A 57,671-nucleotide genomic window follows, 5' to 3' on the forward strand; every position below is an offset into this window, starting at 1 on the left:
CTTTGCGATTGAGCGAGGGCAAAGACCGCTTGCGGGTTTTGCCGAGCGTGAGCAAAGTCAAGCCGCCGAAAGGCGGGTTAAAGGTGAACCGACGCAGCGAGCGAGTGCAGAGACTGCGCGGCAGGCTATGCCGAGTCGCAAGGAGAAAAGACTGCGCAGCAGGCTTAACTGCGGGTAAGCGAGGGCAGAGGCCGCAGGGCGGGCTATGCCGAGCGGAAGCAAGGTCAAGCCGCCCAAGGCGGTTAAGCTGAGGTAAAAGTGACACGGAGTCGGTTGCTGGACCCGCGAAGCATTCCCGATCTTCTCGCGGTCCGCAGCCAGCGGAGAGTGCCCGAAGCCGTCAGGCTGAGTGCAGTCCTCCGCCCGGGGTGGCTGCGGACTGCCGCCGCCCTGGCGGCGAAAACCCCTCCCGATCCCCGAGACAAAGTCGAGGGGTCGCAAAAAGTTGAAAGGTGAAACGGAGTCGGTTGCTGGACCCATGAACTACTCGCGGACCGCACATAGAGGGAGGATTCCTCGCCGGCGCTCGAACGACATGGTGCGCGGCTGCCGGAAATTATGATTGTGAATTATGAATTGTGAATCGATACTATGAAGCCTTACACGAAAAAAATCGTTCTGGAGAACGGCCGTGAATTCTACGGCTACGGTTTCGGCGCCGACCGCGAAGCCATCAACGAGATCGTCTTCAACACCTCGATGGTGGGGTATCAGGAGATCATGTCCGACCCCTCCTACACGGACCAGATGGTCGTCATGACCTACCCCCTGATCGGCAACTACGGCATGGCCGACGAGGACTACGAGACCCGGACGCCCTCGATCGGCGGCATGATCGTGCGCGAGTACAACGACTCGCCCTCGAATTTCCGCTACACCAAGACGCTCGGCGAGGTCTTCGAGGAGCACGACATTCCGGCCGTCTGGGGCGTCGACACGCGGGCCCTGACGCGCATCATCCGCGACGAAGGGGCGCAGAAAGTGATCGTCACCGACGCCGCGACCCCCCGCGAGGAGTGTATGCGCAAACTGGCCGCCTACCGCATGCCGCACGACATGGTGGCCCGCGTAAGCTGCAAGAAACGCTGGATGTCGCGCGTGCCGAACCATAAGTGGGACGTGGTGGCCATCGACTGCGGGATCAAGAACAACATCATCCGCCAGCTCAACCGCGTGGGCTGCAACGTGACGGTGGTGCCGTTCGACGCGTCGCTCGAGGAGATCATGGCGTTCCGGCCCGACGGCATCGTCCTCTCGAACGGCCCCGGCAATCCGGAGTACGTGACCCCGGTGATCGAACGGGTGCGGGCGCTGCGCGGCAAACTCCCCATCTTCGGCATCTGCATGGGGCACCAGCTCATCTCGCTGGCCTACGGCGCACGGACGTTCAAAATGAAATTCGGCCACCGCGGCGGCAATCACCCCGTCAAATGCCTCGCTACGGGGTTGATCGAGATCACCAGCCAGAACCACAGCTATGCCGTCGACGTGGAGTCGCTCAAGGGTACCGGGCTCCGCCTTACGCACGTCAATCTGCTGGACGGCACGGCCGAGGGGGTGGAGTGCGCCGCCGAGGGGGTGTTCTCGATGCAGTACCACCCCGAGAGCGCGTCGGGTCCGCAGGACAGCCGCTACCTGTTCACGAAATTCACCAAAATCATGGAGGAGCATAAAAATGCCTAAGAGAAGAGATATTAAGAAAGTACTGGTGATCGGCTCGGGTCCGATCGTCATCGGCCAGGCCGCCGAATTCGACTACGCCGGCACGCAGGCCTGCCTGGCGCTCCGGGAGGAGGGCTATGAGGTAATTCTCGTAAACTCCAATCCGGCCACGATCATGACCGACACGCACATCGCCGACAAGGTCTACATGGAGCCGCTGACGCTCGAATACGTCGCCAAGATCATCCGCTACGAGCGGCCCGACGCCATCGTGCCGGGGCTGGGCGGGCAGACGGGTCTCAACCTGGCTGTGCAGCTGGCCAAAAAGGGAATTCTGGAGGAGTGCCAGGTCGAGATTCTGGGCACCTCGTTCGAGTCGATCGAGCGCGCCGAAGACCGCGAGCTGTTCAAGGAGCTGTGCCAGTCGCTCGGCGAGCCGGTGCTGCCCTCGGAGGTGGCCTCGACCATCGACCATGCGGCCCAGATCGCCGAGCGGATCGGTTATCCCGTGGTGCTGCGTCCGGCCTTTACGCTGGGCGGCACGGGAGGCGGCTTCGCCGACGACGAGGCGGAGCTGCGCGAGATGATGCGCAACGCCCTGGCCCTCTCGCCCGTGCACCAGGTGCTCGTCGAGAAGAGCATCAAGGGGTACAAGGAGATCGAGTACGAGGTGATGCGCGACCACAACGACACGGCCATCTGCATCTGCTGCATGGAGAACATCGACCCGGTGGGCATCCACACGGGCGACTCGATCGTCGTGGCCCCGAGCCAGACGCTCACGAACAAGGAGTTCCAGATGCTGCGCGACTCGGCCCTGAAGATCATCCGCGAGCTGAAGATCGAGGGGGGCTGCAACGTGCAGTTCGCATTGGACCCGCTCTCGTTCAAGTACTACCTGATCGAGGTCAACCCCCGCGTCTCGCGCTCCTCGGCGCTGGCGTCGAAAGCGTCGGGATTCCCCATCGCGCGTGTCAGCGCCAAGATCGCCGTAGGCTTGACGCTCGACGAAATCCGCATCGCCAACACCCCGGCGTCGTTCGAACCCACGCTGGACTATGTGGTCACAAAGGTGGCGCGCTTCCCGTTCGACAAGTTCTCGGACGCTTCGAACCGCCTCGGTACGCAGATGAAAGCCACCGGAGAGGTCATGTCGATCGGCCGCACGATGGAGGAGTCGCTCTTGAAGGCCGTGCGCTCGCTCGAGACGGGCGTCTGCCACATCCACCACAAGAAATTCGACACGTGGACGAACGACGAGTTGATGGACTACATCCGCGAGGGTACCGACGACCGGATCTACGCCATCGCGCAGCTCATCCGCGGAGGGGTCGACCTGGTGATGATCTACAACCGGACCAAGATCGACATGTTCTTTCTGGAAAAGTTCAAAAATATCGTCGAGATGGAGCGCGTCGTGCGCGAGCATCCGCTCGACATGCCGACGCTGCGCGAGGCCAAGCGCATGGGATTCAGCGACAAGTTCATCGGCCGGCTCTGGGGCCTCTCGGAAGCGGAAATGTACCGTCTGCGCGAGAAAGAGGGCATCTTCCCGGTCTACAAGATGATCGACACGTGCGCCAGCGAGTTCGCGTCCTACGTGCCCTATTTCTACTCGACCTACGAGGAGGAGAACGAGTCGAAAGTGAGCGACAAGGAGAAGATCGTCGTGCTCGGCTCGGGCCCCATCCGCATCGGGCAGGGCGTCGAGTTCGACTATTCGACCGTACACGCCATCTGGTCGATCCGCGAGGCGGGCTACGAGGCGATCATCATCAACAACAACCCCGAGACCGTCTCGACGGACTACACGACCAGCGACAAGCTCTATTTCGAGCCGCTGACCGTGGAGGACGTAATGAATGTCCTGCACCTCGAAAAACCGAAAGCCATCGTCGTCTCGCTCGGCGGGCAGACGGCCATCAACCTCGCCGAGCCGCTCGCCCAGCTGGGCGTGCCGATCATCGGGACCGATACGGCGGCCATCAAGAACGCCGAGGACCGCGGCTGTTTCGAGAAGATCATGGAGGAGCTGGGCATCCCCCAGCCCGAGGCCGAAGCGGTCACGGACATCGAAGCGGGCGTCCGGGCCGCGGCCCGGATCGGCTATCCGGTGCTGGTGCGTCCGAGCTACGTGCTCGGAGGCCGCGCCATGCAGATCGTCTCCAATGAGGAGCGCCTGCGCCACTACCTCCAGACAGCTGTGGAGATCGACGTGGACCAGCCCGTGCTGGTCGACCGCTACATCATGGGCAAGGAGCTCGAGGTGGACGCCATCTGCGACGGGACGGACGTCTTCATCCCCGGCATCATGGAGCATGTCGAGCGCACGGGCATCCACTCGGGCGACTCGATCAGCGTCTACCCGACTTTCAGCGTGAGCGACGCGGCCAAGCGCAAGATCGTCGACTACACCGTCAAGCTGGGTCTGCGGATCGGCATCGTCGGACTGTACAATATCCAGTTCATCCTCGACGGCAACGATGAGGTCTACGTCATCGAGGTCAACCCGCGTTCGTCGCGCACGGTGCCGTTCCTTTCGAAATCAACGGGTGTGCCCATGGCCCACATCGCCACGCAGGTGATTCTGGGCAAGACGCTCCGCGAGCTGGGCATCACGGAGGTGTGCGGACGGGAGAAAGCCCGCTGGTACGTCAAGGCCCCGGCATTCTCGTTCGCCAAGATCCGCGGCATGGATTCGTACCTCTCGCCCGAGATGAAATCCACTGGCGAAGCGATCGGCTACGACGACAAACTCACGCGCGCGCTCTACAAGGCGTTGCAGGCCACCGGAATGAACGTCTCGAACTACGGAACGATCTTCGTCACCATCGCCGACCGCGACAAGGAGCAGGCGCTGCCGCTCGTCCGCCGCTTCTACGACCTGGGCTTCAACATCGAGGCTACGACCGGCACGGCGGAATTCCTGCGCGAGCACGGTATCCGCACCCGCACGCGCCGCAAGCTGAGCGAAGGCAGCAACGAGATCATCGATTCGCTGCGCCAGGGCCACGTGAGCTACGTCATCAACACCATCGACGTCAACCAGCACAACACCCGCCTCGACGGCTACGAAATCCGCCGCACGGCCGTCGAGAACAACGTGACCGTGTTTACCGCGCTCGAAACGGTCAAGGTGCTGCTCGACGTGTTGGAAGAGATTACACTCCGCGTTTCAACCATCGACGCGTGATATTTTCGATTCTCACGGGCATCTTTCGAGCTTCCCTCGCCGGACAAGACAGTCACATACCTTATGTATGCTCCTGCCTTGCCCGACTCACGAAACTCGAAACCTGCTCCGTGATAATCAAAAATCCGAAGGACCGGTCAGGCCGAAATCTGCTCGCCTAAAATCAAAATCGGGGTGGAGACCTGCTCCGCGATAATCGAAAATCCAAGTGGGGACAGTTTGCTTGATGAAAATGATGCCGCATTTTCGTTTGGAGCGGAAATAGAGCAGCGGAGGCTTTGAACGCCCGGAACGGGATGGAGTATAGCCTTGTTCTTACTCCGCCCGTTCAGTGAAAAGCCGACGATGCTTCCGCGGAAAACGATATGCGGATGGTTTTGGGTACCTTTTGCCACCAAAAGGTACGACATGAAAAAATATGTACAAGAAAGGCATCTACAAGATTCTGACCAACGAACCGCTCACCGACACGGTGTGGCGGATGACGCTTCGGGGCGATACGCAGTGGATCACGGCGCCGGGGCAGTTCGTCAACATCGCCCTCGCGGGGCGCTACCTGCGGCGGCCGATCTCGGTGTGCGACTGGGACGAGCAGACGCTGACGCTCGTTTACAAGGTCGTGGGCGGCGGCACGGCGCAGATGAGCCGTATGGCGCCGGGCACGGAACTGGACCTGCTGACGGGGCTGGGCAACGGATTTTCGGTGGACAATGCGGCGCTGCGGCCCCTGCTGGTCGGCGGCGGCGTGGGCGTGCCGCCGCTCTACAACCTGGCCCGCCGGCTGCTTGCCAGGGGCCTTCGGGTGCAGGTCGTGCTGGGGTTCAATTCTGCGGCGGAGGTTTTCTACGCCGAAGAGTTCCGCGCGTTAGGGTGCGAAGTGACCGTCGCCACGGCGGACGGCACGGCGGGCATCCGGGGTTTCGTCACCGACGCCATCGCGGCGCAAGGGCTGGATTTCGACTACTTCTACGCCTGCGGGCCGCTGCCGATGCTCCGGGCCCTGTGCGAGGGGGTGTCGCAGGACGGGCAGCTCTCGATGGAGGAGCGCATGGGCTGCGGATTCGGCGGCTGCATGGGCTGCACGTGCAAGACCAAGGCGGGACCGAAACGCATCTGCCGGGAGGGTCCGGTGCTTACCAAAGATGAAGTTTTTTGGTAAGAACAATTAAAAGTTAAGAATTAAAAATTAAAAATGACAGTGGATACGTCGGTTACACTTTGTGGTCTGCGGCTGGACAATCCGGTCATTCCGGCCAGCGGTACGTTCGGCTACGGCAACGAGTTCCGCGAATTTTACGACATCAACATCCTCGGGTCGTTCTCGTTCAAGGGCACCACGCGCGAGGCTCGCTTCGGCAACCCCACGCCCCGCATCGCCGAGTGCCGGGCGGGCATGATCAACGCCGTGGGGTTGCAGAATCCCGGCATCGACGCCGTGATCCGCGAGGAGCTGCCGCGGTTGAAAACCTTTTTCCGAAAACCCGTGATCGCCAACATTTCGGGCTTTTCGATCGAAGAGTACGCCTACTGCTCCGAAAGGATCGACCGCGAAGAGCAGGTCGGGATCATCGAGGTCAACATCTCGTGCCCCAACGTCAGGCACGGCGGCATGTCGTTCGGCACCTCGCCCGAAGCCGCCGCCCAGGTGACGCGCGCCGTGAAGGCCGTGACGACCAAACCTGTGGTCATCAAGCTCTCGCCCAACGTGACGGACATCGTGGCGATCGCGCGGGCGTGCGAGGAGGCCGGGGCGGACGGAATCTGTCTGATAAACACCCTGCTGGGCATGCGGATCGATACGCTCAGGCGCCGCCCGGTGATCGCCAACACGATGGGCGGATTTTCGGGTCCGGCCGTCTTTCCCGTGGCCGTGAGGATGGTCTACCAGGTGGCCAAAGCGTGCTCGGTGCCCGTCGTCGGGTGCGGGGGCGTCACGACGGCCGCGGACGTGATCGAAATGATGATGGCCGGAGCCACGGCCGTCGAGGTCGGGGCCGCCAACCTGGTCAACCCCTACGCCTCGAAAGAGATCGTCGAGGCGCTGCCCGCCGAGATGGAGCGGCTGGGGATAGAACGGTTGAGCGAAATTATCGGGATCGTGGAATAGAGAGAGCTGTGCGGGCCGCCGGAAAAAAGACTAAGACACAATAAGAACATGCAAAAAGACGTAATCATTGCCTGCGATTTCAAGAGCGCAGAGGAGACATTCCGCTTTCTGGACCTCTTCCGGGACGAGGAGCGCAAACCCTTTCTGAAGATCGGCATGGAGCTCTTCTATGCCGAGGGCCCCCAGATCGTGCGCGAAATCAAGCGCCGGGGCCACAAAATATTCCTCGATCTGAAGCTGCACGACATTCCCAACACGGTGAAAAAGGCGATGGCCGTTTTGTCGCGGCTCGACGTGGACCTATGCAACGTCCATGCGGCGGGGACGATCGAGATGATGCGGGCGGCCCGCGAGGGACTCACGCGCGCCGACGGCACGCGGCCCCTTTTGATCGCCGTCACGCAGCTCACCTCGACCAGCGAGGAGCGGATGCAGCGGGAGCTTTTGATCGGCGCTTCGATCGGCGAGACGATCGTACAGTACGCCCGCAACACCCGCGAGGCGGGGCTCGACGGGGTGGTCTGCTCGCCGCTGGAGGCCGGCATGGTCCACGCGGCGTGCGGTGAGGGGTTCCTTACGGTCACTCCCGGCGTGCGATTTGCAGACGGCGAGGTGGCGGACCAGGTGCGCGTCACCACCCCTGCGCGCGCCCGGAAGATCGGCTCCGATTTGATCGTCGTGGGCCGGCCCATCACCGCGGCTGCGGACCCCGTGGCGGCGTACCGCCGGTGTGTCGCGGAGTTTTGCCAAGGGGAAAAGTAAAAAAACGATAGCCTTATGAAGCCCGTAAAACTGTTCTATCTTAAAACGTGCCCCTTTTGTAAAAAGGCACTGCGCTACATCGAGGAGGCCCGTGCCGCTCATCCCGAGCTGGCTGCCGTCGAGATCGAAATGATCGAGGAGTCGGAGCAGCCTGCGATAGCCGATCGGTACGACTATTATTATGTGCCGACGTTCTATGTGGACGGTGTGAAAGTCCACGAGGGCGGCATTTGGCCCGATGAGGTGGAAGCGGTGCTGCGCAAGGCGCTCTGAGAACGAAAACCAACAAACCGAAATAACGATGGAGAAAGAAATTGCCAAAGACCTGCTCTCGATCGGCGCGGTGTTCCTGCGCCCCGACGAGCCTTTCACGTGGGCCAGCGGGATCAAGAGCCCGATCTACTGCGACAACCGCCTGACGCTCTCGGCGCCCGCCGTGCGCGAACGGGTCGAGGCCGGACTGGCCGAGACCGTGCGGACGCGATTTCCCGAGGCGGAGGTGCTGATGGGTACCTCGACGGCCGGAATCGCCCATGCGGCCATCACGGCGACGATCCTCGGCCTGCCGATGGGGTACGTGCGCTCGGGGTCGAAGGACCACGGCCGCGGCAACCGCATCGAGGGACGTCTTGAAAAGGGACAGAAAGCGGTGGTGATCGAGGACCTGATTTCGACCGGCGGCTCGTGCATCGAGGTGGTCGAAGCGCTGCGCGAGGCGGGTGCCGAGGTGCTCGGCGTAGCGTCGATCTTCACTTACGGGATGCAAAAGGGGCTCGACCGCCTGCGCCAGGCCGGGGTGGTCAATTACAGCCTCTCGAACCTCGATGCCCTGGTCGAAGTGGCTGCCGAGGAGGGGTATATCCGGGCCGAAGACCGGCAGCGGCTGCTCCGGTTCAGGGACAATCCCTCCGACGAAAGCTGGCGCGGGTAAGGTTTGCCGTGATCGCACGGCATCTTCCGCTTGTGAAAGGTTATTATGTCTACATCCTGACGAACAGCAAACGGACCGTCCTGTATACGGGTGTCACGGACAACTTGACGTCGCGCCTTAATGAACACAGGCAAATGCGACCGGGGTCATTTACCTCCCGATACGGAGTGGACAGGGTCGATCTATTTTGAGGAATGGAGGGATGTTCGTGCGGCAATTTCCCGGGAGAAAGAGATAAAAGGTTGGCGCCGCTCGAAGAAAGAAAGGCCGATCGAAAGCCTGAATCCCGGTTGGCGGTTCCTGGATGAAGAATTATAAGGAAGATTCCTCACATGCGTTCGGAATGACAAGACATATGCCGCAGGCGGCGGTGAACCGCGGTCGGACAAGGCGATAGGATGAAACAAAAAAATAACCCCAACGAATAAACTTATGCGACACTTGATAGACCCGACGGACCTCACCGTCGAAGAGACCGAGCGGATCGTGGCGCTGGCCGAGGAGATCATCTCGAACCGCGCCCGGTACAGCGAAGCGTGCAAAGGCAAGAAACTGGCCACGCTCTTCTACGAACCCTCGACCCGCACGCGGCTGAGCTTCACGGCCGCGATGCTCGAACTGGGCGGCCAGGTGATCGGCTTCTCGGACGCCAACTCCTCGTCGGTTTCGAAAGGCGAGACGGTGGCCGACACCGTGCGGGTGATCCGCTGCTTCGCGGACATCATCGCCATGCGCCACTACAAGGAGGGCGCACCGCTCGTCGCCTCGCAATACGCCGGGATTCCGGTCATCAACGCGGGCGACGGCAGCCACTCGCACCCCACGCAGACGCTGACGGACCTGCTGACGATCAAGCGCGAAAAAGGGCGCTTCGATCACATGACCATCGGCTTCTGCGGCGACCTGAAATTCGGCCGCACGGTCCACTCGCTCATCAAGGCGCTGTCGCGCTACGAGGGCATCCGGGTGATCCTGATTTCGCCCGAGGAGCTGCGGCTGCCCGATTACATGCTGCACGAGATGCGCGCCAACTCGAAGCTGGAGTTCAGTGAGGTGCGCTCGATGGAGGAGGTAATGCCCGAGTTGGACGTGCTCTACATGACGCGCGTGCAGAAAGAGCGCTTTCTGGACGAGGAGGAGTTCGACCGCGTGAAGAACAGTTTCGTGCTCGACTGCTCGAAACTCCGGACGGCCAAACGGGACATGATCGTGCTGCATCCGCTGCCGCGCGTGAACGAGATCGCACGCGAGGTGGACAACGACCCCCGGGCGGCCTATTTCCGGCAGGTCGAGAACGGCAAGTTCGTCCGCATGGCGCTGATCTACACCCTGCTCGAATGGGCCGACGAGAACCGTCCGTTCGAGCGCACGCCCGTTTACGCCGAGAACTATGCGGTCAACGAGCTGGAGTGCCCCAACCGCCGCTGCATCTCGTCCACCGAGGACGTGGACCAGCTCTTCCGCACAGCGGCCGACGGCACCTGCCGCTGCGCCTACTGCGAGGCCAAGGCCCGGTAATCCACGGCCGCAAGCCGAAGCCGGGACGGAAAAAGGACGGATCGCTTGTCGGTTTGCCCTCTTTTTCCTACCTTTGATCCGTTTGTTGCTAACCTGAAAAAACCGATATGTCAACTGTAAACCGTAAAGTGTCGCCCCTGGCGTGGGTCCCTACGGCCTATTTCGCCATGGGTCTTCCGCTGATCATGCTCAACCTGGTGGCGCCGCTGATGTTCAACGATTTCGGCATCAGCGACACGCAGGTCGCATTCTGGACCTCGCTGCTGATCCTGCCTTGGTCGCTCAAGCCGTTCTGGAGCCCGCTGCTGGAGATGTACCGCACCAAAAAGTTCTTCGTCGTAACCACGCAGTTGCTCTCGGGCGTCTCGCTCGCGCTGGTGGCCATGGCCCTGCCGCTGCCCGATTTCTTCCCCTATGCGGTGGCGATCATGGCCGTGATCGCGTTCAGCGGAGCCACGCACGACATCGCCTTGGACGGCGTCTACATGCACGAACTTTCGAAAACCCAGCAGGCGCAATATATCGGCTGGCAGGGCGCGTTCTACAACATCGCCAAGGTGACGGCGATGGGCGGGCTGGTCTACCTGGCGGGCGTGCTCGAAGAACATGTCGGGGTGCTCTACGCCTGGATGACGATCATGGGGCTGACCGGGACGATTCTCATCCTGCTGGGGCTCTACCACCTGCGCATGCTCCCCTCGGGCGGCGGCGCGACGGCCAGCGCCGACGGCTTCGCCGAAACCATGCGCGAAACCTGGTCGGTCTTCATGCAGTTCTTTCGCAAGAAATACATCCTGTTCTACATCGCTTTTATCGTCTTTTACCGCTTCGCCGAGGGGTTGGTCATCAAGATCGTACCGCTGTTTTTGAAAGCACCGGTGGCCGAGCAGGGCATGGGGCTCACCAAAGGCGAAATCGGTCTCTACTACGGGACGTTCGGCGTGGTGGCTTTCATCGTCGGGTCGATCCTGGGCGGCTATTTCATCTCGTGGCGCGGACTGAAGAGAGCGCTCTTCCCGCTCTGCTGCATCTTCAACGTGCCGTTCGCCGTCTACGCCATGCTGGCGTGGTGGCAGCCTGCGAATCCCGCGCTGGTGTGCGGCGCCATCGTCTTCGAGTATTTCAGCTACGGGTTCGGATACGTGGGCCTCACGCTCTTCATCATGCAGCAGGTGGCGCCCGGCAAGCACCAGATGGCGCACTATGCGTTCGGGACGGCACTGGCCAACCTCGGGGTGATGCTGCCGGGCATGGTCAGCGGTCTTTTGAGCGATGCCGTGGGGTACCGGGCATTCTTCCTGTGGGCGTTGCTGGCGACGGTGCCGGCTTTCGTCTTCACGTGGCTGGTGCCTTTCTCGCATCCCGACCGCCAAACGGAAGAGCCGGCTGCGGCGGAATAATTTTCGATGTGAATGCAATGCCTTGTCTGCGAGTGTATTATCGCAGACAAGGCGTTCCTTTTTTTCAATTTGTGCGAGGGTTTGCGCGCTTTTTGGTATCTTTGCCGCATCGAAAGGCCGTTAGAGATGGAATCCAAAGAATATCGAACCGGTGCGCCCCTGGACCTGGCGGCGTTCAACCACCTCTTCGGGGTGTACCAGCAGCGGTTCATCCGGTTTGCCGTGAGCTACATTGCAGATGAAGCGGCCGCCGAGGATATTGTCATGGAGAGTTTCGTCGCCGCCTGGAGCCGCCGCGAAACGCTCAGCGTCACCATGTTCGCCCCCTACACGCTCACGATCGTAAAGAACAAGTGCCTGAATTGGCTGCGTGCACAGCAGGTGCGCAGCCGCGTGGCCGAAGACCTCCATTCGCACGGCGACCGGATGCTCCGCATGCGCATCTCCACGCTCGAGGTGTGCGATCCCGAGGAACTTTTCAGTGAGGAGGCCCGCCGGCTGGTGGAGAAGACCCTCGCGGCGCTTCCCGAACGCACGCGCGAAATCTTCCTGCGCAGCCGTTTCCGCGGGGAGAGCTACAAGCAGATCGCCGCCGAGACGGGCACGACCGTAAAAAGCGTGGAGTTCGAGGTCTCGAAAGCGATGAAGCAGCTCCGGACAGCCCTCAAAGATTACCTTGCATATTTTATTTTCTGGTTCTATATCAGTTGATTGACGCCTTTGCGAAAGTCGCTCCCTGAAAAAATGCACAATTTTTTCAGGGATTTTCATTTCTGAAGTGTTAATAGTATATCATGGAGAAAGAATTGCTGTACCGTTTTTTCAACGGGGAGGTTACCACCGGCGAGGAGAAGCGGGTGCTCGACTGGCTCGAAGCCGACCCCGCGCACCGGCAGGAACTGCTTGCCGAGCGCAGGCTCTTCGATGCGGCCCTGCTGCTGGCGCCCCGAACCACGGCACGGACCGCATGGCGTCTGCCGCGCTGGACGCGCGAGGTCGCAAAATACGCTGCGGTGCTGCTGCTGGCGGCGGGCGTGGGAGGGGCTTACCTCACGCAGTTGCACGAACGGCTCTCGCAGTCGTTCAACACCATCTCCGTTCCGGCCGGGCAGCGCGTGAACCTGACGCTGGCGGATGGAACCCAGGTATGTATGAACGCCCTCTCGGAGTTGACCTACCCCGCTTATTTCGCGGGCGGGGAGCGCAAGGTGAAGCTGCGCGGCGAGGCTTTCTTCGATGTGAGCCACGATGCTTCGCATCCGTTCGTGGTGGAGACTTTCGCCTGCGACGTGGAGGTGCTCGGCACGCGCTTCGATGTCGAGGCCCGGCCCGAAAGCGGGGAGTTCACCACCTCGCTGGTCGAAGGCCGCGTGCGGGTGAAAGACAAAAAGGACACGCGCCACAGCGTCGTGTTGCAGCCCTCGCAGCAGGCAGCGCACGTGGACGGACGCCTGGTCGTAGGGAGTATTCCCGCCGGGGAGCAGTTCCTGTGGCGCGAGGGGCTGATCGCTTTCCGCGACGCTTCGTTCGAGGAGCTGCTCGCGGAGTTCGAGAAATATTACGGCGTGCAGATCGAAATGCAGCGCAAAAACGTCACGGGCAAGCTCTTCACCGGAAAGATCCGCATCTCCGAGGGGGTCGATCACGCCCTGTGGGTCTTGCAGCGCAGCGCCGATTTCACTTACCTGCGAAACGATACCAAAGATACGATCTATATTCAATAAGCCTGCCTGATAATCTAAAAACAAAAGAACCGAAACAGTATGAGACAAGAAATTTAGCCCCGACCCAACACCGGTTTTCACGTGCGATACCGTTGAAAATCCCGATCCTCGCCGGAAGGTTTCATCCGGAAATCCCTCTTCGGAGGGCCTAACCTAAATCAACAACCAACGTATGAAAATGAAAGATCAAGTAAGAGCCGGCGTGCTCTTGCCTCTTTTGACGCTTATGTGCTGCCTGATGGTTTCACAGACGCGCGCACAGTCCGTGCCGGTTACCCTGAAGGTGGCGGACGCTCCCCTGGAGCAGGTGCTCGATGCAATCGAAAAACAAACCTCCTATCTATTCGTTTACGACAAGAGCGTGGACGTGACCCGCAAGGTCACGGTCGATGCGACCGGTCTGCCGCTGGGCACCGTGCTGGCACAGCTGGCCCGCACGGCCGACTTGGGGTATGCCGTCGAAAACACCTCCATCGTATTGTCGCAGAAGAAGAGCCCGGCCGAAAGCGCCAAGAGCGTGACGGTGACCGGGCGCGTGGTCGACAAGAACGGCCAGCCGATCATCGGCGCAGCCGTGCTGGTGAAAGGCACGACGCTGGGCACCAGCACCGGAATCGACGGCGATTACAGCCTGCAAATTCCCCCCCCCCGCGGCTGATGCTGTTCTGACGGTCAACTATTTGGGCTACGAGACCATCGAGATCCCCGTAGGCTCGCGCTCGAAGATCGACATCACGCTGACCGAATCGGCCGTGAGCGTCGATGCCGTGATCGTGACCGCCTTGGGTATCAAGCGCTCGGAAAAGGCGCTCTCGTACAACGCCCAGCAGGTCAAGGCCGACGACATCACGGCGGTCAAGGACGCCAACTTCATCAACGCCCTGAACGGCAAGGTGGCCGGCCTGAACATCAACGCCTCGTCGTCGGGTATCGGCGGCGCTTCGAAAGTGGTGATGCGCGGCTCGCGCTCCATCGAGCAGTCGTCCAACGCGCTCTATGTGATCGACGGCATTCCGATGAGCAATTTCCGCAGCGAGGGCGGCATGGAGCACTCCTCGCAGGGGTCGACCGAAGCCATCGCCGACCTCAACCCCGAGGACATCGAGTCGATGACCGTCCTCTCGGGTGCAGCGGCTGCGGCCCTCTACGGTTCGGACGCCGCCAACGGCGCCATCCTCATCACCACGAAGAAAGGCAAGGTCGGACAGACCGTGGTGACCCTCACGAGCAATACCGAGGTGCTGTCGCCTTTCGTCATGCCCGTCTTCCAGACCCGTTACGGTACGGGCGAACTGCTGACCGGCACGACCAACAACGTGCTTTCGTGGGGTAACAAGCTCAACAAGTTCGACTACCGCGGCTACGATGTGGCGGACGACTACCTGCAAACGGGTGTCGTGGGAACCGAAACGGTGACCCTCTCGACCGGTACGGAGAAGAACCAGACCTACCTTTCGGCCGGAGCGGTCAACTCGCGCGGCATCGTGCCCAACAACGGCTACGACCGCTACAATTTCACGTTCCGCAACACCACCTCGTTCCTCAAGGACCGCCTGACGCTCGACGTGGGAGCCAGCTACATCATCCAGAAAGACCGCAACATGGTCAACCAGGGAACGTATGCCAACCCGATCGTGGCGGCTTACCTCTTTCCGCGCGGCGACGACTGGGAGGACATCAAAATGTACGAACGCTGGGACCCTGCGCGCCAGATTTCGATCCAGCACTGGCCCACGATGGGACAGGACGGGTTGCAGATGCAGAACCCCTACTGGCAGAACTACCGCAACCTCAGGGAGAACCGCAAGGACCGCTACATGCTCAACGCGAATCTGACCTACAAAATTCTCGACTGGCTCTCGGTGGCCGGACGTATCCGCGTCGACAATTCGAGCAACACGTTCACCGAGAAATATTGGGCTTCGACCAACCTGCTGCTGGCCGAAAACTCGCCCAACGGCATGTACGGCATCACCAAGACCAACGAAAAGCAGACCTATGCCGACGTGATGGTCAACATCAACAAGACGTTCGGCGACGACTGGTCGTTGCAGGTCAATGCCGGTGCGATGATCTCCGATTTGCAGTCCGACGCGCTCAAGGTGCGCGGTCCGATCGCCTACGGCAAGGTGATCGGTTTCGACAAGGACGGCAACGAGATCAAGGAGCCCAACAACATTCCCAACGTCTTCAACGTCTACAATCTCTCCAACTCGGGTACCGTGCGCGAGCAGATCGGCTGGCGCGAGCAGTCGCAGTCGGTCTTCGTTTCGGCCGAGGTGGGCTACAAGGGCGCCTATTACCTGACCGTGACGGGGCGTAACGACTGGCCCTCGCAGCTGGCGGGTCCCAATTCGAAGAACTCGTCGTTCTTCTATCCGTCGGTCGGTGCGTCGGTGGTGCTGTCGCAGATCATTCCCAACATGCCCGAGAACCTCTCGTTCCTCAAGGTGCGCGCGTCGTACGCTTCGGTGGGTCTGGCTTTCTCGCGCTTCTACGCCAACCCGACCCGTCCCTACTCCAACGCCTCGGACGGCTGGAGCCTCTCGACGCAGTATCCCCTCTACAACCTCAAGCCCGAGCGCACCAAGTCGTTCGAGGTGGGTATGACGATGCGCTTCCTGCGCCATTTCAATTTCGATTTCTCCTACTACGACACCCGCACGATCAACCAGACTTTCAACACGGGTATTCCGGCCAGCTCGAAATACAGCAAGGTCTACGTGCAGTCGGGTAACGTCCGCAACCGCGGTATCGAGCTCTCGCTGGGCTACTCGAACACCTGGCGCAGTTTCTCGTGGGACACCAATTTCACGGCAAGCAGCAACAGCAACAAGATTCTCGAACTGGGCCGCGACGTGATCGACCCCAACACGGGCAAGGCGTGGCTGATCGACGACCTGGTCGTGGACGGCGGTCTGCACAACGCGCGCTTCATGCTGCGCGAGGGCGGTACGCTGGGCGACCTCTATTCGCGCGCCGACCTGCAACGCGATTCGAACGGCGACATCTACGTCGACGAAGCGGGCAACGTGGCTCTGGACAACAAGACCAGCACCAAGGACTACATCAAGCTCGGCTCGGTCTTCCCCGACGGCAACCTCGCGTGGCGCAACGATTTCCGGTGGGGTCATTTCAATTTCGGCTTCCTCGTGACGGCCCGTCTGGGCGGCGTGGCTTTCTCGCGCACGCAGGCGACGATGGACGAATACGGCGTCTCGGGCGCTTCGGCCGATGCGCGCGATGCGGGCGGCGTGGTCATCAACGGCAACGACCGGGTGAATGCCCAAATGTGGTACCGCACCATCGGAGCCGGCGACATGGTGCCGCAGTACTACACCTACTCGGCCACCAACGTGCGCCTGCAAGAGGCTTCGATCGGCTATACCATTCCGCGCAAAAAGCTGGGCGGAATCGTGGAGATGACGCTCTCGCTGGTGGGCCGCAACCTCTGGATGATCTACAACAAGGCTCCGTTCGATCCCGAGGCCGTGGCTTCGATGAACAACTACTACCAGGGTATCGACAATTTCATGATGCCCTCGATGCGCAGCATCGGTTTCAACGTGCGCCTTAAATTCTAAAATGCAACAGTCATGAAATTCAATATAATACCGAAAGTCGTTCTCGCCGGGCTCGCACTTGCAGCCGCAGCGTGCACGGGCAATTACGAAGAGATCAACCGCAACCCCTACGAGGTTACGGGCGACGAGATGGACCGCGACGGCTACGCCATGCGTTCGTTCCTGACGACGATGCAGAGCTGGGTCATCCCCACCGAGGTCAACCAGTGCCAGTTCACCGATGTGCTGATGGGCGGCGTCTACGGCGGCTATTTCGTCGATGCCAACTCGGGTTTCAACAACAATTCGTTCTCGACCTACCTGCCCGCCTCGAACTGGTCGGAGGTCTTCTACGAAACCGTCTACCAGAAGATCAGCGCCAACTACGCCGAGCTGATCGGCATTACCCAGGATGAGAACGCCCTGGCCGTGGCCCGGATCATCAAGGTCGCCGGTCTGAGCCGCGTGGCCGATACCTACGGACCGATTCCCTACCAGGCATTGGAAGATGCTCAGAAGAGTGCGCTGGATTCCGAAGAGACGGTCTACAAGGCCATGTTCGCCGACCTCGATGCAGCCATCGAGGTTCTGACGGCCAATCGCACGCAGGCCATTGTGTCCGATGCCGACCGGCTCTACGGCGGTAACCTGGAAAAGTGGTGCCGGCTGGCCAACTCGCTCAAGCTGCGTCTGGCCATGCGCATCGTCTACGCCGATCCGACCCTGGCCCAACAAATGGCCGAAGAGGCCGTTTCGTCGGAGGTGGGCGTGATGCGGGACAACTCGGACAACGCCATGTACACCGGTTTCGGCAAGGACGGCAATCCTTTCTACGTCTGCTTCTACACCTACAAGTCCGGTAAGGGCGACCACAAGGTTGCGGCCGACATCACCGCGTACATGAACGGTTACAGCGATCCGCGCCGCGATTCCTATTTCACCGCCTCGACTTTCGGCGGCGTCTCCGGCGGATACGAGGGGCTGCGCAACGGCATCACGGTCTCTTCGGACGAGGTCGTGGACCAGTACAGTTCCTACGACGTGACGGCCGCCAGTTCGCTGATGTGGATGAACGCTTCGGAGGTGGCTTTCCTCAGGGCCGAGGGCGCTCTGCGCAACTGGGCGATGGGCGGCGACGCCGAGACGTTCTACAAGCAGGGAATCGAACTTTCGTTCCAGCGCTTCAATCTCCAGAACGCTGCGGCTTATGCTGAAAGCACGGCTGTTCCGGCCGCCTACGAGGACCTCGGAGGCCAGGGCTACGGCTTCCCGGCGCAGTCGACGATCGCCATCAAGTGGAATCCGGCAGGCGACGGCGCGTTCGAGGAGAACCTCGAGCGCATCATCACCCAGAAATGGATCGCCAATTTCCCGCTGGGCACCGAGGCGTGGGCCGACTACCGCCGCACGGGCTATCCGCATCTTGCGGAGGTGGTCGTCAACCGCAACGCCGACGTCGACAAACAGCTGGGCGCCCGCCGTCTAACCTATCCCCTGAAAGAGTACGAAACCAACGGGCCGACGATCCAGGCTGCCGTGGACGCCTATCTGGACGGCCAGGACAAAATGTCGACCCGCCTGTGGTGGGACTGCAACCCCCGGATCAATTAATCACCAACCCTGAACGACAAAACTATGAAACGCAATATCAAGCACCTGCTGCTGCCGGCCCTGGCTCTTGTGACGCTCTCGCTGGCATCGTGCAGCGACTGGGTCGAGCCCGAAAGCCTCGACATCAAGAACCCGTCGCTCGAAGAGCAGAATCCTGCGCTGTACGCTCAGTACATGGAGTCGCTGAAAGCCTACAAGGGCAGCGACCACAAACTCCTCTTCGTCGCGCTGGAGAATCCCGAGGGGACGGCTCCCGTGCAGCGCAACCAGCACCTGACGACGCTGCCCGACAGCGTGGATTTCATCGTGCTGAACAACCCCGCGAACCTCCATCCCGACTACGTGAAAGAGATGAACGAGGTGCGCAAGAAGAGTACCCGCGTGCTCTATGCCATGTCGATGGAGACCTACGAGGCCGAATGGGCGAAGATGCTCAAGGCCGATCCCAAGCTCACCGAGGAGGAGGCGCTCGGCTATTTCGGCCAGCGGACCCGCGAGGAGCTGGCGCTGTGCGACCGCTACGGATTCGACGGCGTGATTTTCGGCTATACGGGCCGTTCGCTGGTGAGCATCACCGAGGCGGAGATGGAGGCATACAACGCCCGTCAGAAAGCCTATCTCGATCCGGTGACCGCCTGGCGGAACAGCCATAAAGGTAAGGTCTTCACGTTCATGGGCAGTGCCGACAACCTCCTGCCGGAGAACCGCACGATCCTCTCGGAGTGCGACCACATCGTCGTGCCGACGGACAACGCCCAGAACGAAAACGACATCTCGCTCAAAGCCCTTATGGTGGTACAGGCCGAGGGCGTGCCCGCCGACCGCATCGTGGTGACGGCCCTCGAAATCCGTCCCGACGACAAGGACAAGGTGTTCGGCTATTTCGGTACGAAAGACGAGAACGGCGAGAAGATCCGCGCGTTGTACGGCGCCGCCGTATGGGCCACGCTGCCCTCTCCGAATTTCACGCGAGCCGGCATTCTGGTCAAGGACGTGGAGCCCGACTACTACAACCGGCTGCACGTCTATCCCCACCTGCGCGAGGCCATTTCGATCATGAATCCCTCTCCTAAAAACTAACTGGCTATGAAACTGAACAAATATCTGCTGGTGTCGTTCGCGCTCGCTGCGGCCGCTTTGACGGGGTGCAAGAAAGACGACCTCGACGAACACCATTTCGGAAACAAACTCTACATCTCTTCGGCCCTCTACACCGACGACCTGCTGATCGACCCAGCCAATACGGAGCTCTCGCGCACCGTGACCATGCGCATGGCGCAGCCGGCGTCGGAGGACGTGACCGTCCGCTTCGAGGCGCGGCCCGATCTGGCGGCACAGTACAACCAGATCTACCGCGACAATGCGTTCGCTCTGCCCAAAGCCAACTACTCGCTGCCCGAAACGACGGCGACGATCACGGCGGGGAATGTGTCGGGAGACGACATTCCGGTCGTTTTCACCGGGATCAACGAACTGGACGTGAAGATGCGCTACGTCCTGCCGGTCACCATCAGCGAGGTGCAGGGCGCTTCGGTGCTCGAAAGCCGCCGGACGGTCTATTTCGTGGTGCGCGGCGCGGCGCTTATCAACGTGGTGGCCGACATCACCAAACTCAAGGCCCCGATCGGCTGGTCGATGGCTGCACGTTCCTACGTGACCGGCATGAGGCAGATCACCGTGGAGGTGCTGATGCGCTCCAAGGACTGGACGGGCGGACGCTCGGGCTTCGGACTGAGCACGATCTTCGGTATCGAAAGCAATTTCCTGCTTCGTATCGGCGACAACGGCCTGAATCCCAACCAACTCCAGTTGGTATCTCCGTCGGGAAACTGGCCCTCTAAGTCGCAGTCGCCCGCACTGCCGGTGGACGAGTGGGTGCATATCGCCGTGGTTTACGATGCGATCAACCGCGAAATGCACTACTATTTTAATGGTGAACTTGCCGTCTCGCAGACAAACAGCTCCTCGCAAAGTGTCAGTCTGTTGCAGAACTGTTATATCGGCTATGCCTACGACGACACGCGCTGGTTCCCGGGCGAAATGTCCGAGATGCGTATCTGGAACGTCGTGCGCACGCAGCAGCAGATCAAGGACAACCCCTATCGGGTCGATCCTGCAACGCCCGGACTGGTCGCCTATTGGAAATTCAACGAGGGCCAGGGCAGCAAGATCATGGACCACTCGGGCAACGGCACCGACCTGAATTTCAGACGGAATACGGGCCAGACCGAGAGCGATGACATCACGTGGGTTCCCGTAGAAATTCCCGCACTCAAATAACCGTACTTTAACAGACTAACAACCATGAAGACAAGATATTTCAAATCCGGCGCGCTGGCGGCTGCGGCTGCTCTGATCTGCGCCGCGGCGGTCTCCTGTGCCGACGACATCGTGGTCGGATCGCCCGTCGACGAGGGTGCGTACGATGGTATCCACGAGAATACCGTCCTCGTGCAGGATGCCAATTCGGGCAAGTCGTCCGTCGAGGTCGATTTCTCCGGGGGCTCGTTCTCGACCGACATCAAGATCGGTCTCTCGCAGGCCCCGGCCGCTCCGGTCGAGGTGCGCGTGGCGGTCGACACCGACTACCTGACCGAGTATAACAAGCAGCACGGAACCGATTACAAACCCTACCCGGCTTCGCTGGTGACCTTTGCCAACGAGGGTGCCGTAACAGTCGCCGCCGGGGCCAAAAACGCGACGGTAGCGATGACGATCAACACCGATCCCGAGATGGTGCTGGGCGAGACCTATGCCGTGCCGGTCGCCGTGACCACGGCTGGTTCGGGCCTGACGCTCAAACCCCGGGCCAGCCGCTGCCTCTACCTGATCGAAGCCAAAGAGGAGCTTCCGACCTGCCACAAGGGCGACGATCTGCCCAAGGGTTTCCTCTTTTTCGAGGTCAACGATGCCAACCCGCTCAACGCGCTGGCCTACGAACTGGAGGACGGCCGCCTGTTGTGGGATGCCGTGGTGCTCTTCGCCGCCAACATCAACCACAACCTCGAAGAGGATCGGCCCTACATCCAGTGCAACCCCAACGTGCAGTTCCTCCTGGACAACAACGAGAAGTTCCTCCAGCCGTTGCGCAAACGCGGTATCAAGGTGATTCTTGGCCTCCTGGGCAACCACGACAAGGCCGGTCTGGCGCAGCTCTCGGACCAGGGCGCCAAGGATTTCGCCGCGGAGGTGGCCGCCTACTGCGAGGCCTACAACCTCGATGGCGTAAACTACGACGACGAGTATTCCGACTATCCCGACACGAGCCACCCGGCCTACACCCGGCCCAGCACCGCGGCGGCTGCGCGCCTTTGCTACGAAACCAAGTTGGCCATGCCCGACAAGCTGGTGACCGTATTCGACTGGGGCTCCATGTATGGCGTGGGAACCGTGGACGAGGTGGGCGCTGCGAAATGGATCGACGTGGTGGTGGCCAACTACGGATCGTCGGCCTATCCCGTCGGGGACATGACCAAGAAAGCCTGCTCGGGCTGCTCGATGGAGTTCTGGCTCGGATCGGGCGGTTCCCTGAACGCTTCGAAGGCGCAGCAGCTCATCGACGGCGGCTACGGCTGGTTCATGGGCTTCGCGGCCAACCCCGTGCGCGACGGACGACCCAATTTCAGCGCTTCGTTCAACCGTTTGCAGGGCGGTCCCGAGGTGCTCTACGGTTCGCCGCTCAAATCGCCGACTTTCTACTACAAGAAAAACGATCCCAATCCCTATCCCTATCCCTTTTAGCAGTCGCAGTCATTGTTGCTAACCTTATCGTTCCGGATGCGGCCGGGCCGTGGCCCGGCCGGCCGGGAGCGATACCAACCGAATAAAACGAATATGAAAAACATCCGAAAAATAGCGCTTCTCGCTGTGCTTGGGGCTGTCGTCATGACCTCCTGCCGCGAGGACGAGACCGTCGATCTGGCGGGTTACCCCTCGACCAACGTCGGCATGGGGATCGAGGGCCAGGAACCCGGCGTGACCTCCGTGCCCCTCAAGGCGACCTACGATGCCGAGGGTGCGATCTCGGTCAGCGGCGACCTGACGCGCACCTACACGTTCCAGCTCGCTTCGCCGAGCCCCGAGGACCTGACGCTCAAGCTCGAACCCATCATCGTGAACATCCCCGCCGACAAGGTGGAGATCAGCGCCACGGAACTGCACATTCCGGCCGGCTCGAAATCGGCAGACCCGGTGACCGTGACGTTCCTCGACCCCGATTTCTCATTCGCCGGACCCGACCCCGAAGCCAAGACCTACGAACTGGGCGTGCGGGTAGCCAAGGCCGAGGGTTACGACCCTCAGTTCGAGGGCGGAAACGAGGCCAAGGTCGTGGTCGAGAAAGACGCCTACGTGGCTCATTTCTCCATCCGCGGCTCGCTGGGCAACTATGCGCTCTTCACCCGCAGCTACGCCAAGGGCAAGATACTCAACACCGACCCGATGACCGTCTCGTTCCGCGTGCTGACCGACCGTCCGGTGCTCGAGGATACGCAGATCGCCATCACGTCGGAGGGCGTGCCCGAGGCGTTCAAGGACGACGAGACGATCGCACCGGCCGTGCTGACGATTCCGGCCGGAGCCAAAGAGTCGAGCGAGTATGCCGACTGGACGCTCACGGACGACCTGCTGCTGACCAACGCCGAGGCCGAGGAGTACGGCGTGCTGCTCAAGATGGCCGCCGTGGCGGAGAATCCCAACGTGGCTCCGGCCGAGAGCGACCAGGAGCTCGCCATCCAGATCAAGAAAGAGCTCTACATCGCCAATCTGTCGATCGCCTCCGCCTCCAACTCGAGGGCCGTGGAGTTCCGCCGCAGCTATGTCGACGGACAGATCATGAACGAAACGCCCATGAGCTTCCAGTTCCGCGCCAAGCTCAACCGTCCGGCACTCGAGGAGGTCAAGGTCGTCGTTTCGATGGAGGGCCTGCCCGATGGGTTCGCGGACGACGTGACCATCACGCCCGCGGAGCTGACCATTCCGGTGGGTGCTTCGGAGTCCGATCTGGCGACCTGGACCATGACCGACGATTTCCTCCTGACCGACGCCGAGCTCAAGGATTTCGCTTTCAAGCTCAACGCCGCACCCAAGGTAGAAGACCCGACCATCAAGCCCGTCGAGGGCCAGATGGCGATCGGGATCATCGTCAAAAAGGTCGCCGACCTGCTGTCGTTCGTCGATGGCATCGATCCTGCGTGGACCAAGCACTCTCCGGCGGGTTGGGTTGGTACGCCTCTTTCTTCGGCATTCTTCGGCAGCGTCAACGAACTTTTCGACGGGGGAATGTATACCGATTTCTATACACGCAACTCCGAACTGAGTTTCTCGGTCGATATGCTGGAGTCCAAAAAGATCAACGGCGTGGTGATCCGGGCCTATGACAATTCGGCGAACAATCATCCGGTCCGCTTCGTGCTCTCGACCTCGGACGACGGAGCGACCTGGACCGAGCACGGGGAGCTGCAAAGCAGCCAACAGAACCAGGGCGTACAGTATGTGGCTTTCCTCAAACCCGTCACGGCCCGTTACATCAGGTACCAGGGATACGGGAAGCAGGGTACGAGCTACTATTCGTACATCGACCTGAGTGAATTCGAGGTTTACGGAACCAACTAATTACCCGACACGTCGCTGACGACGGTCGTACATTTGTCGCCGCGCGGTCCGCAAAGGTTTCGGCCTTTGGGCCGCGCGGCTTTTGTAATCCGAAAATAAGTGCTATATTTGTCTTTCGAATGAACCTCTCAGCCGCCCATACCCGTCCGGTCGTGCCGACGCCTCCGCGCTGCACCGCGGCAGAGGACCTTTTGTCCGCAAATCTCAATCAAACTCATTTTCCGATATGAACTCAAACCTGAAAATCGCGGGTCCGGCGCTTCCGGACATGCCGTGGGAGGAGCGTCCCGCAGGCTGCACGCATGTCATGTGGCGCTACTCGGCCAACCCGATCATCGGCCGCTACGCCCTCTCGACCTCCAACTCGATCTTCAACTCGGCCGTCGTGCCGTTCAAGAGCGGTAAGTACAACTATGCGGGCGTCTTCCGCTGCGACGATACCAACCGCCGCATGCGCATCCACGTGGGCTTTTCGGTCAACGGTATCGACTGGGACATCGAGGAGGCCGATTTCCACCTCGAGGGCGCCGACCCCGAGATCGGGGAGTGGGTCTATGGCTACGACCCCCGCGTGGCGAAGATCGACGACAAGTACTACGTGACGTGGTGCAACGGCTACCACGGCCCGACGATCGGAATCGCCTGGACGACCGATTTTCGGACGTTCCACCAGTTGGAAAACGCTTTCCTGCCGTACAACCGCAACGGCGTCATGTTTCCGCGCAAGATCGGCGGCAAGTTCGCCATGCTCTCGCGTCCGAGCGATACGGGCCACACGCCTTTCGGCGATATTTTCTACTCCGAGTCGCCCGATCTGGAGTTCTGGGGCCGCCACCGGCATGTGATGGCTCCGGCAGCGTTCGAGGTCTCGGCCTGGCAGTGCATGAAGATCGGCGCGGGGCCCGTGCCCATCGAGACAAGCGAGGGGTGGCTCTTGTTCTACCACGGCGTGCTGCGCTCGTGCAACGGCTATGTCTATGCGTTCGGCTCGGCGCTGCTCGATCTGGACGAGCCGTGGAAAGTGATCGCCCGCAGCGGTCCGTACCTCATTTCGCCGCGCGAGCAGTACGAGTGCATGGGCGACGTGCCGAACGTGACGTTCCCATGCGCCGCGCTGCATGATCCCGAGACCGGCCGCGTGGCCGTCTACTACGGCTGCGCCGACACGGTGACGGGGTTGGCGTTCGGACACATCGACGAGATCATCGAATTCACGAAGAAAACCAACATCCTGTGAAACGCCTTGCGCTGCTGACGGCTCTCACGCTGTGTCTCGCCGCCCGGGCGCAGACCCCCGCCGACCGGGTGGACCCGTTCATCGGGACGACCAATTTCGGGACGACCAACCCGGGGGCGGTGTGCCCCAACGGGATGATGGCCGTCGTGCCGTTCAACGTCATGGGCTCCGAGCGGAACGTCTACGATAAGGACGCCCGCTGGTGGTCGACCCCCTATGAGCGGCACAACAAGTTCTTCACCGGCTTCGCGCACGGCGCGCTGAGCGGGGTGGGGTGCCCCGAGATGGGGGCGTTGCTGACGATGGCCACCGCGGGCGAACTGGAGGTGGATTACAAGTCCTACGGCTCGGGATACCGCGACGAACAGGCTTCGCCGGGCTACTACGGGTTGCGGCTGGACAAGTACGGCATCCGCGCCGAAGCTACCGCCACCCCGCGCTCGGCAGCCGAGAGGTACACCTTTCCCGCGGGCAAGGGGCATATCCTGCTCAATCTGGGCGAGGGGCTGACCAACGAGTCGGGCGCCGTGGTCCGGAGGGTGAGCGCCACGGAGATCGAGGGCACGAAACTGCTGGGCACGTTCTGCTACAACCCGCAGAAAGTCTTTCCCGTCTATTTCGTGCTGCGGGTCAGCCGCACGCCGTCGGCTGCGGGCTACTGGAAGAAGCAGCGGCCGATGACGGGCGTCGAGGCCGAGTGGACCCCCGACAACGGAAAATACAAACTCTACACGGAGTACGGCCGCGAGTTGGCGGGCGACGACGTGGGCTACTGGTTTACGTTCGACGACCTTGCCGAGGGCGACCAGGTCGAGGTGCGCATGGGCATTTCGTTCGTCTCCACGGAGAACGCGCGCCGCAACCTCGATGCCGAGCAGCCCGTCGGCGCGACTTTCGACGCGCTCCGCGCCGCGGCCCGCAAGCGGTGGAACGACGACCTGGGGCGTATCCGCGTCGAGGGCGGCACGCCGGAGCAGCAGACCGTCTTCTACACGGCGCTCTACCATGCGCTGATCCATCCCAATCTCGTGAGCGATGTCAACGGCGAATACCCGCTGATGGAGCGCTCGGGCGAGGTGGGCGTTACGGAGGGCGAGCGCTACACGGTCTTCTCGCTGTGGGACACCTACCGCAACCTGCACCAACTGCTTACGCTGGTCTACCCCGAGCGGCAGAGCGAAATGCTCCGCTCGATGGTGGACATGTCCCGGGAGTGGGGCTGGCTGCCCAAATGGGAACTGTACGGGCGGGAGACTTTCACGATGGAGGGCGACCCCTCGATTCCCGTGCTGGTGGACAGCTGGATGAAGGGGCTGCGCGATTTCGACATGGAGGCCGCCTACCGCGCCATGCGCCGCTCGGCCACGACGCCCGGAGCCGAAAACCCGATGCGGCCCGACATCGATCCCTACATCGAGCGGGGTTACATTCCGCTGGGATTCTATGCCAAGGACCTGGCGGGCGACACCTCCGTCTCGCACGCGCTGGAATACTACGTGGCCGATGCAGCCCTCGCGCTGCTGGCCGACTCGCTCGGCTACAAGGAGGACGCCCGGCTGTTCCGCGACCGTTCGCTGGGCTACCGGCACTACTACGACAAGGAGTACGGCACGCTGCGCCCGATCAACGAGGACGGTTCGTTCCTGACCCCGTTCGACCCGCGCGCGGGCGAGAATTTCTCGGCGGCGCCCGGCTTCCACGAGGGCTCGGCCTGGAACTACACGTTCTACGTGCCGCACGACGTGGAGGGGCTGACCCGTCTGATGGGCGGCCGGCGCAAATTCGTCGACAAGCTGCAAATGGTCTTCGACGAGGGACTGTACGACCCCGCGAACGAACCCGACATCGCCTATCCCTACCTCTTCAGCCGCTTCCGCGGCGAGGAGTGGCGCACGCAGCGCGAGGTCAGGCGTCTGCTGAACAAGCATTTCACCACCGCAGCCGACGGCATTCCGGGCAACGACGACACGGGCACCATGTCGGCCTGGGCGGTCTTCTCGATGATGGGGTTCTATCCGGACTGTCCGGGTGAGCCGTACTACACGCTGACGGCTCCGGTTTTCGACCGCGTGGAGATCGACACGGGGCGGGGAACGCTCCGCATCGAGAAGCGCGGCGAGGGCTACATCCGCCGCATGACGCTCGGCGGCCGGCCGCTCGGCAAATACCGCATCGCGCACGACGAACTGACGGGCGGTGGTACGCTGGTATACGAACTCGAAAACCGCAGATAGCATGAATGCCGTCCGAACGCTTGCCGCAGCGCTGCTGCTGTTTACGGCCGGGGGCGCCTCGGCGCAGACCGTCGTTACGCGCAACGGAAAGGCCGTCGCGCGGATCGTCGTGGCCGAGGATACGCCCGCGAACCGCACGGCGGCACGGCTGCTGCAACGCTTCGTCGCCGAATCTTCGGGGGCGAAGCTTCGCGCGGCCGCAAAGGCCCGGCCGGGCGACATCCTGATCGGGGCGGCGGATACGGCGGGACTCGGACGCGACGGGTTCCGCCTTTCGACCCGCGACGGGGTGCTGCGCATCTCGGGCGGAGGCTGCAAGGGTACCGTATACGGCGCGATCGCCCTGCTCGAACGCGAGCTGGGAATGACGTACTACGCTGCCGGAGTTTACGACCTGGACCGCCGCAGGGACATCGTTTTCGAGCGGATGGACCTGGCGGAGAATCCGGCTTTCCGCTACCGCCAGAGCCAGGGCTACGGCATGGCGCAGGATTCGGTCTACCGCCTGTTTCTCCGGCTGGAGGAGCCGCGCGACCTCTTCGCGGGCAATCTCTGGGTACATACGTTCAACACCCTGTTGCCCGCTTCGGTCTACGGAGAGGAGCACCCCGAATACTACTCTTACATCAACGGCGAGCGGCGCCCCGGGCGGGCGAGCCAGTGGTGCCTGACCAACGACGCGGTGTTCGAGCTGGCCGCGGCGAAGATCGACTCCATTTTCCGCGCCAACCCCGGGATGGACATGATCTCGGTCAGTCAGAACGACAGCAATTTCACCTACTGCCGCTGCGAGGCGTGCGAACGGGTCAACGAGGAGGAGGGTGCCCCGTCGGGCAACTACGTCCGGTTTCTGAATCGCCTGGCCGAGCGTTTCCCCGACAAGCAGTTCTCGACGCTGGCCTATCTCTTCACGATGCAGCCTCCGAAGCACGTGCGGCCGCTGCCCAACGTCAACATCATGCTGTGCGACATCGACTGCGACCGCGAAGTGCCGCTCACGGACAACGCCTCGGGCCGCGAGTTCATCCGCGCGCTCGAAGGGTGGGCAGCCCTGACGGACAACATCTTCGTATGGGACTACGGCATCAATTTCGACAACATGGTGGCGCCGTTCCCGAACTTTCCGATACTGGGTCCCAACATGGAGCTCTTCCGCCGCAACCACGCCACGATGCACTTTTCGCAGATCGGCGGATCGTACGGCGGCGATTTCTCGGAGATGCGCACGTGGGTCGTCTCGCGCCTGATGTGGAACCCCGAGCAGGATACCGACTCGCTCGTGCGGCATTTCATGCGGGGCTACTACGGTTCGGCCGCGCCGTATCTTTACCAATATGAAAAGCTGTTGGAGGGGGCGCTGCTGGCTTCGGGACAACGGCTGTGGATCTACGACTCGCCCGTCTCGCACAAGGACGGAATGCTCAACGCCGCGTGCCGCAAGCGCTACAACGCGCTCTTCGATAGGGCCGAGCGGGCCGTCGCGGGGGATTCGGTGCTGCTGAGGCGCGTGCATCTGGCCCGGCTGCCGCTGATCTATTCCGATCTGGAGATCGCCCGCACCCTGCCCGAGAAAGACCTCGGGGAGGTGGTGCGCGAACTGGATACTTTCGAAAAGTACGTCGTGCAATACGGCGTGCGGACGCTCAACGAGCGCAGCAACTCTCCCGAGGAGTACTGCCGGCTCTACCGCAGCCGCTACCTGCCCTCCGGGGAGCCGAGCAAGGCGCTGGGCGCACGGATCGAGTGGATCGCGGGGCCCGCCGAGAAATACTGCGCGTCGGGGGAACGGACGCTGACCGACGGCCTCTACGGCGGAGCGTCGTTCGTCGAGAGCTGGACCGGATGGGAGGGCTCGGACGGGGCGCTGGTCGTCGATCTGGGCTGCGAAAAGGAGTTCACGACCGTCGAGGCGGATTTCCTCCACCAGCTCGGACAGTGGATTCTGCTGCCCCGGTCGGTCACTTACGGCGTGTCGGCCGACGGAGAGCGGTACGAACCGTTCGGCCGCGTGGAACTGGCCGAGGACCAGTCGGTGCCCGTGAAATTCGTACAGGCCACGGCCACTGCGCCGCAGCCGGTACGGGCGCGGTACATCCGGGTCGAGATCGAGGGCGTGAAGACCTGCCCGTCGTGGCACTACGGCGTGGGTTGTCCCTGCTGGTTCTTCCTGGACGAGATCGCCGTCCGTTAGCAAAACATGCAAAACTCAAAACTTTTTTCGGATAATGAACCTCAAACATCTTATTTTATTCGGTGCAGCCGCACTTGCCGCCGCCTGCTCGCGGCCAGCGGCTCCGGAGAGCCTCACGCGCTGGGTCGATCCCAAGATCGGCGCCGGCGGCCACGGCCACGTCTTCGTGGGGGCCAACGTGCCGTTCGGCATGGTCCAGTTGGGCCCGACGAGCATTCCCCAGACCTGGGACTGGTGCTCGGGCTACCACCAGTCGGATTCGACGGTGATCGGTTTCTCGCACACCCACCTCAGCGGTACGGGTATCGGCGACCTGTTCGACATCACGCTGATGCCCGTCACGGGCGAGGTGACCTATGCCCGCGGCGAGGAGAACGATCCCGCCTCGGGCATGTGGTCCTACGCCGACCGTTCGCGCGAGGTGGTGCGGCCGGGGTACTACTCGGTGCCCCTCGTGCGCTACGGCGTGACCGCCGAGCTGACGGCGACCCGGCGCGTGGGATTCCACAGATATACGTTCCCCGCGGCGGAAGATGCCGCCGTGGTGTTCGACCTGGAGAACGGCGGCTGCTGGGACAAGGCGACCGAAACGCATCTCGAAGCCGAGGGCGACCGCACCGTTACGGGCTGGCGCCACTCGACGGGCTGGGCCAAGGACCAGCGGGTCTATTTCGTGGCGGAGTTCTCGGAGCCTTTCGAGCGGTTCGAAACCGTCGGCGACCAGTACGGCCGCGCCTCCTTTAAGACCTCGGCCGAAAAGCCGGTGCTGGTCAAGGTGGCGCTCTCGCCCGTAAGCGTCGAGGGGGCCAAGGCCAACCTGGCGGCCGAGCTGCCCGGCTGGGATTTCGACGCCACGGCCGCAGCCGCCGACCGGGCGTGGGAGGAGGAACTGTCGAAAGTCCGCATCACGACCGCGGATGAGACGGCCAAGCGTATCTTCTATACGGCCCTCTACCACACGATGGTGGCCCCCTCCGTCTTCTGCGACGTGAACGGCGACTACTACGGCTCGGACCATCGGATCCACCGCAACGCCTCGTTCTCCAACTACACGACTTTTTCGCTGTGGGACACCTACCGGGCCGCCATGCCGCTGATGACCGTGATCCATCCCGAACGCATGCCCGACATCGTCAACACGATGCTGCATATCTACGACCAGCAGGGCCGGCTGCCGGTCTGGCACCTCTGGGGAAACGAGACCGACTGCATGGTCGGCAATTCGGGTATCGTGGTCGTGGCGGACGCCATCGTGAAGAACATCCCGGGCTTCGACCGCGAAAAGGCGTTCGAGGCGATCCGCACGACGGCGCTGGGCGACGGCCGCGGAGGAGACCTGAGAAAGAAATACGGTTATATCCCGTGCGATCTGTTCAACGAGGCGGTCGCCTATGACATGGAGTATGCCATCGCGGACGGGGCCGCGGCGCGTGCCGCCGCGGCGCTTGGCCGCGAGGAGGATGCGCGTCTGTTCGAGCAGCGCAGCCACTCCTACCGCAACTATTTCGACCCCGTGACGCGCTTCATGCGCGGCCGCGACAGCCGCCGGGGGTGGCGCACGCCGTTCAGCCCGTTCGCTTCGACCCATCGGGCCGACGACTACTGCGAGGGCAATGCCTGGCAGTACACGTGGCTCGCGCCGCAAGACGTCGAGGGACTCGTGGCCTGTTTCGGAGGCCGGGAGGCCCTGCTGGAAAAACTCGATTCGCTCTTCACGGTGCCCTCGGTGATCGAGGGCGGCGACACCTCGCCCGATATTTCAGGGCTGATCGGGCAGTATGCCCATGGCAACGAGCCGTCGCACCACATTCTCTACCTCTATACCATGCTTGGGCAGCCGTGGAAAACGGCGGACAAGGTGCGCCAGGTGCTCACGACCCTCTACCACGACCAGCCCGACGGGCTTTCGGGTAACGAGGACGTGGGGCAGATGTCGGCGTGGTACGTCCTCTCGTCGCTGGGCATGTACGAGGCGGAGCCCGCAGGGGGACGCTACTGGTTCGGTTCGCCCCTGTTCGACCGGGCCGAGATTCGCGTACCGGGCGGCACCCTGACGATCGTAGCTGAAAACAACTCGGCCGAGAACCGCTACATCCAGCGTGTATGGCTCGACGGCGAGCTCTACACCAAACCCTGGATCGACCACGCCGATGTGATGCGTGGCGGCGAACTGCGGTTCGAGATGGGCGCCGAGCCGAAAGTGTGGTACTGCGCCCAGGAGCCGGAAACGTACGCCGATCAGCGTCCGGCAGCCGGGGAACGGCTTTTTAAGTCGGAAGCAGTTGAGGCCGAGGTCGCCCGCGTGTGCGGCCTTTTGAAGAACGACCGCCTGAGGTGGATGTTCCGCAACTGCTTTCCCAACACGCTCGACACGACGGTCCACTACCGCGAGGACGAAGCGGGAAATCCCGATACCTATGTATATACGGGCGATATTCCGGCCATGTGGCTGCGCGACTCGGGGGCGCAGGTGTGGCCCTACGTGCAGTTCGCCCCGCAAGACGAGGCGCTGAAGCGGATGATCGCGGGGGTGATCCGCCGGCAGTTCCGGCTCATCAACATCGACCCCTATGCCAACGCTTTCAACGACGGCCCCACGGGGGCGGGCGAGGACGTGGGCTATCCGGGGAACAAGCAAAGCCCGTGGGTCTTCGAGCGCAAGTGGGAGATCGACTCGCACTGCTACCCGATCCGCCTGGCGCACCACTACTGGAAAACGACTGGCGATGCCTCGGTGTTCGACGAAGAGTGGGTTGCGGCGATGCGCAATATCCTCTCGACGCTCCGCGAACAGCAGCGCAAGGAGGGGCCCGGAAGCTACACGTTCCTGCGCACGACCGACCGGCAGCTGGACACCAAGTGCCACGTGGGCCGCGGCAATCCGGTGAAGCCCGTGGGGCTGATCGCCTCGGCGTTCCGGCCCTCGGATGACGCCACGACGTTCGAGTTCCTCGTGCCCTCGAATTTCATGGCCGTCTCGTCGCTGCGTAAGGCGGCCGAGATTCTCGGGTCGGTCAACGGGGAGGCCGGGCTGGCTGCGGAGTGTACGGCGCTGGCCGACGAGGTCGCTGCGGCGCTGCAAGAGCATGCCGTGGTCGAGCACCCCGAATACGGAAAGATCTATGCGTTCGAGGTGGACGGTTACGGCGGGCGGTTTTTGATGGACGACGCCAACGTGCCCTCGCTGCTGGCGATGGCCTACCTGGGCGACGTGGAGCGCACGGACCCCGTGTACGAGAATACGCGCCGTTTCGTCTGGAGCGATGCCAATCCCTATTTCTGGCGCGGCCCGGCGGGCGAGGGGATCGGCGGGCCGCACATCGGAGTCGAGATGATCTGGCCGATGAGCATCATGATGCGGGCTTTCACCTCGACCGACGATGCCGAAATCCGCGACTGCATCGCGCAGCTGATGACCACCGACGCCGGCACGGGCTTCATGCACGAGTCGTTTTCGCGCCACGACGCCGCGAATTTCACCCGGGCATGGTTCGCCTGGCAGAATACGCTGTTCGGGGAGCTGATCGTCAAACTGGTCGGCGACGGAAAGGTCGACCTGCTGAACTCGATCCGCTGATCCGCGGGCGGCAGCTTGGGGCGTATGCGCGAGCGGGCCTAAGGGCCTAATGGCTGCGGCCGCACGGCTCGAAGCGCCGCATAGAAAACTATAAAAGGGAAAAAGATGAAAAAACTGACGATACTGGCCTTTGCAGCCCTTGCCTGGAGCTGCTGCGCCACGCAGCCCGCCCCGGAGCGGGTGCGACCCACGGAGTACGTCACCACGCTGATGGGGACGCAGTCCGACTATTCGCTCTCGACGGGCAATACCTATCCTGCGGTGGCCGTGCCGTGGGGCATGAATTTCTGGACGCCCCAGACGGGTAAGATGGGCGATGGCTGGGCCTATACCTACGGGGCCCACACCATCCGGGGGCTGAAGCAGACCCACCAGCCCTCGCCGTGGATCAACGACTACGGGCAGTTCTCCCTGATGCCCGTGCGCGGCGGGGACAAGCTGGACGAAGAGTCGCGCCAGAGCTGGTTCTCTCACCAGTCGGAGGTGGCCAAGCCCTACTATTACAAGGTCTACCTGGCCGACCACGATATTCGCGCCGAGGTCGCGCCCACCGAGCGGGCGGCCGTCATGCGCTTCACGTTCCCCGAGTCGGACGAGTCGGGCGTGGTGATCGACGCTTTCGACCGGGGCTCGCGGGTGGAGATCGTGGACGCCAATACGGTGGTGGGCTACACGACGCGCAACAGCGGCGGTGTGCCTGAAAATTTCCGCAACTGGTTCGTCATCCGCTTCGACAAATCGTTTGCGGGCGTCGAATTGACCGACAACCCCTCGAAATACAAACCCGGCAGCCGCGTGCTCTACCCCGAGGGCGGCAAGTCGGCCGAGGGCGACCACGCCGTGGCAAAGGTCCATTTCACGACGCGACGCGGCGAGCAGGTGACGGCCCGCATCGCCTCGTCGTTCATCTCTCCCGAGCAGGCCGTGCGCAACCTCGAAACCGAATTGGGTACGGACGATTTCGAGACCGTACGTTCCAAGGCGCAGGCCCGTTGGGACGAGGTGCTGGGCCGTATCGAGGTCGAGGGCGGCACCGACGATCAGCTGCGCACGTTCTATTCGTGTCTCTACCGCTCGACCCTGTTCCCGCGCAAGTTCTACGAACTGGACGCCCAGGGAAATCCCGTGCATTACAGTCCCTACAACGGCGAGGTGCTGCCCGGGTACATGTATACCGACACGGGTTTCTGGGACACGTTCCGCTCGCTGTTTCCGCTGCTGAACCTGGTCTACCCGTCGGTAAACGCCGAGATTCAGGCCGGCCTGGCCAACGCCTACCGCGAGAGCGGTTTCCTGCCCGAATGGGCGTCGCCCGGCCACCGCGGCTGCATGGTGGGTAACAATTCGGCCTCGGTCGTCTCGGACGCCATCCTCAAAGGCATCACGCCCGAGGAAGACATGGCCACGCTCTACGAGGCGATGCTGGCGGGCCGCAACAAGGTCCACCCCGAGGTCAGCTCGACGGGCCGTTTGGGACACGACTACTACAACCGCCTGGGCTACGTGCCCTACGATGTGGGCATTCACGAGAATGTCGCCCGCACGCTCGAATACGCCTACGACGACTGGTGCGCGGCGCAAGTGGCCGAAAAGCTGGGCCGCACGGAGGATGCCGCGATGCTCGAGCAGGCTGCGCGGAACTGGCGCAATGTCTTCGACCCCTCGACCCGCCTGATGCGCGGCCGCAACGCCGACGGGGAGTTCCAGTCGCCGTTCAGCGCCTACAAGTGGGGCGACGCTTTCACCGAGGGCAATGCCTGGCACTACACCTGGTCGGTGTTCCACGATGTCGGTGGGCTGATGGAGGCGATGGGCGGCCGCGACGGGTTCGTCGAAATGCTCGACTCGGTCTTCGTCGTGCCGCCGATCTACGACGACAGCTACTACGGCGTGCGCATCCACGAGATTACGGAGATGCAGGTGGCCGACATGGGCAACTACGCCCACGGCAACCAGCCCGCACAGCACATGATCTACCTCTACGATTACGCTGGACAGCCCTGGAAAACGCAGTGGTGGACGCGCGAGGTGATGGACCGCCTCTATGCGGCCCGGCCCGACGGCTACTGCGGCGACGAGGACAACGGCCAGACCTCGGCCTGGTACGTCTTCTCGGCCCTGGGGTTCTATCCCGTCTGCCCGGCCTCGGATTTCTACGCCCTCGGTTCGCCCCTGTTCCGCAAGGCGGTGATCCACCTCGAAAACGGCGAAACGATCCGCATCGAAGCGCCCGAAAACGGTCCCGCGACCCGTTATGTGGGCCGAATGACCCTCGACGGGAGAGCGCATGAGCCCAATTTCGTCCGCTATTCGGACCTGGTGCGGGGTGCCCGCCTCGGCTTCGAGATACAGGCCGAACCCAATACCCAACGGGGAGCGGCGGCTTGCGGCGACCCCGCGAAAGGGGCGTGCCGGGAATGTCGATAATTTGTCGATAGTTTCTGTCCGGTAATTTTGAAAGTCGGCCGAAAAGCGTTACTTTTGTTCCGTTGTTTTTGCAACGCAACAGGTTAAAGAGAACAATTCGATGACTGCTATCGGCCATACCGACCAACGGGAACGAAAAAAACAGCAGGGCCAGGCCGCTGCGTTTTACTCGTCGTGCCGCCCCCAAGCGCACGCCGGGCAGTTGCAGGGGCAGCAGATGCCCGCCTGTGGAGTACGCTGAACAGTACCATACCGCCATGACATGCGTGTCGTGGCGGTTTGCTTTTGATTCTAAAACAATAAGATATGAAAGTCGGAGTGATCATGGGCTCGCGGAGCGACTACGAGGTGATGGCCGAAGCCGTGGCTGCGCTCGAAGAGTTCGGCGTGGAGTTCGAAAAACGGGTCGTGAGCGCCCACCGCACGCCCGATCTGCTGGTCGAATACGCCAAAACGGCCCGCGAAAGGGGACTGGGAGTCATCATCGCCGGAGCCGGCGGCGCCGCGCACCTGCCGGGCATGGTGGCCTCGATGACCACGCTGCCCGTGGTGGGCGTGCCGGTGAAATCGCGGGCCCTGAACGGGCTGGATTCGCTGCTCTCGATCGTCCAGATGCCCGCCGGAGTTCCCGTCGCCACGACGGCCATCAACGGGGCCCGGAACGCCGCGCTGATCGCCGTCTCGATCCTCGCGTTGCAGGACGGGGCGCTGGCCGAAAAACTCGAAGCGTTCCGCGCCCGGCAGACCGCGGAGGTACTCAGATCGGAGCTGGGATGAAAACCGTCGGCATTATCGGCGGCGGCCAGCTGGGGCTGATGATCGCCCAGCAGGCGCGCCTCTTGGGGGTACGGACGATCGCGCTCGATCCGGCGGCGGATGCTCCGGCGTTCGCCGTGGCGGACGAACGGATCGTGGCGGCGTACGACGATTCGGCGGCGCTCGAAGAGTTGTGCCGCCGCAGCGATGCGGTGACCTACGAATTCGAAAACGTGCCGGGCCGGGTGCTCATTCCGCTCTGCCGCCGCTACAACATACCGCAGGGGTTCCGACCGCTCTACGACTCGCAGGACCGCCTCCGGGAGAAAGAGAACGCCCGCGCCAACGGGTTTTTCACGCCCGAATACGCCGCCGTGGACGACGAAAGGTCGTTGCGCGCGACCGTGGAGCGGATCGCGCTGCCGGCCGTACTGAAGACCCGCACGCTGGGCTACGACGGCCACGGGCAGCAGGTGCTCCGGACCGAGGCCGACATCGAACGGGCTTTGCCCCTGCTTGCGGTGCCGTGCATCCTCGAAGAGTTCATTGCGTTCGATTACGAGGTCAGCCTGGTGATGGTGGCCGACGGTGAGCGGGTAGTTACTTTTCCCGTCGGACGCAACGTCCACCGCGACGGCATATTGGACCTCTGCTTCCTCCCGGCCGGGATGGAGGACGGGGTGCTTGCGCGGCTCCGCCAGGTCGGGGAGCGGTTCATGGCGCAATGCGGCTACCGGGGAATTCTGGCCGTCGAGGTCTTCGTGCGGGGCGATCGGTTCTGGTTCAACGAGATGGCTCCGCGGCCGCACAACTCGGGCCACTGGACCATCGAGGGGGCTACGACCAACCAGTTCCGCGAACTGGTGCGTTTTCTGGTGGGGGAACCTTTGGAGGAGCCGCAAATTGTCGCGCCGACGGTGATGAAGAATATCCTGGGACAGGACCTTGCCGAGGCCGAAAAGATCGCCGCCGAGCGCCGTCCGAACGTGCATGTCCACCTTTACGGCAAGAGCGAGAGCCGTCCCAAACGCAAGATGGGCCACATCACTTTCGTTGGGATGACCCCCGAGGAGTATGCCCGCGACTGGGCCGCAAGATTCGTATAGAGAGAAAAACAAGATAAAATGAAGAATTACCGCATTTTCGTTGAGAAACGTCCCCGCTTCCGGGTCGAGGCCGAGAGCCTGCGCCGCGAGTTGAATGCCAACCTCGATCTGGACATCCGCGAGCTCAGGCTGCTCAATGTCTACGACCTGTTCGGATTTTCGGAAGAGCTGCTCGAAAAGAGCCGCTACACGGTTTTCGGCGAGGTGGTGACCGATACGGTGTCCGAGACGTGCTGTCTGGCGAACTGCCGCTACCTGGCCGTGGAGTACCTGCCCGGGCAGTTCGACCAGCGGGCCGCTTCGGCCGTCGACTGCGTGCGGCTGATCGACCAGGCGGCCGACGTGGCGATCCGTTCGTCGAAACTCATCGTTTTCGACGACGGGGTGACCGACGAGCAGCTTGCGAAGATCAGGCGCTACTGCATCAACGCCGTCGAGTCGCGCGAAAAGGATCTCTCGCAGCTCACACGGATGGAGCAGGCCGAGGTGAAGCCCGTCGAGGTGCTCGAGGGCTTCCGCGAAATGCAGGATTCCGAGCTGGACGCCTACTGCAAGCGGCAGGGACTGGCGATGAACGGCGACGACCTCGGGGAGGTGGTGCGCTATTTCCGCGCGGAGGGACGCGACCCGTACGAGACCGAACTGCGGATTCTGGACACCTACTGGAGCGACCATTGCCGCCATACGACCTTTACCACCTGCCTGGAGGGCATCTCGGTCGAAGAGTCGTTCGTCAAGGACGAGATCGAGGATTCGCTGGCGCTCTACCTGCGCATCCGCCGCGAACTGGGCCGCGAGCACAAGAGCGTCTGTCTGATGGACATCGCCACGATCGGGGCGCGCTACCTGCGGAAGCGGGGGCTGCTCGACGACCTGGAGGTCTCGGACGAGAACAACGCCTGCTCGGTCTATGTGGACGTGGAGGTGGACGGACGGAGCGAAAAGTGGCTGCTGCAATTCAAGAACGAAACCCACAACCACCCCACGGAGATCGAGCCGTTCGGCGGCGCTTCGACTTGTCTGGGCGGCGCCATCCGCGACCCGCTGTCGGGACGCAGCTACGTCTACCAGGCCATGCGCGTCACGGGGGCCGGCAACATCTGGCAGCCCGTTTCGGAGACCCTCGCCGGGAAACTGCCCCAGAGCGTCATTTCGAAAAAGGCCGCCGCGGGCTATTCGAGCTACGGCAACCAGATCGGGCTGGCCACGACCCATGTGCGTGAGATTTACCATCCGAACTACGTGGCCAAGCGGCTCGAGGTCGGTGCCGTGGTCGGTGCCGTAAAAGCTGCGAACGTGCGCCGCGAGCGCCCCGAGCCGGGCGACAAGATCATTCTGCTGGGCGGCCGGACGGGCCGCGACGGCATCGGAGGCGCAACGGGCTCTTCGAAGGAGCACGACGCCCGCTCGCTCGAGACGTGCGGCAGCGAGGTGCAGAAAGGCAATGCCCCCGAGGAGCGGAAACTGGAGCGCCTGTTTCGCCGTGAGGAGGTGACGCGCCTCATCAAGAAATCCAACGATTTCGGGGCGGGCGGCGTAAGCGTGGCCATCGGCGAACTGGCCGACGGACTGGACATCTATCTGGACCGGGTGCCGGTGAAATACAGCGGGCTGAACTCCACCGAACTGGCCATCAGCGAGTCGCAGGAGCGCATGGCCGTGGTCGTCGAGGCCGCGGACGTCGAGCGCTTCATGGCATATTGCCGCGAGGAGAACATCGAGGCGGTCGAGGTGGCCGACGTGACGGACACGGCGCGCATGCGCATGTTCAACCGCGGCCGCAAAGTCGTGGACCTCAGCCGCGAGTTCATCGACAGCGCCGGAGCGAAGCACTACGCCGAAGCCCGGATCGGCGCCGTGGAGGAGCGCGATCCGTTCACCCGCGAGGTCGCGGGAGCAACTGTGGCCGAGCGCTTCGCTGCGAACCTCGGCGACGACAACGTGCTCTCGCAGCGGGGGCTGGTCGAAATGTTCGACTCGACGATCGGCCGCTCGACGGTGCTCATGCCGTTCGGAGGCCGCACGCAGCGCAGCGAGACGCAGGTTTCGGTGCAAAAACTCCCGGTGGACGGCTATACCGATACGGCCAGCATCATGGCTTTCGGTTACAACCCCTCTCTGGCCTCTTGGAGCCCCTACCACGGCGCGGCCTATGCAGTCGTGGAGGCGGCGGCCAAAGTGGTAGCAGCCGGGGCGCGGTACGAAAGGATGCGCTACTCCTACCAGGAGTATTTCGAGCGCATGACCCGCGACCCGCACTCGTGGGGCAAGCCGCTGAGTGCGCTGCTGGGTGCACTGAAGATGCAGGTTGAACTGGGCCTCCCCTCGATCGGGGGCAAGGACTCCATGTCGGGCACGTTCCAAGATATAAACGTTCCGCCGATGCTCATGGCGTTCGGCATCACCACGGTCGATGCTTCGCGGGTCATCTCGACCGACCTGAAAGCCCCCGGCCACCGCATTTACCTCGTGCGCCATACCCCCCGGGAGAACCGCATGCCCGACACGGCGCAGCTCAAGCGCAATTTCGCGCTGGTGAGCGACGGGATCGAATCGGGCCGGATCGTCGCGGCGTGGGCCATCGGTTTCGGCGGCATCGCAGAGGGCCTTGCGAAGATGGCTTTCGGAAACGAGGTCGGCGTCGAGGTGGCGATGGACGAGCGGAAACTATACGACTACGCCTGCGGCTCGATCCTCGTCGAGTGCGAGGGCGAACTGGAGGACGCGGCCGTCGAGCTGGTCGGCTTCACGGTCGCCGATCCGGCGCTGACGGTGGGCGGCGTGCGCATGCCGCTCGAGGAGCTCTACCGGGCCAATACCGAGCGGTTCGCGGCGGTCTACCCCGACAAGGGCATGAACCGGGCCGACGTGATGACCGCGGAGCCGGTTGCGCGGGCGTTCGCCTACGCGGGCGAAGCCATCGAGCATCCGGTGGTTTACATCCCCGTTTTCCCGGGCACCAACTGCGACTACGACACGGCCAAGGCGTTCCGCACGGCGGGTGCGCGGGTCGAGACGAGCGTGGTGTGCAACCTCGCGGGCGACGACATCCTGCGCTCGATCCGCGACATGTGGGAGCACCTCCGCCGGGCGCACATCCTGGTGCTCGCGGGCGGCTTCTCGGCGGGCGACGAGCCGGATGGGAGTGCCAAATTCATCGTCAACGTACTCAACAACCAGGATATTCAGGAAGAGGTGCACGCCCTGCTGGACCGCGGGGGCCTGATCCTCGGTATCTGCAACGGCTTCCAGGCGCTGGTCAAGTCGGGCCTGCTGCCCTACGGACGGCTGGGGATGGTGACCGAGGAGTCGCCGACCCTGTTCCGCAACGACATCAACCGCCACATCTCGCAGGTCGTCACCACGAGGGTGGCTTCGGTGAACTCGCCGTGGCTCGCGGGATTCCGCCCGGGCGACCTGCACGCCATCGCCGTCAGCCACGGCGAGGGCAAGTTCGTGGTGAGCGAGAAGATGGCCCGCGAACTGTTCGAGCGGGGCCAGGTGGCATTCCAGTACGCCGACGCTGCGGGAAATCCCACGGCCGAGGCTCCGATGAACCCCAACGGTTCGTCGTATGCCATCGAGGGCCTCCTCTCGCCCGACGGCCGCATCCTGGGCAAGATGGGCCACACCGAGCGCTACGAACGCAACCTGTTCCGGAACATCGCCGGGGAGAAAGAGCAGCCGCTGTTCCGCAACGCGGTAAACTATTTCAGAAAGAAGTAATATAATATAAAACTTTAAATTCCGTACACCATGAAACAGCTCGAAATGCTCTACGAGGGCAAGGCAAAACAGGTCTTCCGTACCGACGATCCCGACAAGATCATCATCCACTACAAGGATGCGGCCACGGCTTTCAACAACATCAAGAAAGCGACGATCGAAGGAAAGGGGCAGTTGAACAACGCCATTTCGACGATCATTTTCAAGGAGCTTCACAAGGCGGGCATCAAGACGCACTACATCGAGACGATCAACGACCGCGACCAGGTGTGCCGCCGTGTCGAGATCATTCCGCTGGAGATGATCGTGCGCAACACCATCGCCGGATCGATGGCCCAGCGCCTGGGCATCGAGGAGGGCACCAAGCCCGGGAACGTCATCTTCGACATCTGCTACAAGAAAGACGAGTTGGGCGACCCGCTCATCAACGACCACCACGCCGTGGCGCTCGGTGCCGCGACTTACGAAGAGCTGAACGAAATGTACGCCATGACGGCCAAGATCAACGAGGTGCTCAAGGGGCTCTTTGCGAAGATGAACATCAACCTCGTGGATTTCAAAATCGAGTTCGGCAAGACCTCGGACGGCGAGATCGTGCTGGCCGACGAGGTGTCGCCCGACACGTGCCGCCTATGGGACGCTACGACCAATGAGAAACTGGACAAGGACCGCTTCCGCCGCGACCTGGGCAAGGTGCGCGAGGCGTACGAGGAGATTCTGGCCCGGTTGCGGAAAATCACGGCATAACATGCTTCCGATCAGCGACAGAGAGATTCACGAGGAGTGCGGTGTGTTCGGCGTCTACGGGGTGCCCGACGCCGCATCGCTCACCTACTACGGCCTGCACGCTCTGCAACACCGCGGGCAGGAGGGGTGCGGCATCGTGAGTGTGGACGGAGGGGGCAAGCTGCACCGCATCAAGGGCGAGGGGCTCGTGACGGAGGTCTTCAACGAAGCCAATCTCGCAACGCTCGATGGCGCCATGGCCATCGGCCACGTGCGCTACACGACGGCGGGCGGCGGCGGTATCGAGAACGTGCAGCCGTTTCTGTTCCGCCACAACACGGGCGATTTCGCGCTGGCACACAACGGCAACCTGGTCAACTCGTCGCGCCTGCGCATGTACCTCGAAAACAAGGGAAGCCTTTTCCAGTCGTCGTCGGACAGCGAGATTCTGGCCCATCTGATAAAAAAGGAGACCAAGTACCACGACCGGCCGCGCATCCACGCCATCGTCGACGCACTGAACATGCTCGAGGGGGCGTTCGCGTTCGTCGTCATGACGGCCAACCGCATCTACGCCTGCCGCGACAAGTACGGGTTGAGGCCCCTTGCGATCGGGCGACTGGGCGACGGCTGGGTGGTGTCGAGCGAGACCTGCGCTTTCGATACGGTGGGCGCGGAGTTCGTGCGCGACGTGGAGCCGGGCGAGGTGGTCACCATCGACGACCACGGCCTGCGTTCGACCGACTACTCCATGTATAAGCGCCACCAGATGTGCGCGATGGAGTACATCTATTTCGCGCGCCCGGACAGCGACATCGAGGGGTGCAACGTCCACGCCTACCGCAAGGAGTCGGGGCGTCTTCTGTGGCAGGAGTCTCCCGCACCGGCCGACATCGTGGTCGGCGTGCCCGACTCGAGCCTCAGCGCCGCGATGGGATATGCCGAAGCGAGCGGACTGCCCTACGAAATGGGACTCATCAAGAACAAATACATCGGCCGCACGTTCATCCAGCCCTCGCAGGCCATGCGCGAAAAGGGCGTGCGGATGAAACTCTCGGCCGTGCGCACCATCGTTCGGGGCAAGCGCGTGGCGCTGGTCGACGATTCGATCGTGCGCGGAACCACCTCGCGGCGCATCGTGACGATGCTCAAGGAGGCCGGGGCCACCGAGGTGCACGTGCGCATCGCCAGCCCGCCGATGACCGATCCCTGCTTCTACGGCGTGGACACCTCGACCTACGACGAGCTGATCTCGGCCCGCAAGAGCGTCGAGGGGGTCCGCGAGGAGATCGGGGCCGATTCGCTGGCGTTCCTCTCCGAGGGGGCGCTCTACCGCGCCGGCAACCGGCGGGAGCTCTGCACGGCGTGCTTCACGGGCCGCTATCCCACGGCACTCTACACGGCCAAGGAAGAGGCGAACAAGGACGGAAAATTTTAGTAAAACATTAGAACAATGGCACAATCCTATGAAAAGGCCGGCGTGAACCTCGAAGCCGGATACGAGGTGGTGCGGCGCATCAAGAAACACGTCGCCTCGACGGCGCGGCCGGGCGTGATGGGCAACATCGGCGCATTCGGCGGCATGTTCGACCTCTCGGCCCTCCGGGTCGAGGAGCCGGTGCTCGTGAGCGGCACGGACGGCGTGGGCACCAAGCTCAAGCTGGCTTTCGAGATGGACAAGCACGACACGATCGGCATCGACGCCGTGGCCATGTGCGTCAACGACGTGCTGGCGCAGGGCGCCGAGCCGCTGGTGTTCCTCGACTACGTGGCCGTGGGCCGCAACGAACCCCAGAAGATCGAAGCCATCGTGGCGGGCGTCGCCGAGGGGTGCCGCCAGGCGGGCTGTGCCCTGGTGGGCGGCGAAACGGCCGAAATGCCGGGCATGTATGCCGAGGGCGAGTACGACATCGCGGGCTTCACGGTCGGCGTGGTCGAAAAGAAGAAGCTCATCGACGGACAGAAAGTCAAGGCCGGAGATGTGCTCGTGGGAATCGCGTCGAGCGGCGTGCACTCCAACGGCTTCAGCCTGGTGCGCAAGATCGTGGCGGACAATTGCCTCGACCTGCGCGACTCCTACCCCGAGCTGTCGAACAAGCAGCTGGGCGAGGTGCTGCTCGCGCCGACGAAGATCTACGTGAAGCAGGTCCTCGACGTGATCCGTCGGTGCGACGTGCATGGCATCAGCCACATCACCGGGGGCGGTTTCGACGAGAACATACCCCGCATCCTCGGCGAGGGGCAAGGGATCGAGATCGACGAGGGATCGTGGGAGATATTGCCCGTATTCCGCTTTCTGGAAAAGTACGGCCGGGTGGCCCACCGCGAGATGTTCAACATCTTCAACATGGGCATCGGCATGGTCATCGCGCTCGACCGTTCGGAGGCCGAAAAGGCCATCGGAATACTCACCGAGCAGGGCGAACGCGCCTCGGTCATCGGCCGCGTAACCGACACCGTGGGTGTCGTCATCCGCTGACACGATGCGTCGTCTCGCGGTCTTCGCCAGCGGTTCGGGCACCAATTTCGAAGCCATCGTCGCGGCCACGCAGCGGGGCGAACTGGATGCCCGTGTGGTTCTTTTGGTCTGCGACAAACCCGGGGCACGGGTCGTGGAGCGGGCCGCGGCGCATGGGGTCGAAACGTTCGTCTTCTCGCCGAAGGAGTACGCCTCCAAGGCCGAATACGAACGGCAGATCGTTCGCCGGCTCGATGACGCGGGCGTGGAGCTGGTCTGCCTGGCGGGCTACATGCGCATCGCGGGCGAAGTGCTCTTAGGAGCCTACGGCGGGCGGATCGTCAACATCCACCCCTCGCTGCTGCCGGCGTTCCGCGGCCGGGACGCCATCGGGCAGGCTTTGGAGTACGGTGTCAAGGTCTACGGCGTGACGATCCACCGGGTGGACGCGACGCTCGACGGCGGGCGGATCATCGCCCAGCGGGCGTTCGAATACGACGGCTGCGACCGCTCCGAACTGGAGGCGAAAATACATTCGGTGGAATACCCGCTTTACGTCGACACGATCAAAAAACTGATTCAGGATGAATAACGATTTGAAGCTGCTCGAAGAGCTTGTCCAGTCGCGCGACACGGCTTTCATAGCCTCGGTCGATACCGACGGTTTTCCCCGGATGAAAGCCATGCTGGCGCCGCGCGTGCGCGAGGGGCTGCGGGTCTTCTATTTCACGACCAACACCTCGTCGATGCGCGTGAGACACTACCGCCTCGATCCGCGGGCGTCGGTCTACTTTTGCGACGAGCAACAGTTCCGGGGGCTGCTGCTGACGGGCACTATGGAGGTGCTCGAAGACGCCGCCAGCCGGCGCCTTGTCTGGTGCGAGGGCGACGAGGAGTACTATCCCGCGGGCGTGGACGACCCCGACTACTGCGTCCTGCGGTTCACGGCCCGCGAGGGCAGGTATTATGAAAATTACCATTCGGAAAATATTGAAATAGCATAACGATGAGAGCATTAATCAGTGTAAGCGACAAGACGGGCGTGGTGGAGTTTGCCAGGGGCCTGCGCGCCCTGGGCTGGGAGGTGATCGCCACGGGCGGCACGATGAAACTGCTGCGCGAGAGCGGGGTGGAGGTAATCGGCATCAGCGACGTGACGGGATTCCCCGAGATATGCGACGGCCGCGTGAAGACCCTGCATCCGGCCGTGCACGGCGGACTGCTGGCCCGCCGCGACGACCCGAACCACGTCGAAGCCTTGCGGGAGAACGGGATCGAGTTCATCGACCTGGTGTGCGTCAACCTCTACCCGTTCCGGGAGACCATCTCCAAGCCGGAGGTCGGGATGGAGGACGCCATCGAAAACATCGACATCGGCGGCCCCTCGATGCTGCGCTCGGCGGCCAAGAACTGGGCCGACGTCACGGTGGTGTGCGATCCGGCGGATTATGTGCAGATTCTCTCGGAGATCGGCGCCGGAGGCAACACCGAAAAACCCACGCGCCTGCGTCTCTCGGCCAAGGCCTACACCCATACCGCCCAATACGACACGATGATCGCCGGCTGGATGCGCGAACGGGCCGGGCTGAATGAAAAGCTCTTTCTGGAGTTCGACCTCGTGCAGTCGCTGCGCTACGGCGAAAACCCCCACCAGTCGGCTCGCTTCTACCGCGAGGCCCGGGAGGTGCCCTACTCGCTGGCATTCGCCCGCCAGCTCAATGGCAAGGAACTCTCTTATAACAATATACAGGATGCCAACGCTGCACTCTCCATCGTGCGCGAGTTCGACCGTCCGTTCTGCGTGGGGCTCAAGCACATGAACCCCTGCGGCGCGGCCGAGGGGACGGACGTGGCGGAGGCGTGGCGCAAGGCCTACGAAGCCGACCCGGTTTCGATCTTCGGCGGCATCGTGGCGGTCAACCGCACGCTGACGCGCAAGGCTGCGGAGCTGATGAAGCCCGTTTTTCTGGAGATTATCATGGCCCCCGGGTTCGAGGAGGGGGCGCTGGAGGTGCTCCGCACGAAGAAGAACCTGCGCCTGCTGGAGGTGAAGATGGAGCGCGGTGCGGCCGATCCCGCGCAGTATGTGAGCGTCAACGGCGGCTTGCTGGTCCAGGACCTCGATGTGGAGACCAAACCCGTCGCGGCCGGGATGTGCGTCACGGCGTGCAAGCCCTCGCCGGAGCAGCTCGCCGACCTCGATTTCGGCTGGCGGATCGTCAAGCACGTCAAGTCGAACGCCATCGTGGTCGTGAAAGACGGCCGCACGCTGGGCGTGGGTGCGGGGCAGATGAACCGCATCGGTTCGGCCCGCATCGCCCTTGAAGAGGCGCGAGCCGCCGGCTTCACCTCGGGGCTGGTGCTGGCCTCAGACGGCTTCTTCCCGTTCGATGACTGCGTGACGCTGGCCGCGGAGTACGGCGTCGAGGCCATCGTGCAGCCCGGCGGGTCGGTGCGCGACGAGGATTCGGTCCGCAAGGCCAACGAGGTCGGGATTGCGATGCTCTTCACCTGGGAGCGCCATTTTAAGCATTAGGTGAAAATTGAAAGGTGAAAGGTGAAAAGCCAAAGTGTCATTAACTTTTCACTTTTACCTTTCAATATGAACCATGTATTGTAACCTTTCACATTTCACCTTTCACTTTTCACATTATGAAAGTTTTGGTTATCGGTAGCGGCGGCCGCGAGCACGCCATTGTCGATGCGCTGGCACGCTCCGCGCAGGTCGGGAAAATCTGGTGTGCGCCCGGCAATGCGGGGATCGCCCGGCAGGCCGAGTGCGTCGCAATCGGCGACACGGAGGTGGAAAAGCTGTGCGATTTCGCGCTCCGCAACGGGGCGGACCTCACGGTCGTGGGGCCCGAGTCGTCGCTGGCGGCGGGCGTCATCGATCGGTTCCGCGAGGCGGGGCTGCGGATTTTCGGTCCCACGAAAGCCGCCGCGCGGATCGAGTCGAGCAAGGAGTTCGCCAAGCAGCTCATGGCAAAATACGCCATTCCGACCGCGGGTTTCCGTGCATTCGCCGACTACGCCGAAGCGCTCGCCTATGTCTCGGCACGTCCCTTTCCGGCCGTGCTCAAGTACGACGGGCTGGCTGCCGGCAAGGGGGTGGTGATCGCCGGGACGCTGACCGAGGCCGAGGCCGCTCTGCGCGACATGCTGCTCGAAGACAAGTTCGGCGCGGGCAAGGTCGTTGTCGAGGACTACCTCGAAGGCCCCGAGTTCTCGTTCATGTGCTTCGTCTCGGGCAGCCGCGTGTGGCCGATGGTGCTGGCGCAGGACCACAAGCGGGCCTGCGACGGCGACCGGGGCCCCAACACGGGCGGCATGGGCGCCTATTCGCCGCTGCCGTTCATCACGGCCGAGGACGAGCAGTTTGCCCTGGAGCGGATCATGCAGCCCGCGGCCGACGCGATGGTCGCCGAGGGGTGTCCGTTCGAGGGGGTGCTGTACGGCGGGCTGATGAAGACCGCGCGGGGCATCGAGGTCATCGAGTTCAACGCCCGCTTCGGCGATCCCGAAACCGAGGTGGTGCTGCCGCGCCTCAAGAGCGACATCGCGGATATTTTCTGCGCCGTGGCCGATGGATGCGATGCGCAGATCGAGTGGCACGACTTCGCCACGCTGGGCATCGTGCTGGCATCGAAAGGCTATCCGGGAACGTATGAGAAAGGCTGCGAAATCGGTGGGCTGGATGAGATGGAGTGCACGGTTTACCACATGGGCACCCGCACCGAAGACGGACGGGTGGTCACGGCCGGCGGGCGCGTGCTGTTCGTCGTCGGGCGCGGGAGCACGCTTGAGGAGGCGCGGGCCGAGGCCCTGCGCAACGTCGCCCGCATCCGCTGTGAAAACCTCTTTCACCGCACAGACATCGGACACAGGGCGTTCGAGTAAATCACAATTCTAAATTCAATATCTATCGTCTGCATGGCAGCAATTATCAGCGGAAAAGAGCTTTCGGCCCGGTTGAAGGCCGAGATGGCGGCACAGGTCGCAACCTTTCCCACCAAATACGGACGCGTACCCCACCTGGCGGTCATTCTGGTGGGCGAGGACCCCGGAAGCGTCTCCTACGTTACCGGTAAGGCCAAGGCTTCGGCCGAGGTGGGCATTCGCAATACGACGTTGCGGCGCCCGGAGTCGATCACTGAGGCCGAGCTGCTCGGTCTGATCGCCGAACTGAACGCCGATCCCGGCGTCGACGGGATTCTGGTGCAGCTGCCGCTGCCCCGGCATATCGACGAAGAGCGCGTGATCGCCGCCATCGACCGCACGAAGGACGTGGACGGTTTCCACCCGATGAACGTGGCGTCGCTCTGGCAGAAACAGGCCTGCACGCTCCCCTGCACGCCCAAGGGGATCATCAAGATGCTCAAAACCGCGGGTGTTGAGATCGCAGGCCGCGAAGCCGTAGTCATCGGCCGCAGCAACATCGTGGGCCTGCCCGTAGCGAAATTGCTTCTGGATGAGAATGCCACGGTGACGATGACCCACAGCCGCACGCGTGACCTGGGGGAGGTGACGCGCCGGGCCGATATTCTGGTCGTGGCGATCGGACGCCCCAAATTCGTGACGGCAGACATGGTGCGCGAGGGTGCCGTGGTGATCGACGTGGGCGTCAACCGCGATCCCGAGACGGGCCGGTTGTGCGGCGACGTCGACTATGCCGCCGTGGAGCCCAAGGCCGCGGTTATCACCCCCGTGCCGGGCGGTGTCGGGCCGATGACGATCTGCTGCCTGATGGAGAATACGATCGAATGTTTCCTTGCCCGGATCGAGAGGTAGCAAAATAGCACCCTTTTTTCGTCGGCGGGTGCGATTTTTAACTCCCGGTTGCGGATTTGGAACAATTATTCCTATATTTGCACATTGGACGGATTTGTCTGTGCAAAGGTTGTAAGTGTGTAGCGGGTGGGCGCAAAATTCGCCGCAGTCCAAAAGTATCGGAACATATGGGAAACAAACCATCAAACAAATTCGGCTGGAGCGACGAAAATGCGCCGTTCTACCAGAAATACCTCCTGCCCGCTTTCGAGGAGTACTTGCCCGACCCTGCTCCCGATACGGCGCTTCTGGACGTAGGCTGCGGCAACGGCTATTTTGCCAATTATCTGATTTCAAAAGGATATGACGCCTATGGCGTGGATATTGCCGAGGACGGCATCCTCATCGCCAACCGCAAGAATCCCGGCCATTTCTTCGTCAACGACGTCGAGACGGACAGCCTGCCCGCTCCGCTGCGCATGGCTTCCGTGAAGATCGTCGTTTCGATGGAGGTGATCGAACACCTCTACCATCCGCGGGCGTTCGTCGAGCACGTGCGCCGCATCCTGGCGGCCAACGGCGGTGGAATTTTCATCCTCTCGACGCCCTACCACGGCTATATCAAAAACTTTTTCATCTCCATCATCGGCAAGTGGGACTACCACTGGAGTGTCCTGTGGGAGGGCGGTCACATCAAATTCTGGTCGGAGCGGACTATGACCCGCCTGCTGACCGAAGCGGGCTTCCGCAAGGTAGAGATCCGGGGCGTGGGGCGCTTCCCCTACCTCTGGCGCCACATGGTCATCCGGGCCGAACTGTAACCCGCTTAAGAAGCGGGTGATTTGGGCATTCGTGGGATCTGCCGCTCTCGTTCCTGCTCCGTGCTCCCTGCCCGCTTAGGAAGCGGGTGATCGGGGCAGTGGGAGGTTTGCTGCTTTCAATCCTGTCCCGTGCTTCCCGCCCCGCTTAAGAATTTTGCGGTTGCGGGATCACTATTTCGAGAATGTGCAGGTGAGCTTTTCGGGCAGCGGCCCGGCCGGGTCGCGCCGCCAGACCATGGCCCGGTCGCGTTCGGAGTCCCCCGTGCCGAAATCGAACCCGTCCTCCGAGTTGAACGCCACCGGGACGGAACCCCCGAATCCGAATTTGGAATAAAATCCGTGCAGCCACTCCTCGCTGGGGATCAGCAGAGCGGCATCGTCACCGCGTTCCTCGATGATACGCATCGCTTCGCGCATAAGCCCCTGCGCCAATCCCCGATTGCGGAACGCCGGATCGGTCGCTACGCCGTAGACGTAGGTCGTGCGGCCCAGTTCGCTTCGGAACGGCAGCAGATGCAGCATGGCAGCCGTGCGTCCCTCGTACCGGGCCGTGAGCATGCGCCGGCGGCTGTAATAGCGGATGAGGAACGAATCGATGAACTGCTCGTCGTCGTCGAACGCCGCCTGCCACAGCTCCTTGCAGGCGATCTCGTCCGGATGCAGGCGGATGGCCGTGAACTTGTGCGCGATCGAGACGGGGTGGTAGGAGAGCTTGGCCCGGCGGAGCCCCTCCAGCCCGAGGTCCTCCTCGCGGTTGATGAGGGTGAAGTGTGCGGGCAAGTGCTGCGCGAAGAGCTTGTTGATGATCGTGAAAGCGCCGTCGTAAGCCGTGTCGGCCTTTTCGACATGGGTGTCGAACGTGTGGTCGTTGACCGCCGAACCGTAGGTAAACGCCACCAGGCGGTCGCCGACGTAGATGCAGCCTCCCAGCATGCCCAGCTCCTCGAAGTGGTCGAACGCCCGCTGCATGGCCCGCTGCTCGGCGCACAGCTCCGAGGTGTGTCCCTCGTGCTCGCGCCGCCACCGGGCTTCGAGGTCCATGCACGCGGCGAAACGGTCGGGTGTCAGCGGCTCGTAGCGGTAGTCGGGGTATTCGGCCGTGAAGCGGTTGATGTGGTTGCGCTTGGGCTGGAAGCGGCGGCCCGGGAGGTTCCGCAGGTCGTCGGCCGAGTAGATGTAGTCCTCCAGCGCGCGGTCCGATTCGAATGCGAACTGCCCCGCGTGCATCCCCCGGATCATCTCGCGGCCCCGGTCGGTGAGGCCGATGATCCGCAGCCGCTGCCCGTGGGCGTGGGCGTCCTCCGCAAGACAGGGAATGATCGGTGCGAAATCGCCCGTGCCGACCGGCTGCATGTAGCCGATCTTCTCGCCGCCGCCGATCTGGAAACGGATCACAAGAAAGCCCTCGATCACCGCCCAAGCGCTGTGGTACATGGCCTGCCAGCAAAACATGTTGGCGAAAGCCAGGTCGCAGTTGGTGATGCCGCTGGGCATGGTATGGCGTTCGATGGCCTGCCGGTCTTCGAGACGCACGGGTTTGAACTCAATCATCGACTGTGTAATTCTTGCTTTCCACGTGGGCATAATACTGCTGCACGAAAGCCTGCAACCGTTGTGCCGCGGAGCCGGAAACGGTGTCCGCGGGAGCGTTCTCGTCTACAACTACGACCCCGTCGCCGGTCAGGGCCCGGAACTGTCCGTCGTAGGAGACCGACCAGCGGGGGCGCTGCGGTTCGTTCAGCACGTCGCGGCCGAAAGCGAAATAAGGCTTTCGATTGCCTACGAGCCCCAGGACGGTGGGCATGATGTCGATCTGCTGTACGACCTCCTCGACCCCCCCCCGCAGTATGCCGTCGGGCGTGTACATGAACCCGATAATGTGCATGTTGCCGGGGTATTCGCGGGTTTCGGGCGCGAATTTCTCGCTCGATACGTGGTCGGCCACGAAGACGAACAGGGTGCGGCGGAACCACTCCTCCCGGCCGAAGCGGTCGAAAAAGAGACGGAACGCTTGGTCGTCGTAGGCGACGCCCTTGTGGATTTTGGTGTACCCGTCGGGCAGCGTGTCTGCGTATTTCTCGGGTACGACGAACGGGTGGTGCGAGGAGAGGGTGAAGAGGGCTGCGAAGAACGGTTGGGGCGTTTGGGAAAGCTCCTCGCCCATGAATTGCAGGAACTCCTCGTCCCAGATACCCCAGTAGCCGTCGAAATCGCCGGTGCCGTGCCGCGCTTCGTAGTCCTCGCGGCTCAGGAGCCGCTCGATGCCCGCTGAACGGGCGTAGGCGCCGAAGCCCATCGAACCCCGTTCGGAGCCGCAGAAGAAAGCGGTCGAGTAGCCCCTCTCGCGGAGCATGGCGGGCAGCTGGCGGCTCGGTCCGATCGACTGGGGCATCAGCACGAACGGGGTTCGCAGCGAAGGAATGCTGCCCAGCACGGCGGGCATGGCCTGGATCGAACGGGTGCCGTTGGCATACATGCGGCGGAACGTGAATCCCTCGCGCATGAGCGAATCGAGAAAGGGGGTGAAACCCTGCTGCTCGCGGCCGGCATAGAGTGCGGGCATGAGGTAGGCCGAGTGCTCGGCAGACATGCTTTCCATAATGAAAACCACCACGTTGCGGTTACCCAGATCGACCGCCGGCTGTGCGGCGGGATAGTGTAGGGGCGTGAAGAGCCGGGGCAGATCCTCCGCGGAGAAGTATTTTCGGTAGCGGACGCTTCCGGCGCTGCCGACGGTCCGCAGGATGCAGAACGGGTTGCTCAGAATGAGGTTGGCCTTGCCGATGTCGGCGGTGTAGAGTGAGGCATTTGAGAGGGTGATGGGGCGCGTCATGCGCGTGAAGCCGCCCCGCATGCCGCCGATGCACAGGCCGGCCGCCAGGGCCAGCACAAGGGTGTTGAGCGGGTAGTAGAGCCATCCGCTGCGCAACATGCTCTCACACCGGATGCGGCGGCCGAAGCCACGGACCAGCACCGCTGTCAGCAGCGCCGCAACCGGAACGAGGAACCAGTTTTCGAGGAGAAACTTGCCGGCTAACTGCAACGAATTGGCGTTATCGGCGAAGAAAAACTCGTCGGCCGTGAAGCGTTTTTGCGTGTAGCGGAAATAGACCGCATCGGCGAGGTTGAGTGCCACGACAAGCAGGCCGTTCACTACCACGTAATACCAGAAGAGGACATTCTGATACCACTGCCGGCAGCGAATGCGCAGCGGCAGCAGCGACAGGAGGATGAAAAGGCCGTCGGCGTAAATCACCGAGGCGGTGTCGAATTGCAGCGCGCCGGTCAGCAGCTGCCCAAGTTCGCTCCATGCAACGGGCCCCAACAGGCGGGCGTTGTAGAGATAAAAGACGACCCGGCAGCCCATCAGCACGGCATAGAGCAGTGCGATGCGCCGCAGCAGCAACGCCAGCGGAGTGTGGAGGATGCGTTTCATGGGGCGGGAAAATTGCGTGCGGGACCGCCCGCCGGGAGCCGCTTCGTACGGCTCGGCGCGCAACGGTCCGTAAGCGTTATTCGCAGGCCTTAAGCGACATGTCGAGCGAACGGATCTGGTGCGTCAACGCTCCGACCGAGATGAAATCGACGCCGCATTCGGCGTATTCGCGCAGGGTGTCGAGCGTGATGCCGCCGCTCGATTCGGTTTCGCAGCGTCCGGCGACCTTTTCCATGGCGCGGCGTGTCATTTCGGGCGTGAAATTGTCAAACATGATGCGGTCCACGCCCCCTGCGGCGAAGACCTCGTCGATATCCTCGAGCGAGCGGACCTCGCACTCGATGGGGAGCTGCTTGCCCCGGGCGGCGAGGTAGTCGCGGGTGCGGGCGATCGCCGCGCGGATGCCGCCCGCAAAGTCGATGTGGTTATCTTTCAGCAGGATCATGTCGAAGAGACCCATTCGGTGGTTCTCGCCGCCGCCGATCTTCACGGCCATCTTGTCCAGCACGCGCATGCCGGGCGTGGTCTTGCGGGTGTCCAATACGCGGGTGTGCAGCCCCTCGAGCCGCGCGACATAGACCGCGGTTTGGGTCGCCACGCCGCTCATGCGCTGCATGATATTGAGCAGGATGCGCTCGGCTTGCAGGAGCGATTGCAGGCGCCCCGAGACGTAGAACGCCACGTCGCCCGGCTTCACCCGGGCGCCGTCATCGAGCAGCTGTTCGAACCGCATCGCGGGGTCGAGGCGGTGCAGTACCAGCTGTGCAATCTCGACGCCCGCGAGGACGCCCTCCTGCTTGCACAAGAGACGCATGCGTCCGTGCGCTTCGGCGGGGATGCAGGCCAGGGAGGTGTGGTCGCCGTCGCCGAGGTCCTCCTCGATCGCCAGTTCGATCAGTTCGTCGACGAAAGGTTTGTATTCGGGTTTCATATCAGTGCTCAGTTTGTTTTGGTTCCGGTGTAAGAGACGTTGTAGTTCATGCAGACGAACGAGAGGGTAAGCCGGTTGCCGGTCGCCGTGCCTTGCAGGTCGGTGACCTTGCGCTCGTCCATCGGACGCGAACCGTAGTAGGGGATCAGCTCGGGTGCCGAGAGGGTCACGCCGCCCTCCGTGGAGCGGAAGCCGATGCCGGGGAAGATCATGTCGATGGCCATCGGCATGCCGGGAAACTGCATGTTGTGGATCAACATCGTCAGCGTGCCGTCGTCCGCGTTTTTCAGGTCGAACGACACGTGGTCGAAAGCGTAGGTCTTCGACGGATCGTCGATCGAGATCATGGAGAGCGTACCCGTGTAGCCTATTTCGGTGTTGAACGGAGGTTCGTTCTCCGTGTCGCACCCCGTGCTGAAGAGGGCCGTGAAGAGCAGAGCGAATGCGAGTAGGTTTTTCATGCGAGACTATTTTTATATGTTTATATTCAGGGTAATGCCGAGCGTGCGGGGACGTCCGCGCTGCACGAAGCTGTTGCCGATGGATTTGAAATGGAACACGTCGTACGTGCGGCCCGCGAGGTTGCGGCCCCACAGATCGATCGAGTAGCGGGCATGCTCGATGCGCACCGAGGCGTCCACGAGGGTGTAGAATGGCTGCGAGAGGGTGTTGCGTTCGTCCCACCAGATGCGGCCTGCGCTGCGGATGCCCGCACGCAGCACGACGTCGCCCAGCCACGTCGTGCCCGTGGGAATCGTCCAGCTCGCCCCGGCCGAAAGGGTCTGTGCGGGGGCGTAGGGTATGCGGTTGCCCTTGTAATCGACGCGGACCGGCTCCCCGGCCTCGCTGCGGTCGGTGGTTGCGAACCGGACGAACCGGGCGTCGGTGTAACCGTAGGCGGCGTTGAGGTCGAGGTTGCGCCAGGGCGAGATTTGCAGGGAGAGCTCGCCGCCCAGCGAGCGCGTGCGTCCGGCGTTGGTCATCATGCGGCCCGTGGTCGTGCCCGGCGGAAAGACGGTGAGCTGCTGGTCGCGGCAGTCGATGTAGAAGAGTGCGAAATCGCCCCGCACGGCGCCGTCCATGCACGAAAAATGGCTGCCCAGTTCGTAATTCCAGCTGTATTCGGGGTCGTAGCTCACCACCTCCGAAACATCGTATTTCGTCCCTACATGGAAAAAGTCTTTCATGATCTGCTGCTGGAGCACGTCCGAAAACATCTGGGTGTTGAACCCGCCCGCCTTGTACCCTTTCGATACCGAGAGGTAGAGGTTGCGCACCTCGTCGAAAGCGTAGAGCAGGGTGAATTTCGGGAGCAGTTCGGTGAACGAGCGGTGGAGCGTGCGGCTGTTGTCGATCCGGATGGGCTTGGTGTCGAGCAGTTCCCGCGTACCGTCTGCCAGCACCTTGTAGGTCTTGCATCCGGTGTCGGCCGTGTTCCGGTAGTTCAGCCGGGCGTATTCGTAGTCGAAGCGCAGGCCGGCCGTGAAGCGCCAGCGACCGGTCGCATAGGTCGATTCGTGGTAGAGCGCGCCTCCGGCCGTGGGGTTCCGAAAGCGGCTGCCCAACTCGAATTCATCGCTGTCCCAGACGTCGACATATTCGGGCGATATGGCATTTATGTGTTTGAGGATCAACTCCTCGATGCCCGTTTTCTTGAAGAGTACCGGGGCGTTCATCCGGCTGTGGCGGTAGAATCCGAACGCCCCGAACAGCCAGCCGTAGGCGCCCCGCCCGCGCGAGCGGAACACGAGGTCCTCGGTCAGCGTGTGCTCGGTGCGGGCCTGCGTGAGGGTGAAATAGCTCAGCGGCAGGAAATCCTGGTCGAGCGTCATGCAGTCGTCGGAGTACTGGTAACTGGTGATCGACGATACGGAGAACCGGGCCGCTTCGTAACGTATCGTCAGGCCGTCGCTTAGGTTCGTGCGGCGGTAGGAGGAGGGGTCGTTGTAGCCGATCTGTCCTTTGCCGAGAACGGTCTTGCCATCCAGCACGATCTCCTCGCCAATGTATGCGTAGGGATAGCCGCCCTGATCGAGCACCGAAAACGAGAGCGTGTTGTCGATCCCTACTCCTTTCGGGCTGCGCCACTGGATTTTCCAGCGTCCGCCGCCCAGGCGCTCCCAGTCGCACTTTTCACCCGTGGCGAGATTGTCGAAAAAGCCGTCCGTGCGGGTGTAGTAACCCGTCACGGCCATGCCCAGGCCGGGTTTGAGCAGGTAGTAGGACGAGGCGCGCAGGCGGTATGTGTCGCCCGAGCCGTATTCGGCCACAAGGCGCACGCCCTGGTATGCAAGCGGCGAAAGGGTATAGACGTTGATGACCCCGCCCATCGTGTTGCGGCCGTAGAGCGTCGACTGCGGGCCGCGCAGCACCTCGATCCGCTCGGCGTCGGCTAGCTCCGTGTCGTAGTTGTCCTTGTTCATCACCGGGACGTTGTCGACGTTGAGCCCCATGACGGGCTGGTCGATGCGGGCGCCCAGCCCCCGCACGTAGATCGACGAGGTCATGCGCGAACCGTAGTCCGGGGCGTGCAGGTTGGGGACACTATGAGAAAGGTCCTTGATCGCGCCGACGTGACCGCGTTCGATGGCGCGCTCGCCGACGATGGTCGAAGCCACGGGCTGGGAGCGCAGCACCCGACCCTGCTTGATGGCTGTTACCTGCACCTTGTCCACCACGATCGTCGTATCCGCGGCCGTCTCGTCCCCGGCCGCGTGGGCGGAAACGATGGCTGCGGCGGGGAGCAGCAGGACGGAGAGTATGTGCCGGATGCAAGTCTTCACGGGGTCGTTCTTCTGGGGTGCAAAGTAAGGGGTTTATTTCGATCCGTGCAACTCTTTCATGCCCGGGGAGGACGGATCGGGCGCGAAAAAACGGCTATGTCGGAAGCGGGCCGCATCTATTCGTGGTGGTAGGGTTCGTTCTGGAGGATGGTGAATGCGCGGTAGAGCTGTTCGGCGAAGAGGGCCCGCACGATCTGATGCGAAAAGGTCATGCGCGAGAGCGACAGGCGGCCGTCGGCGCGGGCGTAGACCTCCTCGGAGAAGCCGTAAGAGCCGCCGATCACCAGCACGAGCCGCTTCCGGCCGCTGTTGAGCCGCTTCTGCAACCACTGGGCGAACTCCACCGACCGCATCTGCTCGCCCCGTTCGTCGAGCACCACCACGCAGTCGCCCTCCGCAAGTTGTCGGAGA

The 57,671-nt window shown here is 62.5% G+C and carries 41 protein-coding genes and 1 pseudogene (1 of these 42 running past the window's edge); 35 read left to right on the top strand and 7 right to left on the bottom strand.

Annotated features, from left to right (window positions below; translation table 11 throughout):
* The first annotated feature begins 591 nt into the window (after window positions 1–591).
* Together carA and carB are read left to right on the top strand one after the other, a co-directional pair.
* On the top strand, window positions 592–1,683 hold the full coding sequence (gene carA, locus ACMQ11_RS10300; RefSeq protein ID WP_418992687.1) for a glutamine-hydrolyzing carbamoyl-phosphate synthase small subunit: 1,092 nt from the start codon (window positions 592–594) through the stop codon (window positions 1,681–1,683).
* Window positions 1,676–4,855 (top strand): carbamoyl-phosphate synthase large subunit, encoded by a 3,180-nt coding sequence (gene carB, locus ACMQ11_RS10305; RefSeq protein ID WP_418992688.1) that lies wholly within the window; start codon window positions 1,676–1,678, stop codon window positions 4,853–4,855. The genes carA and carB overlap by 8 nt, the downstream gene beginning before the upstream one ends.
* A 137-nt stretch (window positions 4,856–4,992) precedes the next feature.
* On the opposite strand, the gene ACMQ11_RS10310 is transcribed toward carB, so the two are convergent.
* Window positions 4,993–5,265, bottom strand: coding sequence for a hypothetical protein (locus tag ACMQ11_RS10310; RefSeq protein WP_418992689.1), 273 nt, complete (start codon window positions 5,263–5,265; stop codon window positions 4,993–4,995).
* Between the two features lie 8 nt (window positions 5,266–5,273).
* On the opposite strand from ACMQ11_RS10310, the gene ACMQ11_RS10315 reads away from it, so the two are divergent.
* The 33 genes and pseudogenes from ACMQ11_RS10315 (at window position 5,274) to ACMQ11_RS10475 (ending at window position 50,110) form a co-directional block, all read left to right on the top strand.
* Window positions 5,274–6,014, top strand: coding sequence for a dihydroorotate dehydrogenase electron transfer subunit (locus tag ACMQ11_RS10315; protein ID WP_418992690.1), 741 nt, complete (start codon window positions 5,274–5,276; stop codon window positions 6,012–6,014).
* Between the two features lie 33 nt (window positions 6,015–6,047).
* Entirely contained in the window at window positions 6,048–6,962 is a 915-nt protein-coding gene (locus ACMQ11_RS10320) for a dihydroorotate dehydrogenase (protein WP_418992691.1), read from the top strand.
* Between the two features lie 48 nt (window positions 6,963–7,010).
* Window positions 7,011–7,724, top strand: coding sequence for an orotidine-5'-phosphate decarboxylase (gene pyrF, locus ACMQ11_RS10325; protein WP_418992692.1), 714 nt, complete (start codon window positions 7,011–7,013; stop codon window positions 7,722–7,724).
* A gap of 15 nt (window positions 7,725–7,739) precedes the next feature.
* Window positions 7,740–7,997: a glutaredoxin domain-containing protein gene (locus tag ACMQ11_RS10330; protein ID WP_418992693.1), complete on the top strand. Its 258-nt coding sequence runs from the start codon at window positions 7,740–7,742 to the stop codon at window positions 7,995–7,997.
* A 28-nt stretch (window positions 7,998–8,025) separates the two neighbouring features.
* On the top strand, window positions 8,026–8,655 hold the full coding sequence (gene pyrE, locus ACMQ11_RS10335; RefSeq protein WP_418992694.1) for an orotate phosphoribosyltransferase: 630 nt from the start codon (window positions 8,026–8,028) through the stop codon (window positions 8,653–8,655).
* A 32-nt stretch (window positions 8,656–8,687) separates the two neighbouring features.
* Window positions 8,688–8,846 (top strand): GIY-YIG nuclease family protein, encoded by a 159-nt coding sequence (locus tag ACMQ11_RS10340; protein ID WP_418992695.1) that lies wholly within the window; start codon window positions 8,688–8,690, stop codon window positions 8,844–8,846.
* A 241-nt stretch (window positions 8,847–9,087) separates the two neighbouring features.
* A complete protein-coding gene (gene pyrB, locus ACMQ11_RS10345; RefSeq protein ID WP_418992696.1) occupies window positions 9,088–10,173 on the top strand; it encodes an aspartate carbamoyltransferase in 1,086 nt (361 codons plus the stop codon).
* Between the two features lie 107 nt (window positions 10,174–10,280).
* Entirely contained in the window at window positions 10,281–11,573 is a 1,293-nt protein-coding gene (locus tag ACMQ11_RS10350; RefSeq protein ID WP_418992697.1) for an MFS transporter, read from the top strand.
* A 126-nt stretch (window positions 11,574–11,699) separates the two neighbouring features.
* Window positions 11,700–12,284, top strand: a complete 585-nt coding sequence (locus ACMQ11_RS10355) for an RNA polymerase sigma-70 factor (protein WP_418992698.1) — start codon at window positions 11,700–11,702, stop codon at window positions 12,282–12,284.
* Window positions 12,285–12,367: 83 nt separating this feature from the next.
* Window positions 12,368–13,297: a FecR family protein gene (locus ACMQ11_RS10360; protein WP_418992699.1), complete on the top strand. Its 930-nt coding sequence runs from the start codon at window positions 12,368–12,370 to the stop codon at window positions 13,295–13,297.
* A 172-nt stretch (window positions 13,298–13,469) separates the two neighbouring features.
* A pseudogene (locus tag ACMQ11_RS10365) lies at window positions 13,470–16,881 on the top strand (SusC/RagA family TonB-linked outer membrane protein).
* A gap of 12 nt (window positions 16,882–16,893) precedes the next feature.
* Window positions 16,894–18,471: a SusD/RagB family nutrient-binding outer membrane lipoprotein gene (locus ACMQ11_RS10370; RefSeq protein WP_418992700.1), complete on the top strand. Its 1,578-nt coding sequence runs from the start codon at window positions 16,894–16,896 to the stop codon at window positions 18,469–18,471.
* Window positions 18,472–18,495: 24 nt separating this feature from the next.
* Entirely contained in the window at window positions 18,496–19,551 is a 1,056-nt protein-coding gene (locus ACMQ11_RS10375) for a glycoside hydrolase family 18 (RefSeq protein ID WP_418992701.1), read from the top strand.
* A 6-nt stretch (window positions 19,552–19,557) separates the two neighbouring features.
* Window positions 19,558–20,751 carry a DUF1735 and LamG domain-containing protein gene (locus ACMQ11_RS10380; protein WP_418992702.1) on the top strand — a complete coding sequence of 398 codons (1,194 nt, stop codon included), beginning with the start codon at window positions 19,558–19,560 and terminating at the stop codon, window positions 20,749–20,751.
* A gap of 24 nt (window positions 20,752–20,775) precedes the next feature.
* Window positions 20,776–22,212 carry a BT_3987 domain-containing protein gene (locus ACMQ11_RS10385; RefSeq protein WP_418992703.1) on the top strand — a complete coding sequence of 479 codons (1,437 nt, stop codon included), beginning with the start codon at window positions 20,776–20,778 and terminating at the stop codon, window positions 22,210–22,212.
* A 93-nt stretch (window positions 22,213–22,305) separates the two neighbouring features.
* Window positions 22,306–24,084: a DUF4989 domain-containing protein gene (locus ACMQ11_RS10390; RefSeq protein WP_418992704.1), complete on the top strand. Its 1,779-nt coding sequence runs from the start codon at window positions 22,306–22,308 to the stop codon at window positions 24,082–24,084.
* Between the two features lie 226 nt (window positions 24,085–24,310).
* The gene (locus ACMQ11_RS10395; RefSeq protein WP_418992705.1) at window positions 24,311–25,321 is read left to right on the top strand and encodes a glycoside hydrolase family 130 protein; all 1,011 of its coding nucleotides are present in this window, start codon (window positions 24,311–24,313) and stop codon (window positions 25,319–25,321) included.
* Entirely contained in the window at window positions 25,318–27,555 is a 2,238-nt protein-coding gene (locus ACMQ11_RS10400; RefSeq protein ID WP_418992706.1) for a GH92 family glycosyl hydrolase, read from the top strand. The genes ACMQ11_RS10395 and ACMQ11_RS10400 overlap by 4 nt, the downstream gene beginning before the upstream one ends.
* Before the next feature lies 1 nt (window position 27,556).
* The gene (locus tag ACMQ11_RS10405) at window positions 27,557–29,746 is read left to right on the top strand and encodes a DUF4838 domain-containing protein (RefSeq protein WP_418992707.1); all 2,190 of its coding nucleotides are present in this window, start codon (window positions 27,557–27,559) and stop codon (window positions 29,744–29,746) included.
* Window positions 29,747–29,780: 34 nt separating this feature from the next.
* On the top strand, window positions 29,781–33,323 hold the full coding sequence (locus ACMQ11_RS10410) for a GH92 family glycosyl hydrolase (protein ID WP_418992708.1): 3,543 nt from the start codon (window positions 29,781–29,783) through the stop codon (window positions 33,321–33,323).
* Window positions 33,324–33,428: 105 nt separating this feature from the next.
* Complete coding sequence (locus ACMQ11_RS10415) at window positions 33,429–35,750, top strand: GH92 family glycosyl hydrolase (protein ID WP_418992709.1); 2,322 nt, start codon at window positions 33,429–33,431, stop codon at window positions 35,748–35,750.
* 306 nt (window positions 35,751–36,056) lie between these two features.
* Window positions 36,057–36,527 (top strand): 5-(carboxyamino)imidazole ribonucleotide mutase, encoded by a 471-nt coding sequence (gene purE, locus ACMQ11_RS10420; protein WP_418992710.1) that lies wholly within the window; start codon window positions 36,057–36,059, stop codon window positions 36,525–36,527.
* A complete protein-coding gene (purK, locus tag ACMQ11_RS10425) occupies window positions 36,524–37,612 on the top strand; it encodes a 5-(carboxyamino)imidazole ribonucleotide synthase (RefSeq protein WP_418992711.1) in 1,089 nt (362 codons plus the stop codon). Before purE ends, purK begins: the two co-directional genes overlap by 4 nt.
* Window positions 37,613–37,630: 18 nt before the next feature.
* Window positions 37,631–41,338 (top strand): phosphoribosylformylglycinamidine synthase, encoded by a 3,708-nt coding sequence (locus tag ACMQ11_RS10430; protein ID WP_418992712.1) that lies wholly within the window; start codon window positions 37,631–37,633, stop codon window positions 41,336–41,338.
* 30 nt (window positions 41,339–41,368) lie between these two features.
* On the top strand, window positions 41,369–42,085 hold the full coding sequence (purC, locus tag ACMQ11_RS10435; protein ID WP_418992713.1) for a phosphoribosylaminoimidazolesuccinocarboxamide synthase: 717 nt from the start codon (window positions 41,369–41,371) through the stop codon (window positions 42,083–42,085).
* Between the two features lies 1 nt (window position 42,086).
* Complete coding sequence (purF, locus tag ACMQ11_RS10440) at window positions 42,087–43,502, top strand: amidophosphoribosyltransferase (RefSeq protein WP_418992714.1); 1,416 nt, start codon at window positions 42,087–42,089, stop codon at window positions 43,500–43,502.
* A 15-nt stretch (window positions 43,503–43,517) separates the two neighbouring features.
* A complete protein-coding gene (gene purM, locus ACMQ11_RS10445; RefSeq protein ID WP_418992715.1) occupies window positions 43,518–44,543 on the top strand; it encodes a phosphoribosylformylglycinamidine cyclo-ligase in 1,026 nt (341 codons plus the stop codon).
* Between the two features lie 4 nt (window positions 44,544–44,547).
* Complete coding sequence (gene purN, locus ACMQ11_RS10450; protein WP_418992716.1) at window positions 44,548–45,114, top strand: phosphoribosylglycinamide formyltransferase; 567 nt, start codon at window positions 44,548–44,550, stop codon at window positions 45,112–45,114.
* Window positions 45,107–45,526: a pyridoxamine 5'-phosphate oxidase family protein gene (locus ACMQ11_RS10455; RefSeq protein WP_418992717.1), complete on the top strand. Its 420-nt coding sequence runs from the start codon at window positions 45,107–45,109 to the stop codon at window positions 45,524–45,526. The genes purN and ACMQ11_RS10455 overlap by 8 nt, the downstream gene beginning before the upstream one ends.
* 2 nt (window positions 45,527–45,528) lie before the next feature.
* Window positions 45,529–47,058 (top strand): bifunctional phosphoribosylaminoimidazolecarboxamide formyltransferase/IMP cyclohydrolase, encoded by a 1,530-nt coding sequence (gene purH, locus ACMQ11_RS10460; RefSeq protein WP_418992718.1) that lies wholly within the window; start codon window positions 45,529–45,531, stop codon window positions 47,056–47,058.
* A gap of 116 nt (window positions 47,059–47,174) precedes the next feature.
* Window positions 47,175–48,419 (top strand): phosphoribosylamine--glycine ligase, encoded by a 1,245-nt coding sequence (gene purD, locus ACMQ11_RS10465; protein ID WP_418992719.1) that lies wholly within the window; start codon window positions 47,175–47,177, stop codon window positions 48,417–48,419.
* A gap of 33 nt (window positions 48,420–48,452) precedes the next feature.
* On the top strand, window positions 48,453–49,310 hold the full coding sequence (gene folD / locus ACMQ11_RS10470) for a bifunctional methylenetetrahydrofolate dehydrogenase/methenyltetrahydrofolate cyclohydrolase FolD (RefSeq protein ID WP_418992720.1): 858 nt from the start codon (window positions 48,453–48,455) through the stop codon (window positions 49,308–49,310).
* Window positions 49,311–49,477: 167 nt separating this feature from the next.
* Window positions 49,478–50,110 (top strand): class I SAM-dependent methyltransferase, encoded by a 633-nt coding sequence (locus tag ACMQ11_RS10475; RefSeq protein ID WP_418992721.1) that lies wholly within the window; start codon window positions 49,478–49,480, stop codon window positions 50,108–50,110.
* 171 nt (window positions 50,111–50,281) lie between these two features.
* Here ACMQ11_RS10475 and ACMQ11_RS10480 read toward each other — a convergent pair whose 3' ends face one another.
* The 6 genes from ACMQ11_RS10480 to rlmH all read right to left on the bottom strand — a co-directional run.
* Complete coding sequence (locus ACMQ11_RS10480; RefSeq protein WP_418992722.1) at window positions 50,282–51,661, bottom strand: GNAT family N-acetyltransferase; 1,380 nt, start codon at window positions 51,659–51,661, stop codon at window positions 50,282–50,284.
* Window positions 51,654–53,546 (bottom strand): LTA synthase family protein, encoded by a 1,893-nt coding sequence (locus ACMQ11_RS10485; RefSeq protein WP_418992723.1) that lies wholly within the window; start codon window positions 53,544–53,546, stop codon window positions 51,654–51,656. The genes ACMQ11_RS10480 and ACMQ11_RS10485 overlap by 8 nt, the downstream gene beginning before the upstream one ends.
* Window positions 53,547–53,622: 76 nt before the next feature.
* The gene (nadC, locus tag ACMQ11_RS10490) at window positions 53,623–54,477 is read right to left on the bottom strand and encodes a carboxylating nicotinate-nucleotide diphosphorylase (RefSeq protein WP_418992724.1); all 855 of its coding nucleotides are present in this window, start codon (window positions 54,475–54,477) and stop codon (window positions 53,623–53,625) included.
* An 8-nt stretch (window positions 54,478–54,485) separates the two neighbouring features.
* Window positions 54,486–54,938 carry a hypothetical protein gene (locus ACMQ11_RS10495; RefSeq protein ID WP_418992725.1) on the bottom strand — a complete coding sequence of 151 codons (453 nt, stop codon included), beginning with the start codon at window positions 54,936–54,938 and terminating at the stop codon, window positions 54,486–54,488.
* Window positions 54,939–54,950: 12 nt separating this feature from the next.
* Window positions 54,951–57,260 (bottom strand): TonB-dependent receptor, encoded by a 2,310-nt coding sequence (locus ACMQ11_RS10500; RefSeq protein WP_418992726.1) that lies wholly within the window; start codon window positions 57,258–57,260, stop codon window positions 54,951–54,953.
* 116 nt (window positions 57,261–57,376) lie between these two features.
* Window positions 57,377–57,671 carry the 3' portion of a 23S rRNA (pseudouridine(1915)-N(3))-methyltransferase RlmH gene (gene rlmH / locus ACMQ11_RS10505; RefSeq protein WP_418992727.1) on the bottom strand. Its footprint extends 179 nt past the window's final position, so only the last 295 of its 474 coding nucleotides appear in the window; its start codon lies off the right edge, out of view; the stop codon is at window positions 57,377–57,379.

This window comes from Alistipes sp. (genome assembly GCF_048465575.1).
Lineage (GTDB): Bacteria > Bacteroidota > Bacteroidia > Bacteroidales > Rikenellaceae > Alistipes.

Bases quoted from the DNA above. Each gene is read 5' to 3' on its own strand.
- carA (WP_418992687.1), top strand. From the start codon at position 592: ATGAAGCCTTACACGAAAAAAATCGTTCTGGAGAACGGCCGTGAATTC.
- carB (WP_418992688.1), top strand. From the start codon at position 1,676: ATGCCTAAGAGAAGAGATATTAAGAAAGTACTGGTGATCGGCTCGGGT.
- ACMQ11_RS10310 (WP_418992689.1), bottom strand. From the start codon at position 5,265: ATGTCGTACCTTTTGGTGGCAAAAGGTACCCAAAACCATCCGCATATC.
- ACMQ11_RS10315 (WP_418992690.1), top strand. From the start codon at position 5,274: ATGTACAAGAAAGGCATCTACAAGATTCTGACCAACGAACCGCTCACC.
- ACMQ11_RS10320 (WP_418992691.1), top strand. From the start codon at position 6,048: ATGACAGTGGATACGTCGGTTACACTTTGTGGTCTGCGGCTGGACAAT.
- pyrF (WP_418992692.1), top strand. From the start codon at position 7,011: ATGCAAAAAGACGTAATCATTGCCTGCGATTTCAAGAGCGCAGAGGAG.
- ACMQ11_RS10330 (WP_418992693.1), top strand. From the start codon at position 7,740: ATGAAGCCCGTAAAACTGTTCTATCTTAAAACGTGCCCCTTTTGTAAA.
- pyrE (WP_418992694.1), top strand. From the start codon at position 8,026: ATGGAGAAAGAAATTGCCAAAGACCTGCTCTCGATCGGCGCGGTGTTC.
- pyrB (WP_418992696.1), top strand. From the start codon at position 9,088: ATGCGACACTTGATAGACCCGACGGACCTCACCGTCGAAGAGACCGAG.
- ACMQ11_RS10350 (WP_418992697.1), top strand. From the start codon at position 10,281: ATGTCAACTGTAAACCGTAAAGTGTCGCCCCTGGCGTGGGTCCCTACG.
- ACMQ11_RS10355 (WP_418992698.1), top strand. From the start codon at position 11,700: ATGGAATCCAAAGAATATCGAACCGGTGCGCCCCTGGACCTGGCGGCG.
- ACMQ11_RS10360 (WP_418992699.1), top strand. From the start codon at position 12,368: ATGGAGAAAGAATTGCTGTACCGTTTTTTCAACGGGGAGGTTACCACC.
- ACMQ11_RS10370 (WP_418992700.1), top strand. From the start codon at position 16,894: ATGAAATTCAATATAATACCGAAAGTCGTTCTCGCCGGGCTCGCACTT.
- ACMQ11_RS10375 (WP_418992701.1), top strand. From the start codon at position 18,496: ATGAAACGCAATATCAAGCACCTGCTGCTGCCGGCCCTGGCTCTTGTG.
- ACMQ11_RS10380 (WP_418992702.1), top strand. From the start codon at position 19,558: ATGAAACTGAACAAATATCTGCTGGTGTCGTTCGCGCTCGCTGCGGCC.
- ACMQ11_RS10385 (WP_418992703.1), top strand. From the start codon at position 20,776: ATGAAGACAAGATATTTCAAATCCGGCGCGCTGGCGGCTGCGGCTGCT.
- ACMQ11_RS10390 (WP_418992704.1), top strand. From the start codon at position 22,306: ATGAAAAACATCCGAAAAATAGCGCTTCTCGCTGTGCTTGGGGCTGTC.
- ACMQ11_RS10395 (WP_418992705.1), top strand. From the start codon at position 24,311: ATGAACTCAAACCTGAAAATCGCGGGTCCGGCGCTTCCGGACATGCCG.
- ACMQ11_RS10405 (WP_418992707.1), top strand. From the start codon at position 27,557: ATGAATGCCGTCCGAACGCTTGCCGCAGCGCTGCTGCTGTTTACGGCC.
- ACMQ11_RS10410 (WP_418992708.1), top strand. From the start codon at position 29,781: ATGAACCTCAAACATCTTATTTTATTCGGTGCAGCCGCACTTGCCGCC.
- ACMQ11_RS10415 (WP_418992709.1), top strand. From the start codon at position 33,429: ATGAAAAAACTGACGATACTGGCCTTTGCAGCCCTTGCCTGGAGCTGC.
- purE (WP_418992710.1), top strand. From the start codon at position 36,057: ATGAAAGTCGGAGTGATCATGGGCTCGCGGAGCGACTACGAGGTGATG.
- purK (WP_418992711.1), top strand. From the start codon at position 36,524: ATGAAAACCGTCGGCATTATCGGCGGCGGCCAGCTGGGGCTGATGATC.
- ACMQ11_RS10430 (WP_418992712.1), top strand. From the start codon at position 37,631: ATGAAGAATTACCGCATTTTCGTTGAGAAACGTCCCCGCTTCCGGGTC.
- purC (WP_418992713.1), top strand. From the start codon at position 41,369: ATGAAACAGCTCGAAATGCTCTACGAGGGCAAGGCAAAACAGGTCTTC.
- purF (WP_418992714.1), top strand. From the start codon at position 42,087: ATGCTTCCGATCAGCGACAGAGAGATTCACGAGGAGTGCGGTGTGTTC.
- purM (WP_418992715.1), top strand. From the start codon at position 43,518: ATGGCACAATCCTATGAAAAGGCCGGCGTGAACCTCGAAGCCGGATAC.
- purN (WP_418992716.1), top strand. From the start codon at position 44,548: ATGCGTCGTCTCGCGGTCTTCGCCAGCGGTTCGGGCACCAATTTCGAA.
- ACMQ11_RS10455 (WP_418992717.1), top strand. From the start codon at position 45,107: ATGAATAACGATTTGAAGCTGCTCGAAGAGCTTGTCCAGTCGCGCGAC.
- purH (WP_418992718.1), top strand. From the start codon at position 45,529: ATGAGAGCATTAATCAGTGTAAGCGACAAGACGGGCGTGGTGGAGTTT.
- purD (WP_418992719.1), top strand. From the start codon at position 47,175: ATGAAAGTTTTGGTTATCGGTAGCGGCGGCCGCGAGCACGCCATTGTC.
- folD (WP_418992720.1), top strand. From the start codon at position 48,453: ATGGCAGCAATTATCAGCGGAAAAGAGCTTTCGGCCCGGTTGAAGGCC.
- ACMQ11_RS10475 (WP_418992721.1), top strand. From the start codon at position 49,478: ATGGGAAACAAACCATCAAACAAATTCGGCTGGAGCGACGAAAATGCG.
- ACMQ11_RS10480 (WP_418992722.1), bottom strand. From the start codon at position 51,661: ATGATTGAGTTCAAACCCGTGCGTCTCGAAGACCGGCAGGCCATCGAA.
- ACMQ11_RS10485 (WP_418992723.1), bottom strand. From the start codon at position 53,546: ATGAAACGCATCCTCCACACTCCGCTGGCGTTGCTGCTGCGGCGCATC.
- nadC (WP_418992724.1), bottom strand. From the start codon at position 54,477: ATGAAACCCGAATACAAACCTTTCGTCGACGAACTGATCGAACTGGCG.
- ACMQ11_RS10495 (WP_418992725.1), bottom strand. From the start codon at position 54,938: ATGAAAAACCTACTCGCATTCGCTCTGCTCTTCACGGCCCTCTTCAGC.